Source organism: Streptomyces sp. NRRL F-5122, assembly GCF_001507435.1.
GTDB lineage: Bacteria > Actinomycetota > Actinomycetes > Streptomycetales > Streptomycetaceae > Streptomyces > Streptomyces lannensis.
The window spans coordinates 111449-167520 of record NZ_LMWH01000004.1; the positions used below are offsets into that span (position 1 = coordinate 111449).

At 70.7% G+C, this 56072-nt stretch carries 50 protein-coding genes (2 of these 50 running past the window's edge); 24 read left to right on the forward strand and 26 right to left on the reverse strand.

Annotated features, from left to right (window positions below):
• Positions 1 to 192, forward strand: partial view of a small ribosomal subunit Rsm22 family protein gene (locus ADL25_RS02725; RefSeq protein ID WP_059125958.1) — the 3' portion only. Its footprint begins 798 nt before the window's first position; the window shows 192 of its 990 coding nt (coding positions 799-990); its start codon lies beyond the left edge, outside the window; its stop codon occupies positions 190 to 192.
• Between the two features lie 201 nt (positions 193 to 393).
• Positions 394 to 1125: a bifunctional DNA primase/polymerase gene (locus tag ADL25_RS02730; protein ID WP_059125959.1), complete on the forward strand. Its 732-nt coding sequence runs from the start codon at positions 394 to 396 to the stop codon at positions 1123 to 1125.
• A gap of 16 nt (positions 1126 to 1141) precedes the next feature.
• Here ADL25_RS02730 and ADL25_RS02735 read toward each other — a convergent pair whose 3' ends face one another.
• Genes ADL25_RS02735 through efeO form a run of 4 tightly spaced genes read right to left on the reverse strand, consistent with a single transcriptional unit; the run spans position 1142 to position 5374 of the window.
• Positions 1142 to 2143, reverse strand: coding sequence for a hypothetical protein (locus ADL25_RS02735; RefSeq protein WP_059125960.1), 1002 nt, complete (start codon positions 2141 to 2143; stop codon positions 1142 to 1144).
• Positions 2100 to 2975, reverse strand: coding sequence for an iron uptake transporter permease EfeU (gene efeU / locus ADL25_RS02740; RefSeq protein ID WP_059125961.1), 876 nt, complete (start codon positions 2973 to 2975; stop codon positions 2100 to 2102). The genes ADL25_RS02735 and efeU overlap by 44 nt, the downstream gene beginning before the upstream one ends.
• A 3-nt stretch (positions 2976 to 2978) precedes the next feature.
• Positions 2979 to 4232: an iron uptake transporter deferrochelatase/peroxidase subunit gene (gene efeB / locus ADL25_RS02745; RefSeq protein ID WP_059125962.1), complete on the reverse strand. Its 1254-nt coding sequence runs from the start codon at positions 4230 to 4232 to the stop codon at positions 2979 to 2981.
• An 8-nt stretch (positions 4233 to 4240) separates the two neighbouring features.
• A complete protein-coding gene (efeO, locus tag ADL25_RS02750; RefSeq protein ID WP_059125963.1) occupies positions 4241 to 5374 on the reverse strand; it encodes an iron uptake system protein EfeO in 1134 nt (377 codons plus the stop codon).
• A gap of 288 nt (positions 5375 to 5662) precedes the next feature.
• On the opposite strand from efeO, the gene ADL25_RS02755 reads away from it, so the two are divergent.
• A complete protein-coding gene (locus ADL25_RS02755) occupies positions 5663 to 6307 on the forward strand; it encodes a PhzF family phenazine biosynthesis protein (RefSeq protein ID WP_059125964.1) in 645 nt (214 codons plus the stop codon).
• Between the two features lie 106 nt (positions 6308 to 6413).
• Here ADL25_RS02755 and ADL25_RS02760 read toward each other — a convergent pair whose 3' ends face one another.
• Complete coding sequence (locus ADL25_RS02760) at positions 6414 to 7376, reverse strand: SDR family NAD(P)-dependent oxidoreductase (protein ID WP_059125965.1); 963 nt, start codon at positions 7374 to 7376, stop codon at positions 6414 to 6416.
• A 156-nt stretch (positions 7377 to 7532) separates the two neighbouring features.
• Between ADL25_RS02760 and ADL25_RS02765 the strand changes: the two genes are divergently transcribed.
• The gene (locus tag ADL25_RS02765; RefSeq protein WP_059125966.1) at positions 7533 to 8402 is read left to right on the forward strand and encodes a helix-turn-helix domain-containing protein; all 870 of its coding nucleotides are present in this window, start codon (positions 7533 to 7535) and stop codon (positions 8400 to 8402) included.
• 200 nt (positions 8403 to 8602) lie between these two features.
• Here the strand turns inward: ADL25_RS02765 and ADL25_RS02770 are convergent, their stop codons facing one another.
• A complete protein-coding gene (locus ADL25_RS02770; RefSeq protein ID WP_059125967.1) occupies positions 8603 to 9271 on the reverse strand; it encodes a heme oxygenase (biliverdin-producing) in 669 nt (222 codons plus the stop codon).
• A 121-nt stretch (positions 9272 to 9392) separates the two neighbouring features.
• Positions 9393 to 10250 carry a type I methionyl aminopeptidase gene (gene map / locus ADL25_RS02775; protein WP_059125968.1) on the reverse strand — a complete coding sequence of 286 codons (858 nt, stop codon included), beginning with the start codon at positions 10248 to 10250 and terminating at the stop codon, positions 9393 to 9395.
• A gap of 60 nt (positions 10251 to 10310) precedes the next feature.
• On the opposite strand from map, the gene ADL25_RS02780 reads away from it, so the two are divergent.
• A complete protein-coding gene (locus ADL25_RS02780; protein WP_059125969.1) occupies positions 10311 to 10541 on the forward strand; it encodes a hypothetical protein in 231 nt (76 codons plus the stop codon).
• 37 nt (positions 10542 to 10578) lie between these two features.
• Here the strand turns inward: ADL25_RS02780 and ADL25_RS02785 are convergent, their stop codons facing one another.
• Complete coding sequence (locus ADL25_RS02785; RefSeq protein ID WP_079050131.1) at positions 10579 to 11931, reverse strand: MFS transporter; 1353 nt, start codon at positions 11929 to 11931, stop codon at positions 10579 to 10581.
• Between the two features lie 53 nt (positions 11932 to 11984).
• Complete coding sequence (locus ADL25_RS02790) at positions 11985 to 12587, reverse strand: hypothetical protein (protein WP_059125970.1); 603 nt, start codon at positions 12585 to 12587, stop codon at positions 11985 to 11987.
• A 134-nt stretch (positions 12588 to 12721) separates the two neighbouring features.
• Between ADL25_RS02790 and ADL25_RS02795 the strand changes: the two genes are divergently transcribed.
• From ADL25_RS02795 to ADL25_RS02805, 3 genes are read left to right on the forward strand one after another with little or no spacing between them, the layout of a single operon-like run.
• Positions 12722 to 13795 carry a sialidase family protein gene (locus tag ADL25_RS02795; protein ID WP_059125971.1) on the forward strand — a complete coding sequence of 358 codons (1074 nt, stop codon included), beginning with the start codon at positions 12722 to 12724 and terminating at the stop codon, positions 13793 to 13795.
• Between the two features lie 37 nt (positions 13796 to 13832).
• Complete coding sequence (gene npdG, locus ADL25_RS02800) at positions 13833 to 14537, forward strand: NADPH-dependent F420 reductase (protein ID WP_059125972.1); 705 nt, start codon at positions 13833 to 13835, stop codon at positions 14535 to 14537.
• Between the two features lie 13 nt (positions 14538 to 14550).
• Positions 14551 to 14787 (forward strand): hypothetical protein, encoded by a 237-nt coding sequence (locus ADL25_RS02805; protein ID WP_079050132.1) that lies wholly within the window; start codon positions 14551 to 14553, stop codon positions 14785 to 14787.
• Here ADL25_RS02805 and ADL25_RS02810 read toward each other — a convergent pair.
• Positions 14777 to 15577, reverse strand: coding sequence for a site-2 protease family protein (locus tag ADL25_RS02810; protein ID WP_059125974.1), 801 nt, complete (start codon positions 15575 to 15577; stop codon positions 14777 to 14779). The genes ADL25_RS02805 and ADL25_RS02810 overlap by 11 nt on opposite strands.
• Positions 15578 to 15861: 284 nt before the next feature.
• On the opposite strand from ADL25_RS02810, the gene ADL25_RS02815 reads away from it, so the two are divergent.
• A complete protein-coding gene (locus ADL25_RS02815) occupies positions 15862 to 19164 on the forward strand; it encodes an AfsR/SARP family transcriptional regulator (RefSeq protein WP_059125975.1) in 3303 nt (1100 codons plus the stop codon).
• Positions 19165 to 19191: 27 nt separating this feature from the next.
• On the opposite strand, the gene ADL25_RS02820 is transcribed toward ADL25_RS02815, so the two are convergent.
• From ADL25_RS02820 to panB, 3 genes are all read right to left on the reverse strand, one after another.
• Positions 19192 to 20013: an ABC transporter permease gene (locus tag ADL25_RS02820; RefSeq protein ID WP_059125976.1), complete on the reverse strand. Its 822-nt coding sequence runs from the start codon at positions 20011 to 20013 to the stop codon at positions 19192 to 19194.
• Positions 20010 to 21035 carry an ATP-binding cassette domain-containing protein gene (locus ADL25_RS02825; RefSeq protein WP_059125977.1) on the reverse strand — a complete coding sequence of 342 codons (1026 nt, stop codon included), beginning with the start codon at positions 21033 to 21035 and terminating at the stop codon, positions 20010 to 20012. The genes ADL25_RS02820 and ADL25_RS02825 overlap by 4 nt, the downstream gene beginning before the upstream one ends.
• A gap of 198 nt (positions 21036 to 21233) precedes the next feature.
• Positions 21234 to 22121, reverse strand: a complete 888-nt coding sequence (panB, locus tag ADL25_RS02830; protein ID WP_059125978.1) for a 3-methyl-2-oxobutanoate hydroxymethyltransferase — start codon at positions 22119 to 22121, stop codon at positions 21234 to 21236.
• A gap of 307 nt (positions 22122 to 22428) precedes the next feature.
• On the opposite strand from panB, the gene ADL25_RS02835 reads away from it, so the two are divergent.
• The 4 genes from ADL25_RS02835 (at position 22429) to ADL25_RS02850 (ending at position 27259) form a co-directional block, all read left to right on the forward strand.
• Complete coding sequence (locus tag ADL25_RS02835) at positions 22429 to 24021, forward strand: MFS transporter (RefSeq protein WP_059125979.1); 1593 nt, start codon at positions 22429 to 22431, stop codon at positions 24019 to 24021.
• Between the two features lie 93 nt (positions 24022 to 24114).
• A complete protein-coding gene (locus ADL25_RS02840) occupies positions 24115 to 24741 on the forward strand; it encodes a TetR/AcrR family transcriptional regulator (protein ID WP_059125980.1) in 627 nt (208 codons plus the stop codon).
• A gap of 176 nt (positions 24742 to 24917) precedes the next feature.
• Entirely contained in the window at positions 24918 to 25952 is a 1035-nt protein-coding gene (locus ADL25_RS02845) for an endonuclease/exonuclease/phosphatase family protein (protein ID WP_059125981.1), read from the forward strand.
• Between the two features lie 89 nt (positions 25953 to 26041).
• Complete coding sequence (locus ADL25_RS02850; protein ID WP_059125982.1) at positions 26042 to 27259, forward strand: MFS transporter; 1218 nt, start codon at positions 26042 to 26044, stop codon at positions 27257 to 27259.
• Between the two features lie 176 nt (positions 27260 to 27435).
• On the opposite strand, the gene ADL25_RS02855 is transcribed toward ADL25_RS02850, so the two are convergent.
• The 4 genes from ADL25_RS02855 to ADL25_RS02870 all read right to left on the reverse strand — a co-directional run bounded on the left by ADL25_RS02855 (position 27436) and on the right by ADL25_RS02870 (position 32924).
• Positions 27436 to 29190 (reverse strand): NAD+ synthase, encoded by a 1755-nt coding sequence (locus ADL25_RS02855; protein ID WP_059125983.1) that lies wholly within the window; start codon positions 29188 to 29190, stop codon positions 27436 to 27438.
• Between the two features lie 201 nt (positions 29191 to 29391).
• Positions 29392 to 31332 (reverse strand): S53 family peptidase, encoded by a 1941-nt coding sequence (locus ADL25_RS02860; RefSeq protein WP_059125984.1) that lies wholly within the window; start codon positions 31330 to 31332, stop codon positions 29392 to 29394.
• Positions 31333 to 31635: 303 nt separating this feature from the next.
• On the reverse strand, positions 31636 to 32259 hold the full coding sequence (locus ADL25_RS02865) for a DUF305 domain-containing protein (protein ID WP_059125985.1): 624 nt from the start codon (positions 32257 to 32259) through the stop codon (positions 31636 to 31638).
• On the reverse strand, positions 32256 to 32924 hold the full coding sequence (locus ADL25_RS02870; protein WP_059125986.1) for a DUF3105 domain-containing protein: 669 nt from the start codon (positions 32922 to 32924) through the stop codon (positions 32256 to 32258). Before ADL25_RS02870 ends, ADL25_RS02865 begins: the two co-directional genes overlap by 4 nt.
• 148 nt (positions 32925 to 33072) lie before the next feature.
• Here ADL25_RS02870 and ADL25_RS02875 point away from each other — a divergent pair, with 148 nt between their 5' ends.
• Positions 33073 to 33510: an RrF2 family transcriptional regulator gene (locus ADL25_RS02875; protein ID WP_059125987.1), complete on the forward strand. Its 438-nt coding sequence runs from the start codon at positions 33073 to 33075 to the stop codon at positions 33508 to 33510.
• Positions 33511 to 33562: 52 nt separating this feature from the next.
• On the opposite strand, the gene ADL25_RS02880 is transcribed toward ADL25_RS02875, so the two are convergent.
• Entirely contained in the window at positions 33563 to 34744 is a 1182-nt protein-coding gene (locus ADL25_RS02880) for a globin domain-containing protein (RefSeq protein WP_059125988.1), read from the reverse strand.
• A gap of 312 nt (positions 34745 to 35056) precedes the next feature.
• On the opposite strand from ADL25_RS02880, the gene ADL25_RS02885 reads away from it, so the two are divergent.
• Positions 35057 to 36418 carry a glutamine synthetase family protein gene (locus ADL25_RS02885; RefSeq protein WP_059125989.1) on the forward strand — a complete coding sequence of 454 codons (1362 nt, stop codon included), beginning with the start codon at positions 35057 to 35059 and terminating at the stop codon, positions 36416 to 36418.
• A 317-nt stretch (positions 36419 to 36735) separates the two neighbouring features.
• Here the strand turns inward: ADL25_RS02885 and ADL25_RS02890 are convergent, their stop codons facing one another.
• Positions 36736 to 37251 (reverse strand): HAAS signaling domain-containing protein, encoded by a 516-nt coding sequence (locus ADL25_RS02890; RefSeq protein ID WP_059125990.1) that lies wholly within the window; start codon positions 37249 to 37251, stop codon positions 36736 to 36738.
• Positions 37248 to 37604: a PadR family transcriptional regulator gene (locus ADL25_RS02895; protein WP_059125991.1), complete on the reverse strand. Its 357-nt coding sequence runs from the start codon at positions 37602 to 37604 to the stop codon at positions 37248 to 37250. The genes ADL25_RS02890 and ADL25_RS02895 overlap by 4 nt, the downstream gene beginning before the upstream one ends.
• Before the next feature lie 477 nt (positions 37605 to 38081).
• Between ADL25_RS02895 and ADL25_RS02900 the strand changes: the two genes are divergently transcribed.
• The 3 genes from ADL25_RS02900 to ADL25_RS02910 all read left to right on the forward strand — a co-directional run bounded on the left by ADL25_RS02900 (position 38082) and on the right by ADL25_RS02910 (position 40663).
• A complete protein-coding gene (locus ADL25_RS02900; RefSeq protein WP_220378158.1) occupies positions 38082 to 38666 on the forward strand; it encodes a DUF6461 domain-containing protein in 585 nt (194 codons plus the stop codon).
• A 432-nt stretch (positions 38667 to 39098) separates the two neighbouring features.
• Positions 39099 to 39326, forward strand: a complete 228-nt coding sequence (locus ADL25_RS48825; RefSeq protein ID WP_147317896.1) for a hypothetical protein — start codon at positions 39099 to 39101, stop codon at positions 39324 to 39326.
• A gap of 224 nt (positions 39327 to 39550) precedes the next feature.
• Entirely contained in the window at positions 39551 to 40663 is a 1113-nt protein-coding gene (locus tag ADL25_RS02910) for a hypothetical protein (RefSeq protein WP_059125993.1), read from the forward strand.
• A 142-nt stretch (positions 40664 to 40805) separates the two neighbouring features.
• On the opposite strand, the gene ADL25_RS02915 is transcribed toward ADL25_RS02910, so the two are convergent.
• On the reverse strand, positions 40806 to 42209 hold the full coding sequence (locus ADL25_RS02915) for a hypothetical protein (RefSeq protein ID WP_059125994.1): 1404 nt from the start codon (positions 42207 to 42209) through the stop codon (positions 40806 to 40808).
• 218 nt (positions 42210 to 42427) lie between these two features.
• Here ADL25_RS02915 and ADL25_RS02920 point away from each other — a divergent pair, with 218 nt between their 5' ends.
• Entirely contained in the window at positions 42428 to 43177 is a 750-nt protein-coding gene (locus tag ADL25_RS02920) for an ALF repeat-containing protein (RefSeq protein WP_059125995.1), read from the forward strand.
• A 79-nt stretch (positions 43178 to 43256) separates the two neighbouring features.
• On the opposite strand, the gene ADL25_RS02925 is transcribed toward ADL25_RS02920, so the two are convergent.
• The 3 genes from ADL25_RS02925 to ADL25_RS02935 are packed head-to-tail and all read right to left on the reverse strand — an operon-like array spanning position 43257 to position 46430.
• Complete coding sequence (locus ADL25_RS02925) at positions 43257 to 44276, reverse strand: TolB family protein (protein WP_059125996.1); 1020 nt, start codon at positions 44274 to 44276, stop codon at positions 43257 to 43259.
• Positions 44273 to 45538 (reverse strand): MFS transporter, encoded by a 1266-nt coding sequence (locus tag ADL25_RS02930; RefSeq protein ID WP_079050135.1) that lies wholly within the window; start codon positions 45536 to 45538, stop codon positions 44273 to 44275. The genes ADL25_RS02925 and ADL25_RS02930 overlap by 4 nt, the downstream gene beginning before the upstream one ends.
• A gap of 1 nt (position 45539) precedes the next feature.
• Positions 45540 to 46430 (reverse strand): alkaline phosphatase family protein, encoded by an 891-nt coding sequence (locus tag ADL25_RS02935; RefSeq protein ID WP_059125997.1) that lies wholly within the window; start codon positions 46428 to 46430, stop codon positions 45540 to 45542.
• Between the two features lie 463 nt (positions 46431 to 46893).
• Here ADL25_RS02935 and ADL25_RS02940 point away from each other — a divergent pair, with 463 nt between their 5' ends.
• Complete coding sequence (locus tag ADL25_RS02940) at positions 46894 to 49893, forward strand: bifunctional [glutamine synthetase] adenylyltransferase/[glutamine synthetase]-adenylyl-L-tyrosine phosphorylase (protein WP_059125998.1); 3000 nt, start codon at positions 46894 to 46896, stop codon at positions 49891 to 49893.
• Here ADL25_RS02940 and ADL25_RS02945 read toward each other — a convergent pair.
• The gene (locus tag ADL25_RS02945) at positions 49881 to 50756 is read right to left on the reverse strand and encodes a phosphatase PAP2 family protein (RefSeq protein WP_059125999.1); all 876 of its coding nucleotides are present in this window, start codon (positions 50754 to 50756) and stop codon (positions 49881 to 49883) included. The two genes, ADL25_RS02940 and ADL25_RS02945, sit on opposite strands and share 13 nt — an antisense overlap.
• 108 nt (positions 50757 to 50864) lie before the next feature.
• A complete protein-coding gene (locus ADL25_RS02950; RefSeq protein ID WP_059126000.1) occupies positions 50865 to 51899 on the reverse strand; it encodes a LacI family DNA-binding transcriptional regulator in 1035 nt (344 codons plus the stop codon).
• 423 nt (positions 51900 to 52322) lie between these two features.
• Here ADL25_RS02950 and ADL25_RS02955 point away from each other — a divergent pair, with 423 nt between their 5' ends.
• The 4 genes from ADL25_RS02955 to ADL25_RS02970 form a co-directional block, all read left to right on the forward strand.
• Positions 52323 to 53597 (forward strand): extracellular solute-binding protein, encoded by a 1275-nt coding sequence (locus ADL25_RS02955; protein ID WP_059126001.1) that lies wholly within the window; start codon positions 52323 to 52325, stop codon positions 53595 to 53597.
• Positions 53598 to 53715: 118 nt separating this feature from the next.
• The gene (locus ADL25_RS02960) at positions 53716 to 54720 is read left to right on the forward strand and encodes a carbohydrate ABC transporter permease (RefSeq protein ID WP_059126002.1); all 1005 of its coding nucleotides are present in this window, start codon (positions 53716 to 53718) and stop codon (positions 54718 to 54720) included.
• A gap of 13 nt (positions 54721 to 54733) precedes the next feature.
• Positions 54734 to 55645 carry a sugar ABC transporter permease gene (locus ADL25_RS02965; protein ID WP_059126003.1) on the forward strand — a complete coding sequence of 304 codons (912 nt, stop codon included), beginning with the start codon at positions 54734 to 54736 and terminating at the stop codon, positions 55643 to 55645.
• A 177-nt stretch (positions 55646 to 55822) separates the two neighbouring features.
• On the forward strand, positions 55823 to 56072 hold the beginning of the coding sequence (locus ADL25_RS02970; protein ID WP_059126004.1) for a glycoside hydrolase family 13 protein. It continues 1430 nt past the right edge of the window; 250 of the gene's 1680 nt are visible here — the first part of the coding sequence; the start codon lies at positions 55823 to 55825; the stop codon falls past the right edge of the window.

The following is a 56072-nucleotide window of genomic DNA, read 5'->3' on the forward strand; positions in this document are numbered from 1 at the left end:
CGCTTCCCGGTGGCGCCGGCCGCCTCCCGGGTCGTCCGACGCCCGCAGATCCGCAAGGGGCAGGTGCTGCTCGAGCTGTGCGGCCCGGACGAGTCCCTGCACCGCGAGACGGTGACCAAACGGCACGGTCCGCTGTACCGGGCGGCCCGCGACACGGACTGGGGAGACGCCTGGCCGCCCGAGGACCACTGACACTGCCCTCGGCTGGGCCCCGCCTCCACCGGCCGATTTTTCGTTCGGATATGTCCGGGGAAATGCCGACATCGTCGCAGATGGAGGCCTGCGGTTGGCATCGCCCCGACCACCCCGGATGTGGGCTCCGGTCACCCGAGGCGCAGGATGGTGGGACGATAAGGCATGCTGTCCGCACCACAGCAGCGAGCGAGGGGATAGATGAGCGCAGAGTTCGGCCGCCGCAGGGGCGCGCAGGGCAGGATCTCCCAGTGGCTGCGCGGACGACGTCCCGCCCGTCTCGAGGAGGACGCCGGAGACGGCGGCCGTGAGGCGATGCTGCTGGCTGCCGCCGCCGCAGGGCTGCCGATCGCGCCCGCCGCGCATCCCCTCGGCTACCGCTGCTCCTGCGACCGCGTCGGTTGTCCCACGCCCGCCCGCCACCCGGTCTCCTTCGCCTGGCAGACGCAGTCCACCACCGACCGTGCGCAGGTCGAGCGCTGGGTCCGGCACCAGCCGCAGGCGAACTTCATCACCGCCACCGGGATGGTCCACGATGTGCTGGACGTCCCGCGCGGGGCCGGCGAGGAGGCCCTGGGGCGACTGCTCGAGGCCGGCGTCGAGGTGGGTCCGGTCGCCGTGACCGGTGACGGGCGCATGCTGTTCTTCACACTGACGCGCGGTACACCCGAGGACGAGGACGAGTGGTGGCCGTGTGAACTGGACTGCCACCCCGAGACGATGGACGAGCACCCGGGCCTTCGCTGGCACTGCCGTGGCTCGTACGTGCTGCTGCCGCCCGCGCGGCTGCCGGGTGAGAAGTCGGTGGAGTGGGTACGGGGCCCGGAGCACCCGCTGCCGGATCCGCTGAGCCTGCTCGAGGTGCTGACCGACGCATGCGCACGGCACGCCCGGGACGAGACCGAGCTCGCCGGCTGGCCGCACCGGGGCTGAGCCCCGGCGCCGCGCCCTATTCGCCCTTCGCCCCCGTCAGCCCCTCCACCCTGCTCAGGAACGTCACCTTGCCCTGCGTGGGGTCCAGTACCGCCTGGTTGGAGACGAACTCCAGCGTCAGGGACTGCTTGACCTCACCCGTCAGCAGCGCCTTGATGCTCGGGTCCGACACAGTGATGTTCACGCCCGGTGCGGCCGTCTGCTTCTCGAAGTGGCGGGTGGCGAAGAAGACGAGTGCGCCGCCGTCCGTGGTACGCAGTCCCACCGGGGCGTTGTCGCCGTTGGTCAGCGGTTCGTCGAGGTACTGACGGGCAAGCCCCGGCTTGGTGGCGTTCTTCAGCCGGGTGGCGCGCCACCGGGAGGTGTGCGCGCCGGGCGCGAACGTGTCCCCGCCGGACTTCAGATACGCCGTGTAGGCCGAGCCGAGCTCACGGGGCCGCACCGCGAGCGCCGCGTCGTCGGCGGTGACGGGCTGGGCCCAGCCGTCCTTGTCCTTCTTGAACGCCGGTACGTCACCGGCCGCGAGGATCGTCAGATACGACACCGCCCACACCTTGCTCGCGTCGGAGCGGGTGAAGACGAGCAGCCAATGGGCGTCGGTGTTGCCCTTGTTGGACCGGGTGTCGACGACGAACCAGCGCGGCCAGCCCGCCTTCTCGGGAATGGTGAACTTCGCGTCGGTCAGCTTCAGCGGGACATGGGCCGGATTGCCGGCGGGGTGGTTCTTGTGGCCTGCGTCCAGCTTGCCGCCGTCGATGGCGGCGAGCGGGCCGGTGACCCGCTCCGCGTCCAGGGAACGGTTGTACGCCTTGTCCGCCTTGTTGTACGCGGTCATGAAGTCCGCGAGTGCGCGGGTCGCTTCGGCGCGCGTCACCGTCGGAACGACCTCCCGCTCGCCGTGGACCACGACGCAGCCGCTCGCGGCCACGGCGACGGTGGCGGCCGTCGCCGTTGCCAGGGCGAACCGGTTGAGACTACGAAGCGTTCGAGGGCTGCGATCCCCGCGATCCCTGGTCATCAGTGGCCTTCACCTTCCCCTTCCCGGAGGCGAACCCTACCGGGACGAGGAAGATGGCGAGGGTGGGGACCAGATACAGAGCCCACACCGTGATCTGGAGGACCGTCGGGTCGGGCTGGAAGTTGAACACGCCCTTGAGCAGGGTGCCGTACCAGCTGTCCGGCGGGATGGTGCCGCTGATGTCGAAGGCCAGGTTCGTCAGGCCCGGGATCCAGTCGGCCTCCTGCAGGTCGTGGAAGCCGTAGGCGAGCACGCCCGCCGCGACGACGACCAGCATGCCGCCCGTCCATGTGAAGAACTTGGCGAGGTTGATCTTCAGGGCGCCGCGGTAGAACAGCCAGCCGAGGAGCACCGCGGTGGCCAGACCCAGCGCCACGCCGATCAGCGGGCGCGGGGTGCCGTCGCTCGCCGCGTGCACCGAGGCCCACACGAACAGCGCGGTCTCCAGACCTTCGCGGCCCACGGCCAGGAACGCGGTGGCGACCAGTGCGCCCGTGCCCAGCGCCAGGGCCGCGTCCAGCCTGCCGTGCAGCTCGGACTTCAGATGCCGGGCGGTGCGGCGCATCCAGAAGACCATCCAGGTCACGAGGCCGACCGCGACGATCGACAGAGAGCCGCCGAGCGCCTCCTGCGCCTGGAACGTCAGTTCCTGGGAGCCGAATTCGAGCGCGCAGCCGAAACCCATGGCGAGGGCGATCGCGACGGCGATGCCGATCCAGATCGGCCTCAGGGCGTCCCTGCGGCCCGTCTTGACCAGATAGGCGATCAGAATGCAGACGACGAGGCTGGCCTCCAGCCCCTCGCGCAGGCCGATCAGGTAGTTGGAGAACACTGGCTACGCCTCCTCGGTGAGCAGCGTCCGGCCCCACCAGTCGTCCTTGTCCCGGACGCCGGGCGGGATCGCGAAGACCGCCGAACCCACGTGCTGGATGTACTCGTTGAGCGCGTCGGACGCCGACAGCTTGCGCTGGAGCGGGATGAAGCCCTTGCGCACGTCGCGCTGGTAGGCGAGGAAGAACAGACCCGCGTCCAGCCGGCCGAGTCCGTCCGTGCCGTCCGTGAAGGAGTAGCCCCGGCGCAGGATCGTGATCCCGCCGTTGGAGTCGGGGTGCGCGAGCCGTACGTGGGCGTCGGGCTTCATCGCCTTCAGGAACGGCTCGTCGTGCTCCTTCGCCTTGCCGACGGGAGCGCCCTCGCCCTTGTCGCGGCCGAAGACGTCCTCCTGTTCCTGCAGGGAGGTGCGGTCCCAGGTCTCGATGTTCATCCGGATACGCCGTGCGACGAGGTAGGAGCCGCCGGTCATCCAGTCGGTGCCGTCGCCCTCGCCGACCCACACGAACTTCTTCAGGCGGTCGGTCTCGGTGCCCGCGATGTTGCGGGTACCGTCCTTGAACCCCATGAGATTGCGGGGGGTCTGGGCGTCCGGGGTGGTCGAGGAGGTCTTGCCGAAGCCGAGTTGGGACCAGCGGACGGCGACCTTGCCGAAGCCTATGCGGGCCAGGTTGCGGATCGCGTGCACGGCCACCTGGGGGTCGTCCGAGCAGGCCTGGATGCACAGGTCGCCGCCGGTGCGGGAGGTGTCCATGTTCTCGCCGGGGAACCGGGGCAGGTCGACCAGAGCCTCCGGTCGCCTGCCGGCCAGCCCGAACTTCTCGAAGAACGACGGCCCGAACCCGATCGTCAGGGTCAGCCGCGACGGCTTGAGACCCACCGCCTCGCCGGTGTCGTCCGGCGGCGCCTCGGCGAGCCCTCCGAACGCGCCGTCGCCGACCGTCCGGCCGGCGGTCATGCGCCGGGCGGCCGCGGTCCAGTCCTTGAGCATCTGGACGAACTCGGCGCGGTCGTCGGTCTTCACGTCGAACGCGGCGAAGTGCAGCCGGTCCTGCACCGGCGTGGCGATGCCCGCCTGGTGCGCGCCGTGGAAGTCGACCGCGACACCCGTCGCGGACCCGGCCGGGTCCACGTCGTTGCCCGTACGTGTCATCGCCACCGCGCCGCCGGCCGCGGCGGCGCCGAGCGCGAGGCCGGCACTGCCCCAGCCGATCAGCGCACGGCGCGAAGGACTCGCGGTGCCTCGGGTCTCGGTCATGGTCGTCCCTACTTCACAACGGCGGCGGCGAGCTTGGACAGCGGCTCTGCGAGCGCGTTCACGTTGTCCGACAGCTCCTTGCGCTGGTCCTTGGTGACCTTGTCATACGAGACGAAGTCGTACTGCGCCGGGTCCGTGCGGTACTTGGCGAGCAGCGTGTTCAGTGCGGCGAACTGCTTGTCGAGCTCGGTGGTCAGTGCGGCGTCGTTCGTCGAGGCGACCGGCTTCAGCAGCTCGTAGGCCTTCTGCGCGCCCTCGACGTTTGCCTTGAAGTCGACGAGGTCGGTGTGCGAGTAGCGGTCCTCCTCGCCCGTGACCTTGCCGGTGGCGACCTCGTCGAGCAGCTCCTTGGCGCCGTTCGCCATGGAGGTCGGCGTGATCTCGGCCTTGCCCACCCGCTGCTGCCAGTCCTTCAGGTCGGTGACCAGTTGGTCGGCGAGCGTCTTCTCCTCATCGCCGATCTTCTTGTCCTCCCAGAGGGCCTTCTCCAGGCGGTGCCAGCCGGTCCACTTCTGACCCTGCTCCAGGCCGTCGGCGCGGGTGTCGACCTTCGGGTCGATGTCACCGAAGGACTCGGCGACCGGCTCGGTGCGCTCCCATCCGATGCGGGAGGTCGCATAGGCCTTCTTGGCGGCCTCGAGGTCGCCGTCCTTGACGGCCTTGGCGAAGGTCTCGACACGCGGCAGCGTCTCGTCGGCCTGGTCCTGGGCGTACTGGCGGTAGTCGGCTACGGCCTTGTCCAGCTTCGGGTTCCGCTTGGCGGCCGAGCCGCCCGTGACCGTGAGCTTCTGGCGTACGCCGTGACCCTTCATGCCCGGGCGGCAGGCGATCTCGTACGAGCCGGCCTTGACCTCGGCCGTCAGCGTGTACTTGGTGCCCGGTCCGATGTTCTCCTTCTCCGAGACGATCCGGTCGTCCGGGAAGAGGATCTCGACCTCGGTGGCCTTGGAGCCCTTGTTCTCGATCTGCAGGGTGACCTGGCCCGCCGGAGTCGACTTGGCGGAGGTGTCGCACTTGGAGTCGGCGGCGGTCACCTGGATCGCGTCACCGTCCTTGGCGTCGCTTTTCGCCGTGCAGGCCGTGATGGCGGTCAGAGCGGCCACCGTGGCGGCGGCGGTGACGGTGAGTCGGACGGCTCGCATACAGGCTCCAAGCGGAAACGGTTGGTGAGGCTGACCTAAGTTACCTGAGCCTTACCTCACCTGCACCCACCCGGGTGGTAATCGACGCTCACGAAAAGATCACAGAAACGGCTTGATCACGACGACTCAAAACGAACCCCAAGGAGCGGTCAAGAGGCGCCCAACGGGGGGTGGGCCGGGGCCGGGGCCAACAGTTTTCGCGGCGCGGACGCACCCGCACCTGGCCCCTGGGCGGAGGGACCGCCGCCTGGGACGCGTTCGCCCGGCGCGCGATGTTTGAATGCCCGCGTGACTGACTACGACGTGCTGCGCGTCTTCTGCGGGCCGGACGGCGGCCACGGCAACGAACTCGCCGTCGTCCGCGACGGTTCGACGGTTCCCGACCGGGGTGACCGCCAGGCGCTCGCCGCCAAGATCGGCTTCAGCGAGACCGTGTTCGTCGACGACCCCGAGCGCGGTGCCATCGACATCTACACGCCCACGCTGCGGCTGCCGTTCGCCGGGCACCCCTGCGTCGGCACGGCCTGGCTGCTCGACGTGCCCGAACTCGTCACACCGGCGGGGGTCGTGGGCGCCCGCGCGGACGGCGAGTTCAGCTGGATCGAGGCCCGCCCGGAGTGGGCGCCCCCGCGTACGCTTCGCCGGCACGCGACCGCGAGCGAGGTGGACGCACTCGCGGTGCCGCCGCCGGGGGAGTGGATCTACGCCTGGGCGTGGGAGGACGAGGCCGCCGGCCGAGTGCGCGCCCGGGCCTTCCCCGGCCGGGACGACGGCATCGACGAGGACGAGGCGACCGGCGCGGCGGCGCTGCTCCTCACCGACCGTCTCGGCCGAGCGCTCAACATCCGCCAGGGAACGGGCTCCCAGATCCTGACGGCACCACAGCCCGAAGGATGGGTGGAGGTCGGCGGCCGGGTGTTCCTGGAGCGCTGACCGTCCCGGCCGCGGACGGTGCCGACCGCCGAAGCCGCAGGGCCCGGCGGAGGCGACCCCGCGGGTCCACGGGCAGCGGTGCCCCCGCACCCGCGGTGCGCGCGGATCAGTCGCCGAGTGTCCGTGCGGAGACCTCCCACAGACGCGCCGCGGCCTCGGGGTCCAGGGCGTGCGGCGCTACCCCCGAGGGCTCGCCGGAGCGGCCGGCGGGCGCCGGGTCGAGGGGGAGTGCCTCGTTGCAGTTCTCGAAGTAGCGCCCTGTGACCCCCTCGACCAGGGGAGACGCCGCGAGCAGGACGGAGGTGGCCGCGCCCTGCGGGGCGGTGCGCCACGGGTAGGAGTCGAAGATCTCCCTGACCTCCGGGGACATCGCGGCGCCCTCCTGGTGGCGCTGGAGCGCGGTGCGGATGCCGCCCGGCATCAGCGCGTTCGCCGTGATCCCGTCGTCCGCCCAGCGCCGGCCCGCCTCCACGGCGAACAGGACGCCGGCGGTCTTGGACTGCCCGTAGGCCAGCCAGGGGTCGTAGGCGCGGTGCAAGAAGTGGATGTCGTCGAAGACGACGGGCGAGCGGTGGTGGGCGTTCGAACTGACCGAGACGATCCGCGCTCCCTGCGCGGCCAGCGCGGGGTGCAGGGACCGGGCCAGTTCGAAGTGGCCGAGGTGGTTGGTGGCGAACTGCAGCTCCCAGCCCTCACGGGTGCGGCGCAGCTCGGGTACCGCCATCACACCGGCGTTGTTGACGAGGATGTGCAGCGGACCGGTCCAGGCACGGGCGAAGGCGGCGACGGAGGCGCGGTCCGTCAGCTCCAGCGGGGCGACGTCCACCCGGACTCCGCCGCCGTCCGCCGCGATCTCGTCGGCGACCTTCCGCCCGGCGGAGGTGTCCCGTACCGCGAGGGTCACCTCGGCGCCCGCCCGGGCCAGCGAGCGCGCGGTCTCGATGCCGATGCCGGAGGCGCCGCCGGTGACGACCGCGCGCCGTCCGCTCAGGTCGACGCCGGCGAGGACCTCGTCGGCCGTGGTGTCACGGGTGAAGGGGGTGGTCCAACGGAGGTGGTCGTAGGTCATGAGGGTGCCGTTCTGCGTGAGTCGTCGGTGGGCGCGCCGGGCGCGGCGGCCTCGTCACCACCGTCGACCGCTGTGGGGGGCGGCAGCCAGGGCCCTGCCGACAGGGGTGCCAGGGGGGCCAGGCTCGGGGTCGCCGGCCCGATTACCGTGGAGGACATGAGTCCGTCCAGCGAGCTGGGCGCCTATCTCCGCGCCCGCCGTGACCTCCTGCGTCCCGAGGACTTCGGTCTGGCCGACAGAGGCCGGCGCCGGGTGCCCGGGCTGCGCCGTGAGGAGGTCGCCCAGCTGGCGGGCATCTCGGCCGAGTACTACCTCCGGCTGGAGCAGGGCCGGGACCACCACCCCTCCGCCCAGGTCCTGGACGCCCTCGCCCGTGCGCTCGGCCTCGGTGCGGAGGCGACCGCGTATCTGCATCAGCTCGCCACCCCCGTGCCCCGCGGACGCCCGGGCCGCCGCCCGGAGCGGGTGCCGGCGGGGACCCGCCGGCTCGTGCTGTCGCTGATCGGTGTCCCGGCCCTCGTCCTCGGCCGCTACCAGGACGTCCTGGTGGCCAACGACCTGGCCACCGCGCTGTCCTCCGCCCATCGGCCGGGTGAGAACGCACTGCGCTCGGCGTTCCTCGACCCCGAGGTCCGGGCCCTTTACGGCGACGACTGGGCGAGGATCGCCGCCGGAACCGTCGCCTCGGTCCGGGCACTCGCAGGACCCGAGAGCCGTGACGCACATCTCGCGCAGCTGGTGGGGGAGTTGTCGGTGCGCAGCGAGGAGTTCCGGCGCCTGTGGGCCCGGCACGACGTCGCCCCGCGGGCGAGCGGCTCCTCCGTCCTCGACCACCCACAGGTCGGCCCGATGGAGCTGAGCTACGAGAAGCTGGCCGTCACCGGCACCGAGGGCCAGGTGCTCGTCCTGTTCCACGCGGACCCCGGCACCGAGTCTGCCCGCTCCCTCGCTCTCCTCGCGCATCTGACGGCCGGCGCGACGCCGCCGAACCCCGCACAGGAACGGCACGGAGCCCGCCGCCACTGAGCGGGCCCAGGTTCGCGGGCAGCCCGGTACGTCGGCCTTCTCCTCGCGTGAGCGACGAGCTCCGGTGCCTCTGGGACGTGCACGAAGTCGGTGTCCGCCCCGGTCAGGTCACACGACAAGCTGCGGCTGCTGTCCGTCATCGGCACGCGGTCGCTCCGCTGACCCCGGTCACCCCTGATCCTTGGCCACCCGGGCACGGCCTAAGCGCTCAGCGGGAACTCCTCGCCCAGAGCCCGGAAGACGGCGGTGTTGAGGGTGTACGCCCGCTTGCACTCGGCGATGATCCGCTGCTTCTCCAGTTCGTCCGCCGGGACCTCGTCCAGGAGCGTGCGGTACCCCTTCCTGAACGCCGCCGGATTGGGGATCCCCTCGAAGACATAGAACCGGACCCCATCACCCTTTCGAGTGAAACCCCAAGTCTTCTCCGCCGTGTCGCGGATGATCTGGCCGCCCGCGAGGTCGCCCAGATAGCGGGTGTAGTGGTGGGCGACGTAGCCGCCGGGCCATCCCTCGGCGCACTCCCGCACGCGCGCCGCGTACGTCCGGGTCTCCGGCAGCGCGGTGAGGCTCGCCCGCCAGTCGGGCCCGCGCAGATGGGCGAGGTCCCGTTCCAGTTCGGTCCGCCGGAACAGCTCCGGCCGTACGAAGGGGCCCGTCACCGGGTCGCCCGCAAGCCGTTCGGCCCCGGCCTCCAGGGCCCCGTACACGAACCACAGCTGCTCGGTGTACCGCGTGTACGCCTCGACCCCGAGCCTGCCGCCGAGCAGGTCGGAGACGAACGCCGAGGTGTTCGCCTCGTGGTGCTGCTCGAGCGAGGCGCTGCGCAGGAGCGAGGAGAACGCCGTGGGGGACGCGTCCGGCGGGGTCATGGGGCCTCCAGCATCTTGCCGACACCTTGTCGGGAAAACCCTACCCACTGATACGGGCGCAGCCACATGAAAGAGCCCGCTCCGTCGGACGGAGCGGGCTCTTTCGGGTACGCGGTGCGTCTCAGGGCAGGGTCAGGATCTCCGCCCCGGTGTCCGTGACGACGAGGGTGTGCTCGAACTGGGCGGTGCGCCTGCGGTCCTTCGTCACCACGGTCCAGCCGTCGTCCCACATGTCGTACTCGTGCGTGCCGAGCGTGAGCATGGGCTCGATGGTGAAGGTCATCCCGGGCTGCATCACGGTGGTGGCGTGCGGGCTGTCGTAGTGCGGGATGATCAGCCCGGAGTGGAACGACGAGTTGATGCCGTGCCCGGTGAAGTCCCGCACCACGCCGTATCCGAATCGCTTGGCGTACGACTCGATGACCCGCCCGATGACGTTGATCTGGCGACCGGGCCTGACGGCCTTGATCGCGCGGTCGAGGGACTCGCGGGTCCGCTCGACCAGCAGTCGGGACTCGTCGTCCACCTCGCCGACGAGGTACGTGGCGTTGTTGTCGCCGTGCACACCGCCGATGTACGCCGTCACGTCGAGATTGATGATGTCGCCGTCGCGCAGGACGGTGGAGTCCGGGATGCCGTGGCAGATGACCTCGTTGAGCGAGGTGCACAGCGACTTGGGGAAGCCGCGGTAGCCCAGCGTCGACGGATAGGCGCCGTGGTCGCACATGTATGCGTGCGCGACCCGGTCCAGCTCGTCCGTGGTGACTCCCGGGGCGATGATCTTCGCGGCCTCGGCCATCGCCTGCGCCGCGATCCGGCCGGCGACGCGCATCGCCTCGATGGTCTCGGGCGTCTGCACCTCGGGACCGTTGTACGGGGTCGGCGAGGGTTTGCCGACGTACTCCGGGCGGCGGATGTTTCCGGGGACGGAACGGGTGGGAGACAGCTCTCCTGGTACGAGCAGCGACTGGCCAGACATGCCAGCGAGTCTAACCAGCGGCCGTGCGGGAACATGGCCCTGGTGAAAGGAGCTCCTGCGATGGCGCTGTTCAAGAAGCGGACGGCCGGGAAGCCGGGCGAGTGGTACTACTGCCTGGCCCACCACAAGGTCGAGGAGGGACCCGAGTGCCCCGCGAAGGACCGCTTCGGGCCGTACACGTCCCGTGAGGAGGCGGAGCACGCGATGGAGATCGCGCGCGAGCGGAACGAGGAGTGGGAGACGGATCCCCGCTGGCACGACACACCCGCGGCGGAGCGGGAGGAAGACTGAGACGACCGAGCGGTCGGGGCGGACGGGGACGGGGCTCTCAGCCCGCCGTCCCCGTCCGCTCGGCCCTCAGTCGCAGCGCGTGCTCGTTCGTACGGACGTCGTAGCGCATCAGGCCGGGAAGACACAGAGCCAGCAGGGCGACCGCGCCCGTGCACAGCAGGCCGCCCGACCAGACCGACATGCGCACACCTCGCCACGCGGCCATGCCACCGGCGCGGACCTGGCCCAGCTGCGGGCCCACCGAATACGAGAGCAGTTCGATGCCGGCCAGGCGGCCGCGCAGCTCGTCGGGGATCGTCTGGTTCCACATCGCTCCCCGGAAGATCCCGCTGACCATGTCGAAACCGCCCGCGAGCGCCAGGAAGAGCAGCACCAGCCAGACGTTCCGCACGAGGCCCGCCGCCGCGATCGCGAGCCCCCAGCCGGCCGCCGCGAGGACCACCATCCGGCCGTGCCGGTGGATCCGCGACGTCCAGCCGCCGGTCAGCGACACCAGCAGCGATCCGGCCGGCACGGCGGCGTACATCAGCCCGAGCGACCACTCGGCCCGCAGTTCGTCCGCGAGGAACGGCAGCACCGCCAGCGGCATCGCGAAGAACATCGCGGCGAGGTCGATGACGTACGTCCCGAGGAGTTCCTTGCGGTTCCACGCATAGCGCGCGCCCTGCGCGATCGACCGAAGCGAGGGTTTCGCCGCCTCGTGGGCGGCGGGTGACGCGGCCAGCCGCAGGCACAGGACGACGGAGACCACGAAGGTCAGGACGTCGGCCCCGTACGCCGCGCCGAGTCCGGCGAAGGCGACCACCACACCCGCCAGCGCCGGGCCCGCGACCCCGCCGACCGTCCAGCGCAGCGAATTGAGCGAGGCGGCGGCCGGGAGGTGCTCGTGCGCCACGATCCGCGGGATGAGCGAGTCCAGTGCCGGCCGCTGGAGGGCGCCGAGGGCGGAGGCGAGGGCGGCGACGAGGTACAGCGGCCAGACGGCGGGCCGCGGCAGCAGCGCGTTCACCAGCAGCACCGCGGACAGCAGCCCCTGCCCCGCCTCGGTGGACAGGATCAGCTTCCGTTTGTCGTGGGCGTCCGCGAGTGCGCCGCCGTACAGACCGAAGACGATCAGCGGCACGAGCTCCACGGCGCCGATCGCGCCCACGGCCGCCGCCGAGCCGGTGAGGTCCTTCACCTGCACCGGCACCGCGACGAAGGTGAGGAAGGTGCCGAAGTTGCTGATCAGACCGGACAGCCACAGCCTGCGGAAGTCCGCCGACGCGTGCCACGGCGCGAGATCGGGGAGCAGGGAGCGGGACTTCGGGGAGCGGCGGGCCGAGGGGCCGGTGGTCGCGTCCTCGGCCGCCGTGGGTGGTGCGGGGGGAGCCTGGGTGTCGTCGGTCACGACGGGTCATGCTCAGCGGACCCGGCACCCGGGGCAACCGGTTTTCCCGGCGATCACCATCGCGGTGGCGGGGGAGACGTCAGCTGATCGGCCAGGCGGGACAGGCGGTCGCGCAGACGCCGGCGGCCGCGGGGGGCCGGCAGCGAGTTCTCCCCGGCCGCGGCGCTCACCAGGTGCTGCACCGTGTCCAGGTCGAGGTCCGTGTGCTGCGGCACCGTCAGCGACTCGTGCGCCATGGCCGCGAGGTCGCGGTCCCCGGTGTCCAGCGCAAGGACCGTCGCCCCGGCCCGCCGTGCGTCGTGGACCCGCTCCAGAAGCCCGGCTCCCGCGGCGGCGGGCGACACCACCAGCAGCGTCTCCCCGCGCCGTGCCGCCGACAGCCGTCCGGGTCCGACGGCCAGATGCGCCGGATCCGTGGCCCGCGCGGAGTGCCGTACCAGTGTCGGGGACAGCTCCGGTGTGCCCGACCAGGCCGCCTCGTCGACCAGATGGGCCGCCAGATGCCAGGGCTCGTACTCCTCGGTGCCCACGAGCAGCAGCCCGCCCCCGTACGACACCACGGATCCGCGCAGGGCTCCCGCGAACTGCCGCGTGGCTTCCGGCCACTCGGTCCCGGCGAGCACTTCCCGCAGCAACGCGACCCGTACGGCGTCCATACGGAAGCATCCTGCCGCAACCGGCGACTCGTGACCCGGAGTTCACTCCGAATTCGCCCGACCCGGGCAGGGAGCCCAGCCGTCGGGCACACAGCCCGATGGACGAACCGCGACAAACCGGCCGAGGAGCCTCCATGACCGAAGCCTCCGTTCCCTTCCACGCGGGCAGCGAGGGCTACGCCAGTTACCGGGTCCCCGCCGTCGTCACCACGGTGACCGGCACCCTTCTCGCGTTCTGCGAGGGACGGGTGGACTCCGCCGCCGACCACGGGCACATCGACATCGTGCTGCGGCGGTCCACGGACGGCGGCCGCACCTGGGGCCCGCTGTCCACCGTCGCCCGCAACGGCTCCGGCCTCGCGGGCAACCCCGCCCCGGTCGTCCTGGACACCGGTCGCGTCCTGCTGGTCCACGTCCGCGCGGCCGGCACGGCGACCGAGGACGCCATCATGCGCGGACGGGTGGGCCCCGAGGACGGGCGCCGCGTCTGGGTGCAGCACAGCGACGACGACGGGCTCGGCTGGTCCGCGCCGCGCGAGATCACCGCTCAGGTGAAGAGGGAGGACTGGCGGTGGTACGCCACCACCCCCGGCCACGGCCTCCAGCTGGGCACCGGCCGGATCGTCGTCCCCGGCAACCACAGCCTCCCGCCCGCGGGCACCGACACCGGCACCGAGCCGAAGTACTACACGGGCCACTGCCTGCTCAGCGACGACCGCGGCGAGAACTGGTACCTCGGCTACGTCGACGAGAACACGGACGGCTACATCAACGTCAACGAGACGTCCGCCGCCGAACTCCCCGACGGACGCGTCTACTTCAACACCCGCACCGACTCCCGGTCGCCCGGCCACCGCGCCGACGCCCACTCGGAGGACGGCGGCCGGACCCTGGTCAGGCCCTTCCGCCCGCAGGCCGGGCTCGTCACCCCCGTCTGCCAGGGCAGCGTCCTCCAGCTCCGCGACCCCGACCTGCTGCTCTTCGCCGGCCCCGCGGACCCCGCCGCCCGGGCCCTGATGACCGTGCGCGTTTCCACCGACGCCGGCGTCACCTGGCGGCCCGCGTACACCGTCGACGGGCTGCCGGCCGGCTACTGCGACCTCGTCCGCGTCGACGCCGACACCGTCGGCCTGCTCTACGAGACGGGCGACTTCGGCGCGTACGAGACGATCACCTTCCGCCGCGTCCCGGTGGCCGCTCTCGCCTGAGCGGCGGGTGGGGCGGCGGCGCACGTAGAGTCGGCCCATGACCTCTACCGACAGTGCAGCCAAGGCCCCCGCCAAGGACCCCTGGGACCTTCCCGACGTCTCCGGGCTCGTCGTCGGCGTGCTCGGCGGGACCGGGCCGCAGGGCAAGGGCCTCGCCTACCGGCTCGCCAGGGCCGGCCAGCAGGTGATCATCGGCTCGCGTGCCGAGGAGCGCGCGCAGGCCGCCGCCGAGGAGATCGGCCACGGCGTCGAGGGCGCCGACAACGCCGAGGCATCCCGGCGCAGCGATATCGTGATCGTCGCCGTGCCCTGGGAGGGCCACGGGAAGACGCTCGAGTCCCTGCGCGAGGTGCTGGCAGGCAAGCTCGTCGTCGACTGCGTCAACCCGCTCGGCTTCGACAAGAAGGGCGCGTACGCGCTCAAGCCGGAGGAGGGCAGCGCCGCCGAGCAGGCCGCCGCGCTGCTGCCGGACTCGCGGGTCACCGCCGCCTTCCACCATCTGTCCGCCGTGCTCCTGGAGGACCCCGAGGTCGAGCAGATCGACACCGACGTCATGGTCCTCGGCGAGGAGCGCGCCGATGTGGAGATCGTCCAGGCCCTCGCCGGACGCATCCCCGGCATGCGCGGGATCTTCGCGGGCCGGCTGCGCAACGCCCACCAGGTCGAGGCCCTGGTGGCGAACCTGATCTCCGTCAACCGGCGGTACAAGGCGCACGCGGGCCTGAGGGTGACCGACGTGTAGCCGGCGCAGGGGCATGGGGGACACTGGACGCCGTACGACCGCCGTCCGTCAGGAGCCGACCCCCATGCCCCGCCTCGCCCTCTACACCATCGCCGTGTGCGTCCTGTCGATCGCCGCGGCCGTCGTCGCCTTCGCCAAGGGCAGCTGGCTCGGGATCGTCTGGGTGCTGCTCGCGGGGCTGTCGTCCAACATGGCCTGGTACTACCTGCGGCGCGGCAAGGGCGCCCGGAGCCGCTCGGTCAGCGAGTGACCTGGCAGAAATCGTTGGTGCCCTGCCAGAACCGGTAGAGCTCCTGGCCGCAGTAGCGGTCGAAGTCGTCGATGCCCATGCCGTTCAGGATCGAGTCGATCGCGTCGAAGAAGACGTTGTTGACCGACGGGACCCACAGCAGCGCGAACACGAACAACAGGCCGAACGGGGCGAAGGGTTCCACCTGCCGCTTGACGTTGTACGACAGCCAGGGCTCGATCACCCCGTAGCCGTCCAGGCCCGGCACCGGCAGGAAGTTCAGGATCGCGGCCGTCACCTGGAGCAGCGCGAGGAAGGCCAGGGCGAACCGGAAGTCCTGCGGCACACCGTCCAGGGCGTGCAGCCAGAACGGGGCGGTGCACACGAGGGCGAACAGCACGTTCGTCAGCGGGCCGGCCGCGGAGATCAGGCTGTGCCGCCAGCGCCCCCGGATACGGCCGCGCTCGATGAACACCGCACCGCCCGGCAGGCCGATTCCGCCCATGATCACGAAGATCACCGGCAGCACGATGCTCAGCAGGGCGTGCGTGTACTTCAGCGGGTTGAGTGTGAGATAGCCCTTCGCGCCGACCGAGATGTCGCCGCTGTGCAGGGCGGTGCGGGCGTGCGCGTACTCGTGCAGGCACAGCGACACGATCCAGGCGGCCGTCACGAACAGGAAGACGGCCACCCCGGGCTGCTCGGCGAAGCCGCTCCAGGTGGCCCATCCGGTGACCGCCGTCACGGCCAGGATCCCGACGAAGACGGGGCTGACCCTTCGGTCGCTGTGGCGGGTTGCGGCGGTGGTCATGGGACTCCTGGGTGCGTCAGTGACAGCGCTGGCGGGTCGACCGTACCGGTGACGAGGGAGAAACGTCTCGTGGCCTGCTCCGGGTTCCTGCCCGAGGACGGGCTGTCGCCGAGCCGGCGGTCACGACGAGCGCCGGCCTGCCGGGGAGAGTCCGCGCACGGCGCCGCGGACGTGCCCATGAGCGCGCGCGTTCCCGGCCCACAAGGAGCCCACCCGTCCTGGGCTGCACCCTGTTCCACGCGAGTCCGAAACCCGGAGGCGGCCCACCGTCGGCCCCAGAGACAATGGACCCCGTGCGCTATCGCATTCTCGGCACCACCCAGGCACTCCGCGCCGACGGCAGCCCCGTCCCGGTCGGCGGGGCACGGCTGCGTGCACTGCTGACCGTTCTCGCCCTGCGACCCGGCCGGGCCGCACCCGCCGCCCTCCTCGTCGACGAGGTGTGGGACGACGATCCGCCCGCCGATGCCGGCGGCGCCCTGCAGGCGCTGGTGGGGCGGCTACGGCGGACGCTCGGGGCGGACACGGTGGAGTCGGTGGACGGCGGCTACCGGCTGGCCGCTGCTCCGGACGACGTCGACCTGCACCGCTTCGAGCGGCTCGCCACGGAGGGCATGGCCGCCCTGGCCGACGGCGACCCCGCGAAGGCGGCGGCCGTCCTCGACGACGCCCTCGCCCTGTGGCACGGGCCCGCCCTCGCCGACCTCCCGGACCGCACGGCCGAGGCGGCCCGCTGGGAGACCCGCCGCCTCGATGTGCGCCGCGCCCGTCTGACCGCCGCCCTCGCCCTCGGGCACGGCGAGCAGTACCTGCCCGAGCTGACCGCTCTGTGCGACCTCCATCCCCTGGACGAGCCGCTCCAGGCGCTGCGTCTGCGCGCCCTGCGCGACGCGGGCCGTCCGGCCGAGGCCCTGGCCGCCTACGAGGACGTACGGCAGCTGCTCGCGGACCGGCTGGGCTCCGACCCCGGGCCGGAACTGCGGTCGCTGCACGGGGACTTGCTGCGGGCCCCGGACGCGGCGCCGTCCCACGCCCCGCCGCACCCCCGCGCGCCCGCACCCGAGGGCGCCCTTCCGGCACCCGCGCCCCCCGGCAACCTCCGTGCCCGCCTCACCTCCTTCGTCGGGCGGGACGCGGACATCAACACCCTGCGGGCGGACCTCGCCGCCGCCCGGCTCGTCACGCTGCTGGGGCCCGGCGGAGCCGGGAAGACCCGGCTGTCGCAGGAGGCCGCCGAGGCGGTGACGCATCTGGCGCCGGACGGGGTGTGGCTGGCGGAGCTCGCGCCGGTGGACGACCCCCAGGCCGTGCCCGAGGCCGTGCTCACCGCGGTCGGGGCGCGCGAGACCGTGCTGCGGGGCGCCGGCGCCGAGGAAATGCGTGCCGTCGCCGAACGCCACGACGACCCCCTCGTCCGGCTCGCCGAGCACTGCGCGCGGCGGCGCATGCTGCTCATCCTCGACAACTGCGAGCACGTCGTGGACGCCGCCGCCCGGCTCGTCGAGCACCTCCTCCAGCACTGCCCGGGGTTGACGGTGCTCGCCACCAGCCGGGAACCCCTCGGCGTGCCGGGGGAGTCCCTGCGGCCGGTCGAACCGCTGCCTCAGCCGTACGCGCTGGAGCTGCTCGCCGACCGCGGCGCCGCCGCCCGGCCGGACTTCCGTGTCGAGGACGACCCCGAGGCCACGGCCGAGATCTGCCGGCGCCTGGACGGCCTGCCGCTCGCCATCGAACTGGCGGCCGCCCGGCTGCGGATGCTGTCGCCGCGACAGATCGCCGACCGGCTCGACGACCGCTTCCGGTTGCTCACCTCCGGCAGCCGCACCGTGCTGCCGCGGCAGCAGACCCTGCGGGCCGTCGTCGACTGGTCCTGGGATCTCCTCGACCGGCACGAGCGCACGGTGCTGCGCCGGCTGTCCGTCTTCTCCGGCGGCTGCGACCTCACCGCGGCCGAGGCCGTGTGCGGGCCCGCCGCGCTGGAGGTGCTCGGTTCCCTCGTCGACAAGTCCCTGGTGGTGGCGGCGCCCTCGGGCGGCGGGGAGATGCGGTACCGGCTGCTGGAGACCGTCGCCGAGTACGCGGGCGAGCGGCTCGACGAGTCCGGCGAGCGGGCCGACGCCGAGCGCGCCCATCTCACGTACTACCGCGAACTGGCCCGCACCACCGATCCGCTGCTGCGCGCGTCCGGTCAGCGCGCCGCGATCGAGCGGCTGGAGCTGGAGTACGAGAATCTGCGCACCGCCCTGCGCCGCGCCGTCGCGACCCGCGACGAGCACGAGGCGCTCTGCCTGCTCCTGTCCCTGTCCTGGTACTGGCAGATGCACGATCAGCGCACCGAGGCCCGCACCTGGTCCACCGCCGTCATCGCCATGGGCCCCGACCCCTTCACGGCGCCCGCGCGCCCGGTGCCCGACATCGCCGAGACGTGCACCGACAACCCGCCGCCCATGCGCCCGGAGATCCTGGCGGAGGCCCGGCGCGGTGCGCATCTCGTCCACCTCGCCTGCATGGACATGGACCACAGGGCGTGGGAGACGATGCAGGCGAAGGAGAAGCTGAGAGTCATCAGCGAGACCTACCGGCCGGGTCAGCCGCAGACCTGCCGGATGCCCGGATTCCTCTGGTTCTTCGCCATCCTGTTCACCGCCGACCTCGACCGTATGCGGGCGGTCATCGACGAGTCCGTGCGCACCTGCCGCGAGCTCGGCTACACCTGGGAGCTGGGCCAGACCCTCCAGATGCGGGCCAACGTCCTCGCCAACCGCAGTACCTGGGCGGGGGACGCGACCCGGGACGCCGACGAGGCACTGGAGATCTTCCGCCGGATCGACGACGCCTGGGGCGCCGCCGAGGCCCTGTCCGCCCGCGGTGAGGCCCACGAACGCCGCGGCGACTTCCTGCTCGCCGCCGCCGACTTCGAGGCCGCCCGAGCGTACGCCGAACAGCTCGGCGCCCACTCCCAGATGGCCGTCCTCGACGCCCGTCTGGGCAGCGTGCTGCTGGACGCGGGGGAGACCGAGCGGGGCGAGCGGCTGCTGCGCCGGGTCGTCGAGGACGGCCACGGCTCGTCCAACGACGCCATGCCGGCCGCCCGGCTCTTCCTGACGATGTGGCTCGGCCGCACCGCGCGGGTCACCGAGGCCCGCGAGCAACTCGAGCTGCTGCGACGGGACTTCGGAGCCGTCACCTTCGTGCTCTTCGACAGCATCGTGCTCGGCCTGGAGGCCTGGCTGGACACGGTCGAGGAGCGGTACGAGGACGCCGCGGGCAAGGTGCGCACCGCTCTCGAGCGGGCATCGGACCGGATGACCCGGGTGGTCGCGCCGCACCTGCCGTCCGTGCATCTGTGCATCGCGGCGATCGTGCTCGCCGAAGTCGACGGCGGGACACGCGTCCTGGACGCGGCCCGGTGCCTGGGCGCCGCCGACCGGCTGCTGCCCCCCGGTCACTTCCGGGCCCCGTCGGAGCGTGAGATCCGCGCCGAGGCGGAGGCGCGCGTGCGGGCGCTGCTGGGCGACGCGGCGTACGAGGCGGCATACACGGAGGGTGACGGCCTCCCCTATGAGGAGGTCGTCACCCTGGTGTGACGCGGTCCTGCCGTCGTGCCGGGGGCGTCAGGCCTTGGTGGTGAACTTGCGGATGGCGATCGGGGCCATGACCGCCGTCAGGACGACCGACCAGAGCACCGTCACCATCACGTCGTGGCCGATGGGCTGTCCACCGTTCATCAGGCCGCGGGCGGCGTCCGCCAGCGAGGAAAGCGGGTTGTAGTCGGTGAAGGCCTGGAGCCAGCCGGGCATGGTGTTCGTGGGCGCGAAGATGGACGATCCGAACTGCAGAGGCATCAGCACGAGGAACCCCATCGCTTGGATGGCCTGGGCGTTCTTCATCACGACGCCCATGGTGAGGAAGATCCACATGATGCCGAAGCCGAACACCATCGACAGACCGATGGCGGCGAACAGCCCCGGCACGTTCGCCACGGACAGGCCGAGGACGAAACCGACCGTGAGGAGCACCGCGGTGGCGACCAGCATGCGGCCGATCTCCACCGTGATCTTGGCGATCAGCACGGAGAAGCGGGCGATGGGCAGGGACCGGAAGCGGTCCATCACGCCCGTCTGGAAGTCCTGGTTGAAGCCGGTCCCGACCCCCATGGCGATGTTCATGCCCATCATCGCCATCAGGCCGGGGACCACGTAGTTGACATAGGCGTCACGGTTCTGGGTGCCCGCGATCGCGCCGCCGAAGACGAACACGAACAGCAGGGTGAAGACGATCGGCATCAGCACCGCGTCGAACATCGACTCCGGGTCCTGCCGGATCCACAGCAGATTGCGCCGGACCAGGGCGCCGATGTGGCGGAGGTTGGCGCGCAGCCCGATCCGGCCCTCGGAGACCTGGGCGGCGGGGGCGGTCAGGGTGGCGGAGCTCATACGGCGACCTCTTCAAGGGCGTTGGACGCGTCCTGCGGGGCACTGGCCTTGTGGCCGGTGAGCGACAAGAACACCTCGTCCAGGCTGGGCAGTTCGGTGGTGATGCCGGCGAGCGTGATGCCGCGGGCGGTGACCGCGCCGACGACCGCGGTCAGCTGTTCGTCGCTGAGGACGGGGACGAGGACGGTGCCGCTCTCGGTGTCCACGGTCGCGCGGCCGGGACCGGTGAGGCCGAACTCGTCGAGCGCCGTGGCGGTCGGGTGCAGTTCGCCGGGGTCGGCCGGGCGGATGCGCAGCGTACGGCCGCCGACCCGGGCCTTCAGCTCGTCGATGCGGCCGCCGGCGATGACCTTGCCGCGGTCCATGACGGTCAGCTCGGAGGCCAGCTGCTCGGCCTCCTCCATGTACTGGGTGGTGAGCAGCACGGTGGCGCCCTCGGCGACCATCCGCTTGACCTCGGTCCACACCTCGTTGCGGGTGCGCGGGTCGAGACCGGTGGTCGGCTCGTCGAGATAGAGGACGGCCGGGTGGCCGATCATGGAGGCGGCGAGGTCCAGCCGGCGCCGCATACCGCCGGAGTACGTGGAGGCCGGGCGCTTGGCCGCCTCCGTGAGGGAGAACCGCTCCAGGAGACCGTCCGCACGGGCCCGGGCCTCCTTGCGGGGCAGATCGAGGAGCCGGCCGATCATGTACAGATTCTCGAAGCCGGAGAGCTTCTCGTCGACCGAGGCGTACTGGCCGGTGAGGCCGATCACGCGCCGCGTCTGCCGCGGCTGCCGGACGACGTCGAAGCCGGCGACCGTGGCATGGCCGGAGTCGGGGGTGATGAGGGTGGACAGGCAGCGGACCAGGGTGGTCTTGCCCGCGCCGTTCGGACCGAGCACGCCGAGGACGGTGCCCTCGCGCACATCGAGATCGACACCGTCCAGTGCCCTGGTCTCGCCGTAGTGCTTGACCAGCCCCCGTACGGTGACGGCCGCGTCCGGTGCGGCGTCGCTGGGCTTGTTGTCGATTCGTGTCATGCGGACCACGGTGCCAGCAGGCACCGACAAACCGCCTACAGGCCGCCGACAGCCGCCGCCGCTTCACCCACAGGACGCCGACAGCCCGCCGACGGGGGAAGATCGGCGGGCTGTCGGGCGCCCCGTGAGGGGCGCGGGAACTGCGTGACCGGCCTGAAAACGGTCCGCAGCAGGTCGATCACCGCAACCGGCGGTGTCTCAGTGCACCGAGTGCTCGTCGAGCGGGAACGTTCCGCCGATGACGTCCTGTGCGAACGCCTTCGCCGCGTCGCCCATCACCTGGCGCAGGTCCGCGTACTGCTTGACGAACTTCGGCACCCGCCCGCCGGTCAGTCCCAGCATGTCGGTCCACACCAGGACCTGTGCGTCGGTGTCGGGTCCGGCCCCGATGCCGACCGTCGGGATGTGCAGCGCGCGGGTGACCTCCGCGGCCAGCTCCGCCGGGACCAGCTCGAGCACGACGGCGAACGCGCCGGCGTCCTGCACCGCCTTGGCGTCCCGCATCAGTTGAGCGGCGGCCTCCTCGCCGCGGCCCTGCACCCGGTAGCCCATGGCGTTGACGGACTGCGGGGTCAGCCCGATGTGCGCCATGACGGGGATGCCGGACTGCACGAGCAGTTCGATCTGGCCGTGCGAGCGCTCGCCGCCCTCCAGCTTCACCGCGCCGACGCCGGCCTCCTTCACCAGGCGGGTGGCCGAGCGCAGCGCCTGCACCGGGCCCTCCTGGTACGAGCCGAAGGGCAGGTCGCCGACGATCAGGGCGCGCTTGGTGCCCCGTACCACCGCGGCCGACAGCATGGTCATCTCGTCCAGGGTGACGGGGACCGTCGTCTCGTACCCGAGGTGGCAGTTGCCCGCGGAGTCGCCGACGAGCATCACGGGGATACCGGCCTCGTCGAACACGGACGCCGTCATCGCGTCGTAGGCGGTGAGCATGGGCCACTTCTCGCCGCGCTCCTTGGCGGCGGAGATGTCCCGGACGGTGATGCGGCGGGTGCTCTTTCCTCCGTACAGCGCCTTGCTGCTGTCGGAGGCCTTGAGCGCACCCTGAGCGGGCTGCCCCTGGGCAGCCGTGAGCTGCGTCATCGCAACGCTCCTTCTGTCATCTCGAGGCGCCCTGACGGCGTCCCCGGACCACCCCCATGGTGGCACCTCGTGCCACGCCCGGCTAGTGCGGGGCGCGCGAGGTGGCTCACCCCGCGCGGCACCGGCCGGCCCCGCCGGCCGACGGCGTCCGCGTCCCGGAAGGACCCGTTCGGGGCCCGGAACGCACGGTGTGCGTGGGGCCTGGGAGGGGGTGCTCGGACTCGGGACCTAGGTCTCTTTCTAAGGTCTCCGTAAAGTCTTTAGATACGAGACCGTTCCGTATCGAAATTCCCCTACGCTCTCTGCCATGACTACCCCTGCTGCCCCTGCGGAACGGCGTGTGCCCGAGGCGGTGCACCGCCGCCGGTGGGCGATTCTCGGCGTGCTGATGCTCAGCCTGCTCATCGTGGTGCTCGACAACTCCATCCTGAACGTCGCCATCAAGACGATCTCCACTCCGGCGCCGACCGGTCTGGGCGCCACCCAGAGCGAGCTCGAGTGGGCCATCAACGCCTACACCCTGGTCTTCGCCGGGCTGCTGTTCACCGCGGGTCTGCTGGGTGACCGCCTGGGGCGCAAGAAGATGCTGCTGGCCGGTCTGGCCGTGTTCGGTGCGGGGTCGGCGCTCGCCGCCGAGTCCGGTTCGCCCGCTCAGCTCATCGTCTTCCGCGCGCTCATGGGCCTCGGCGCGGCCTTCGTCATGCCCGCCACGCTCGCCGTCCTCATGAACGTGTTCGAGCGTGACGAGCAGCCCAAGGCCATCGGCATCTGGGCGGGCGGTGTCGGCCTCGCCATCGCGATAGGCCCGATCACCGGTGGTCTGCTCCTCGCCCACTTCTGGTGGGGCTCCGTCTTCCTCATCAACGTGCCGATCGTGGTCATCGCCCTGGCCCTGATGATCTGGCTCGTCCCCGACTCCCGCGACCCCAGCCCCGGCCGCATCGACCCGGTGGGCGTCGTCCTGTCCGTCGTCGGCCTGGTCCTGCTCGTCTACGGCATCATCAAGGGCGGCCAGCTCGCCGACTTCACCGACATCACGGTGCTCGCGACCATAGCCGCCGGTGTCGCCGTCCTCGCGCTCTTCGTGGTCTTCGAGAAGCGCAGCGACCACCCGTCCATCGACGTCACCTACTTCAAGAACAAGGTCTTCTCCGCCGCCATCGCGGCGATCGCACTGGTCTTCTTCGCCCTGATGGGCGTGACCTTCTTCTCCGTCTTCTACACCCAGAGCGTGCGGGGCTACTCGCCGCTGCAGACGGGCCTGCTGATGCTGCCGCTGGCCGCCGCACAGATGATCTTCGCGCCGCGCGCCCGGCTGCTGGTCGACCGGTTCGGCAACAGGGCCACGACCACGGGCGGCATGGTGATCATCGCCGCGATGCTGGCCGCGTTCGCCACCCTGCAGGCGGACACGCCGATCTGGATCCTCGAGGTCATCTTCTTCCTCATGGGCACCGGCATGGCGCACATCATGACGCCGACCAGCGTCGTCATCATGCAGGCGCTGCCCCGCGAGAAGGCGGGCTCCGCGTCCGCGCTCAGCAACACCTTCCGCCAGGTCGGCGGTGCGCTCGGCATCGCGGTCCTCGGCTCGGTCCTGTCGGCCACGTACCGCGACGGGATCCAGGACAAGCTCGCGCTCCTCCCGGCGGGCGTCCGGCACACCGCGGGCGAGTCGATCGAGGCGACGCTCGGTGTGGCCGCGAAGCTCGGCCCGAACGGCAAGGCCCTCGTCTCGCCGGCCAACGACGCGTTCCTGCACGCGATGCATGTGACGGCGCTGTGCGGCGCGGGCGTGGCGGTGCTCGGCGTGATCGTCGTGGCACTGTTCCTGCCCGGCAAGGCGCCCGTTCCGCAGAGCGGCAAGGAGGAGCCGGAGTTGGTGGCCGCCGACCACTGACGGCACGTCATGTCCGGGCACTCGGGGAGCCGAGTGCCCGATCATGCGTACACCGGGGAGAATCATCCCAGCGCAGCAAGGACGGAGCCGAATGTGAGCCTCGCGGAGAGCCGGACCCAGCAGGACTGCCCCGTGCGGGGACGCCCCCGCAGCGAGGCCGTCGAACGGGCCATCGTCGAGGGGGTGATGAAGCTCATCGAGGAGGGTGTGCCCCTCGCGGACCTCTCCATAGAGCGCATCGCCCGTACCGCCGGCGTCGGCAAGGCCACCATCTACCGTCGGTGGAGCGACAAGGAGGACCTCTTCGTCGACGTCATGCGGTCCACCGAGCCCCCGGACCCCGAGCTGCCCGGCACCTCGATGCGTGACGACCTCGTCGTGCTGCTCGAGTCGCTGCGGCAGCGCGGGCTCGCCAGTCGCTCCTCGGCGATCCTGCACAACGTGTACGCGCAGATGAAGACCAGCCCCAAGATCTGGTCCGCCTACCACGCGACCGTCGTCGCCCCGAGACGGCGGCTCGGGCTGGAGGTCCTGCGCCGCGGGCAGGCGAACGGCGAACTGCGTGACGACCTCGACATCGAGCTGATGAACGACATCCTCGTCGGACCCATGCTCGTGCGCTCCCTGCTGCGCCCGGAGGCCAAGCTGGAGGAGGGCCTCGCCGAGCAGATAGTCGACACGGTCATGGAAGGACTACGGCCCGTCAGTTCCCCGTCGTAGTGTCCGGGTTTCGTCACAGAAGCCCCTACTCGTGCCCTCATCCGGAACCTCTCACGCCGACTTCGCCGTCCTCGTCCGCGAACGGCCGCCCGGGTGCGGCAGGGAACGGGGCCGATCATCCCCTAGGGTCATAACCGCGGGGACGACGGTGTGCACGGCAAGGTGTGAGGCGACGTATGGCGCAGGCGTACACGACGGAGGCGGGCAGCGGCGGCACGGGGCCGGACCGCAGAGGGTCCCGGTTCCGGCACCTGTACCACGTCCTGCGCGACGACCGCGGCATCTGGCGTCGCGGGATCGTGCTGGCCGCTCTCGCGATCGTCCTCGCGCTCGTGATGGTGATGCACGCACGGATCCCCAACGCCATAGGAAATCTCGGCAGTCTCTCCGAGACGTTCCTGCCCTGGCTCGGCGTGGTCCTCATCCCGTTGCTGCTGATTCTCGGGCTGGTGCGCAAGTCGGCGACCGCGCTGGTCGCCCTGGTGCTGCCCGTCGTCGTGTGGCTGAACCTCTTCGGCGGTCTGTTCGGCGACAAGACCGGCGCCGGCGGCGATCTGACCGTCGCCACGCACAACGTCAACGCGGACAACCCCGATCCGCACGGCACGGCGCGTGACGTGGCGGCCTCCGGCGCGGACGTGCTGGCCCTGGAGGAGCTGAAGGCGTCCGAGGTGCCGGTGTACGAGCAGGCGCTGGCGTCGACGTACAAGTACCACTCGGTGCAGGGCACGGTCGGCCTGTGGAGCAAGTACCCGCTGACCGGGATCGCGCCCGTGGACATCAAGCTCGGCTGGACACGGGCGATGCGGGCCACGGTGAACACGCCGGAGGGCCGGGTCGCCGTCTATGTCGCCCACATGCCCTCGGTGCGGGTGAAGCTGGCGGCCGGATTCACCGCGCGGGAGCGGGACACCAGTGCGGACGCGCTCGGTGAGGCCATTTCCGACGAGAAGCTGGACAAGGTGATCCTGCTGGGCGACCTCAACGGCACCATGAACGACCGTTCGCTCAACGCCGTGACCTCGCAGATGCGGTCCACGCAGGGTGCGGCGGGCAGCGGGTTCGGCTTCAGCTGGCCGGCGTCGTTCCCGATGGCGCGGATCGACCAGATCATGGTCAGGGGCGTGGAACCGACGAGCTCGTGGACCCTGCCGCGGACGAGCAGCGATCATCTGCCCATCGCGGCGCGTGTGAAGGTCACCACGCCGTAACCTGGCGGAATACTGGGCCTGGCATGCTTTGTTCCGTACTTGAACATATAAGGTGACGGAACCCTGCTCCTGAAAGGCAAAGGCCCTTCATGCCCCTGGCCCTGCTCGCCCTCGCCGTGGGCGCCTTCGGCATCGGTACGACCGAGTTCGTGATGATGGGCCTGCTGCCCGACGTCGCGGACGACCTGCGCATATCCATCCCCGCCGCCGGGCACCTGGTGTCCGCGTACGCGCTGGGTGTGGTGATCGGCGCGCCGCTGCTCGCCGCGGTCACTGCCCGTATGTCCCGCCGCACCGTCCTCATCGGTCTGATGGTGCTGTTCGTCCTCGGCAACGCGCTGTCCGCGCTCGCCCCCGACTACCACTGGCTGCTGGCCGCGCGCTTCCTGAGCGGTCTCCCGCACGGTGCGTTCTTCGGCGTCGGGGCGGTGGTCGCCACGAACCTGGTGGCGCCGGAACGCAAGGCCCGCTCGGTCTCCCTGATGTTCCTCGGGCTGACGGTCGCCAACATCGCGGGTGTGCCGGTGGCCACCCTGATGGGCCAGGACCTCGGGTGGCGGGCCACGTTCCTGGGGGTGAGCGTGATCGGCGCGGCGGCGATCGCGTCGCTGTTCCTGCTGATCCCCAAGGACCACACCCACGCCCCGTCCGGCGGCCTGAGGGGCGAACTGGTGGCCCTGCGCTCCCTGCCGGTCTGGCTGGCCCTGGGCACAACGGTGGCGGGCTTCGGCGCGCTGTTCTCGGCCTACAGCTATGTGACACCGATGCTGACGGACGCCGCGGGCTACGCCGACGCCAGTGTCACCCTGCTGCTGGCCCTGTTCGGCGTCGGCGCGACCATCGGCAATCTGGTGGGCGGCCGGCTCTCGGACCACTCGCTGCTGGGCACCCTGTTCGGCGGCCTGACCTCGATGGTCGTCGTCCTGTTGCTGTTCCCGCTGCTCATGGGTGCCCAGTGGAGCGCCGCCCTGGCGGTGACGCTGCTCGGCACGGCGGCCTTCATCACGGGCTCACCGCTGCAGCTGATGGTGATGGAGAAGGCGTCCGCGGGCCCCTCCCTCGCGTCCTCGGCGAACCAGGCGGCCTTCAACCTGGCGAACGCGGGCGGTGCCTGGATCGGCGGCCTCGCCCTCGCGGCGGGCTTCGGCGTCACGTCCCCGGCCCTCGCGGGCGCGGCCCTGGCGGTCCTGGGACTGGCCGTGGCGGGGGTCGCCCACGCGGTTGACCGGCGACGGGGCCCGCTGAGCGGCCGGGAACGTGTGATCGCGACGCATGTCCCGGAGCACGCGGAGACCGTGCACGGCTGACACGGCGGTCCGCCCGAAGCCCTCCACCCGGGGCGCTTCGCTCCTCGCCTCGCCGGCGGGTCCGACCGCCCCCTGGAGTTCCCGCCGTGGCGGGCGGCGGAGCCTCACCCGGCGTCCTCACCGGGGCGGCGCGGCAACCCGGGGGCGCCGTCGGACCGACGGCGCCCCCGAGGGTGTCATGCGTGTTCGCGCCAACGGTTCGTGATCGGCAGGCGGCGGTCCTTGCCGAAGCCCTTCGCCGAGATCTTCGTGCCCGGCGGGTACTGGCGGCGCTTGTACTCCGCGGTGTCGACCATGCGCAGGGTCCTCACCACCAGTTCGCGCTCGAAGCCCGCCGCGACGATCACGTCCGCGCCCTTGTCCCGGTCCACGTACAGGTCGAGGATCGCGTCCAGCACCGGGTAGTCGGGCAGCGAGTCGGTGTCGACCTGGCCGGGGCGCAGCTCCGCGCTCGGCGGCTTCGTGATCGAGTTCTCCGGGATGGGCGGCGTCTGCCCCCGCTCCTGCGCCGCGCGGTTGCGCCACCGCGCCAGCTGGAAGATCGACGTCTTGTACACGTCCTTGATCGGACCGTACGCGCCCACCGAGTCGCCGTACAGCGTCGAGTAGCCCACCGCCAGCTCCGACTTGTTGCCGGGTGCCAGCACGATGTGGCCCTCCTGGTTGGAGATCGCCATCAGCAGCGTCCCGCGCAGCCGGGACTGGAGGTTCTCCTCCGCCAGCCCGGTCAGGCCCAGTGCGTCCATGTAGGCGGCGAACATCGGCTCGATGGCGACGGTGCGGAAGTGCAGGCCCGTCCGCCGTGCCAGCTGCGCCGCGTCGCTCCTCGAGTGCTCGGAGGAGTACTTCGACGGCATCGACACGCCGTACACGTTCTCCGCGCCGATCGCGTCGCACGCGATCGCCGCGACCAGCGCCGAGTCGATACCGCCGGACAGACCGATGAGCACGGACCGGAAGCCGTTCTTCTTCACGTACGCCCGCAGACCCACGACCAGGGCCGAGTAGACCTCCTCCGCGTCGTCGAGGCGCTCCGCGTATCCGCCTGTCAGCTCCGGCTCGTAGGCCGGCAGCGGCTCCTCGGACAGCACCAGCCGGTCGATGCGCAGACCGTCGTCCACCACGCCCGCCGGCGCGTCCGGGTCCGCCCGCGGCAGGTCGAGGTCCATGACCACACATCCCTCGGCGAACTGCGGCGCACGCGCGAGCACCTCGCCGTCGGGGGCGACGACGATCGAGTCCCCGTCGAAGACCAGCTCGTCCTGACCGCCGATCATGGCCAGGTAGGCGGTGGTGCAGCCGGCCTCCTGCGCCCGCTTGCGCACCAGCTCCAGCCGGGTGTCGTCCTTGTCGCGCTCGTACGGCGAGGCGTTGATCGACAGCAGCAGGCCCGCCCCCGCGGACCGCGCGGCCGGTACACGGCCACCGTCCTGCCACAGGTCCTCGCAGATGGCGAGCGCGATGTCGACACCGTGCAGCCGCACGACCGGCATGGTGTCGCCGGGCACGAAGTAGCGGAACTCGTCGAAGACGCCGTAGTTCGGCAGATGGTGCTTGGCGAAGGTGAGCGCCACCTCGCCCCGGTGCAGTACCGCCGCCGCGTTCTGCGGGGCCCCGGCCGGCTGCCCGTATTTCGGCTGGGCGGTCTCCGAGCGGTCGAGGTAGCCGACGAGCACCGGCAGCTCGCCGAAGCCCTCGGCGGCGAGGCGCGCGGCGAGGTCCCTCAGGGCGGCGCGGGAGGCCTCGACGAAGGAGGACCGCAGGGCGAGGTCCTCGACGGGATACCCGGTCAGCGCCATCTCCGGGAACGCCACCAGATGCGCTCCCTGCTCGGCGGAGTGCCGGGTCCAACGGAGGATCGCCTCGGCGTTTGCGGCGAGATCACCGACGGTCGAGTCGATCTGATTCAGGGCGAGGCGTAGTTGAGGCACGGGCTCAGTCTAGACGCCAGTAATCGTCAGAGCGACACAATGGGGGTGTGGGGCGCCCCACGTGGCAGGCGCGCCGGGCCGCCGACGGCGTAACGGTCATCTCCGGGTCCTCCGGGCGCCGGCACGAACGCCCGGACGCACGCGCGCCCGCCCTCCGGTGAGGGAGGACGGGCGCGACGCGGGACCGCGTGAGGCCGCCGGTCAGTGGCGGCGCCACGAGTTGACGTAGCCGGAAGCGGGCGAGCCCACACCGGTCACGTCGTCGTAGCCCTTCACGGCGCTCAGCGAGCTGTCCTTGCCGAGGCTGCGGACCGAGGTGGCGACGCCGTCCGCGGCATCGAAGCCGTTGACGAAGTCGACACGCGCCACGGCGAGACCGGAACCCGTCGGGTTGTCAGTGACGTCGTGGTACACCTTCGACCCGTTCTTGGCGTAGATCGCCGGGTTGGCGAAGCCGATCGCCTTGCCGCCGCCGGCCTCCTGGGACAGCGCCTGCACGGCCGCGATCACGGGCGCGGCGAGCGAGGTGCCGCCGATCCGGTACTCGCTGTACTGCTGCGACCCGTCCGGGAAGGTCTGCGTCTGGCCGACCTTGAAGCCGGTATTGGGGTCGGCGATCGCCGCGATGTCCGGGACGACGCGGTTACCGGTGGCGTTGTTCGCCTTGGCCAGCGCGTCCGGCACGACGCCCTTCTGGTAGAAGGGCTCCGCGACCGTCTTGCTGGTGCCGCCGCCCGCGCCCGAGGTGTAGGCGCCGGGGAAGTCCACCCAGCTCTTGCCGTCGGTCGAGAGGTTGGCCTTGTCCGTGCCCCAGCCGGTCTCCCACAGGTACTTGTCGCCCTTGCCGACGGCCAGCGAGGTACCGCCGACCGCGGTCACCCAGGCCGAGTTGGCCGGGGTGTCGACCTGCTTCGTACCGGTGTGGGCGACCTCGTCGCCGTTGTCGCCGGAGGAGAAGTAGAAGCCGATGCCCTCGACCGCGCCGAACTGGAAGACCTGGTCGTAGGCGGCCGCGACGTCCGGCGTCTCGTTCGCCTCGATGTCGCCCCAGGAGTTGGAGACGATGTCGGCCAGGTGACCGTCGACGATCTTGCCGAGTGAGTCGAGGAGGTCGTCGTCGTAGCAGGAGGCGGCGCCCACGTACGTGATGTCGGCGGCGGGCGCGACCGCGTGCACGGCCTCGACGTCGAGGGTCTCCTCGCCGTACCAGCCGGCGGCCCCGCACTCCTCGGTCTTCGTGTACGTGCCCGGCAGCACCTGGTGCAGCTGGCCGCTGCCGTAGGCGGCGTCACCGTGCTTCTTCGCGTAGGTGGCCGCGTCGAAGGCGATGGTCGGCGAGGCGTACGCGTCGGTGATGGCCACCCGGACGCCCTTGCCCGTGTACTTCCCGGCGCCGTACGCGGCCCGCAGCTGCTTGCCGGTGTAGCCCTGGACGGCGTACGGGATCTTCGTGCCGTACGCGGAGGGAAGGGTCTTCGCGGTGTTCGAGCCGTAGTACGAGGAGAACGGCCCGGCGTTCTTGAACACGGCGTCCGGCGGCGGCAGCGCGTCCTTGTGCCCGGCCTTGTGCGGAGCGCTGTCCAGACCGGTGACGGTCAGGACGGCACCCTTCAGGCTCTCCGGAACGGAGGCCGTCTGCGTCGGCGCCCGGTAGGTCTTCGAGCCCTTCGCGTAGTTGTGCAGCTGGGTGCCGAACGCCTTCTCCGCGGCGGCCACATCGCCGGTGACGGAGACGTAGTGCGCAGTGACGGAGGTGACCTGGAGTCCCGCCGCCTTCAGCCACGACGTCACCGCGGCCACCTGGGCCTTGGTCGCGCCGAAGCGCTGCTGCGTCTGCTTGGCGCTCAGGTACTTGCCGTACAGCGGCGATGCCGGGTTCGACACGGCCTGCGCGTACGCGGCGAGGCCCTTGGCGTCGCGGCCTGCGAGGTACACGCGGGCGGAGACCTGGGCGCCGTTGGAGGTCGCGCCCTTGTCCGCCTTGGCCGTCGCCCACACGGGCCTGGTGCCCGCGAGCGCGTCACGGCCGGGGTTGTCCGCGGCGTGGGCCGCGGGTATGCCGAGCGCCAGTGCGCCGGTGAGAAGCGGCAGTGTCGCTGCCAGGCTCACGCCGGCGCGCGCCTTGGCGCGGTTGGATCTCATAAAACCCCCTGCGATGCGGTTCTTCGCATGTCGTGGTCGTCGATCCGCGTAGAACCGCGCGTGGAACGCGCGGTGAATGGATCACACGATGGAGGCCACTCTTGCGATGAACGGTTCATGCCAGGGGAATGAAAAGGCCAAGAAGACCTCAAGTGACAGAGAATCGTGGGGGTTTGGGGCGGTTTCGGTGAACCGCCCCGTGTTGCGGCCTGGTTGAGGCTGCCCGAGCGGGCCGGGGCCGCGGGCACCGGGAGGTGCGGAGAGGTCCACCGGGGCTCCCGGACCCCCGTCCGGAGAGCCCCGTCAGTCGCGCGGCTTCACGCCGCGCTCCTTGAGCATCGTGGCCATCAGCTCGATCTCCGACTGCTGTGCGTCGACCATGCCCTGCGCGAGCCTCTTCTCCACGCCCACCGTGCACTTGGCGACACAGCCCTCGGCCATGTGGATGCCGCCCCTGTGATGGTCGGTCATCATCTGGAGGTAGAGGATCTCGGCCTGCTTGCCCTGCAGTGTGCCGAGCTTCTTCATCTCGGTGTTCGTCGCCATGCCGGGCATCAGCGCGCCGTCCTCGCCGGGGGGCATGTCACCCATGCCCATCCAGGTCATCGGCGGATCGGCGGACACCTTCGGCAGTCCCCACAGGTCGAGCCAACCCAGCAGCATGCCACGCTGGTTGGCCTGCGTCTGCGCGATGTCGTAGGCGAGTCGGCGCACTTCGTCGTCCTTAGTGCGGTCGCGCACGATGTACGACATCTCGACGGCCTGCTGGTGGTGCACCGCCATGTCCCGGGCGAAGCCCGCGTCCGCGGAGCCGACGGTGGGCGCTTTCGCCGTGGGCCCGGCGTCCTCGGCGACCGCGTACGTGATCGCCCCGGCCGCGACGAGCGCCGCCGCGGCGGCCCCGGTGATCCAGCCGACGTGCCTCATTGCCCCAGCCCACCGGTGCACGCGGCCCCCGGCTCGGGCGTCTGGGAGCCCTGGACGAACTGGGCGAAGAACGCGTCGACGGCCGGGTCGCTCGCGCTCTTCACCGTGCGCTGGTGGGCCCAGGCCGAGAGCATGATCGGGTCCTTCTGGTCCTCGACGGGGCTCATCAGCGTGTACGGCGTCTTCCTGACCTTGGCCGTCAGCGCGTCGACGTCGGCCTTGGGCGCCTTGCTGCTGTACGTCACCCAGACCGCCCCGTGCTCGAGCGAGTGCACCGCGTTCATGTTGTTGACGGGCTTGGTGTAGACGTCGCCGTTGCAGTTCTGCCAGACCGGATTGTGGTCGCCGCCGACCGGGGGCTCCATCGGGTAGGACACGGTCTTGCCGGTGTGGGTGCGGCCCAGCGTCCCCTTCCAGGTCTTCACCCCGTCCGCACCGGTGACGAACCCGCCCGAACCCTTGTCGTCGCTCGCCGCGGAGGCCTTGTCCCCGGACTGCGACTGGAGCAGGACGACACCGCCGACGGCGAGGCCGGCGACGACGACCACGCTCGCGGCGACGGTGACGATCCGGTTGCGGCGCTCGCGTGCGCGCTCGGCACGGCGCATCTCCTCTATGCGCGCCCTGCGGTCGGCGGAGGAGCCGGTCTTGTTCGCGGAGCCCATGCGGAGTCCTTTGAGGGAGGGACGTTCGGGACGGCTGATCGTAGTGGGGCGGGGGAGCCCTCACCTACGGCGGGCACGGGAATGGCCGAACAAGAGACCTTTCTGCCGATAATTTGAAGCGTGGATGCGCATTATTTACGCTGGCGGCATGCGGCTGTTGCGCTCCACCGACCTGGCACTGCGTGTCCTGATGAGGCTCGCCGTCGCGGGCGGCTCCAACCCCACGACCCGCGAGGTCGCGGCGGCCATGGACGTGCCCTACACGCACGCCGCGAAGGTCGTCGCCGAACTGCAGCACATGGGGCTGCTCGAAGCCCGGCGCGGCCGTGGCGGCGGTCTCGCGCTGACCGACGCCGGGCGTACGGCGTCGGTGGGAGCGGTCGTCCGTGCCTTCGAGGGCGACGGGGACGTCGTCGACTGCGAGGGCGCCACGCCCTGCCCCCTGCACACCGGGTGCCGGCTGCGGGGCGCGCTGCGACGGGCCCAGGAGGCGTTCTTCGCCTCGCTGGACCCGTTGACGGTCGAGGACGTGGTGGCCGCCCCGACGGGACCGTTGCTGCTGGGGATCTCCCCCCGGCCTTCCTGAACCGCGCGCGGCCGGTCCGGCCGCGCGGGCGTCCGGCCCGGGGAGGGCTTCGTCAGCCCTGGGCGAGCCAGAGGTCCGGCCCGAACACCTCGTAGTGGATGTCCGCCGGCGCCACGCCCTTGTCGATGAGCTGGGTGCGCACCGACCGCATGAAGGGCAGCGGACCGCACAGGTAGGCGCGCGTGCCCGGTGCGACCGGCACCGTGGCGAGGTCGACACGGCCGGTGCGGGCGGATTCGTGGGCGCCCTCCTCGTACCAGAAGTGCACGTCGGCGTGAGGCAGCTTGGTCGCGAAGCCCTCGTGGTCGGCGCGCAGGGCGTGCGCGGCGGGCGAGCGGTCCGCGTGCACGACGGTGACCGGTGAGCCGTGGCCGGTGCGGGCCAGCTCCTCCAGCATGGCGATCATCGGTGTCACGCCGATGCCGGCGGAGGCCAGCAGCAGGGGGGCCTCGGTGGCGTCCAGGACCAGGTCGCCGTAGGGCGCGGACAGCTCGAGGACCTCACCCTCGCGTACGTGCGCGTGCAGATGGGTCGAGACCTCCCCGTCCGGGCCCGCGCCGCCGCGGACACGCTTGACGCTGAACTGCCGCAGCGGTGAGCCGGGCGCGGCGGAGAGGCTGTACTGGCGGATCTGCCGGGCGCCGTCGGGGAGCTCGACGCGGACGGAGACGTACTGGCCGGGGCGGAAGTCCGGGACGGGGTCGCCGTCGGCCGGACGGAGCTGGAAGGTGGCGACGTCCTCGGTCTCCTCGACGCGCCCGGCCACCCGCCACCTCCGCCAGCCGGTCTGCCCGCTCGCCCCGTACAGCCGCTTCTCGATCGCGATCAGCGCGTTCGCCATCAGCCAGTACACCTCGTCCCAGGCGGCCGCGACCTCGAGGGTGACCGCGTCCCCGAGGACCTTCGCGATGGCGGCGAAGAGGTGCTGGTGGACGATCGCGTACTGATCCGGTGCCACACCGAGGGACGCGTGCTTGTGGGCGATGCGGCTCAGCATCACGTCGGGCCGCTCGTCCGGGTGCTCCACCAGGTGGGCGGCGAAGGCGGCGATCGAGGCGGCCAGTGCCTGGCGCTGGGTGCCGGCCGCCTGATTGCCGCGGTTGAAGAGGTCGCGCAGCAGTTCCGGATGGGCGGTGAACAGCCCGTCGTAGAAGCGCTCGGTGATCTCCCCGAGGGAGGCGCCGACGGCGGGGAGGGTGGCGCGCACGGTGGCGGCCGACTGTTCGGACAGCATCGGGACTCCTTCGTGGAGGGAGGGCTCGGCCCCTCGGGCACTCGACACGGTAATAAAAGTTGCATCTGAGATGCAAATTAAAGGTGGGGTGCGGTGGGAAGGGGTCGGCCATTACACATGGGCCGACGAACAGGCAAGATGGGCGGCAGAGCAGGACATCGCCGGGATGCGGGGTGTTCGGTCCGGAGTCGGCCGGTCGATCAAGGTCCGCAACGCGGACGAAACGGTGTTGTGGTGTGATGCTCAGGTGCCCGACCGCCTCTCGCGTGCTACCGGCAGGCGGCCTGACCAGCAAGGATGGGGAAGCGGAAGATGGACAAGCAGCAGGAGTTCGTGCTCCGTACGTTGGAGGAGCGCGACATCCGTTTCGTACGCCTGTGGTTCACGGACGTGCTGGGTTTCCTCAAGTCCGTGGCGGTGGCGCCCGCCGAACTGGAGCAGGCCTTCGACGAGGGCATCGGCTTCGACGGCTCGGCCATCGAGGGATTCGCGCGGGTCTACGAGTCCGACATGATCGCCAAGCCGGACCCGTCGACGTTCCAGGTCCTGCCGTGGCGGGCCGAGGCCCCGGGCACGGCCCGTATGTTCTGCGACATCCTCATGCCGGACGGCTCGCCGTCCTTCGCGGATCCCAGGTATGTGCTCAAGCGGGCCCTCGCCCGCACCTCCGACCTGGGGTTCACCTTCTACACCCACCCGGAGATCGAGTTCTTCCTGCTGAAGGACCGGCCCCTCGACGGCACCCGCCCGACCCCGGCCGACAACTCCGGCTACTTCGACCACACGCCCCAGAACATCGGCATGGACTTCCGCCGTCAGGCGATCACGATGCTGGAGTCGATGGGCATCTCCGTGGAGTTCTCCCACCACGAGGGCGCGCCGGGTCAGCAGGAGATCGACCTGCGGTACGCGGATGCGCTGTCCACGGCCGACAACATCATGACGTTCCGCCTGGTCATGAAGCAGGTGGCGCTGGAGCAGGGCGTGCAGGCGACGTTCATGCCGAAGCCGTTCTCCGAGCACCCGGGCTCCGGCATGCACACGCACCTGTCCCTCTTCGAGGGTGACCGCAACGCGTTCTACGAGTCCGGAGCCGAGTACCAGCTCTCCAAGGTCGGCCGCTCCTTCATCGCCGGCCTGCTGCGGCACGCGGCGGAGATCTCGGCGGTCACCAACCAGTGGGTCAACTCCTACAAGCGCATCTGGGGCGGCTCCGAGCGCACCGCGGGCGCCGGCGGCGAGGCGCCGTCGTACATCTGCTGGGGCCACAACAACCGTTCGGCCCTGGTCCGGGTCCCGATGTACAAGCCGGGCAAGACCGGTTCGGCCCGGGTCGAGGTCCGCTCGATCGACACGGGCGCCAACCCGTACCTCGCCTACGCGGTCCTGCTGGCGGCCGGCCTGAAGGGCATCGAGGAGGGCTACGAACTCCCGCCGGGCGCCGAGGACGACGTCTGGGCCCTGACGGACGCCGAGCGCCGCGCGATGGGCATCGAGCCCCTGCCGCAGAACCTCGGCGAGGCACTGACGCTGATGCAGCGCAGCGACCTGGTCGCCGAGACGCTGGGGGAGCACGTCTTCGACTTCTTCCTGCGCAACAAGCAGGCGGAGTGGCACGAGTACCGCTCCGAGGTGACCGCGTTCGAGCTGCGGAAGAATCTGCCGGTGCTGTAGGCGCAGGTCAGGGCGGGTTTCTCGCTGAGACGTCGCATGGGGCCGACGGTCGTGGACCGTCGGCCCCGTTGCGTGTCACTGGCTCCGGGCCGTTTCCCGGCCGTCGGGCACGGGACCAGTGTCCTCAGGCGAGCCGTCAGCGTTCTGACGTTCTGGCCGGCGTCACGTCAAGTCACCCGAAGAGGGCTCGGAGTTGTGCGGCTTCGCGCCGCAAGTCTGCCCATAGGGGCTTGGGCAAGCCCGCCTGTGGATCGGGCGGGGTGCAAAGTGTCGACGAGAGCGCCTGCAACGACTGCGGCTCTCGGAGCGTGTCGCCGTTACGGGGTGCTCGTCGCCGTTGGCCCGCTGGGCTGGTGTATGGCGTCGTTCGGATGGGACGACTGCAGGGCCCACCAGCTCAGTGCCAGCAAACAGATGGTGAGCGTCGCCGCTGCACCGAGAACGAAGATCTTCCTACCGGGCCGCCTGGCCTTCGATGACGCCGACGACCGGGAACCGGCCGGTTCCGGCCCTTCGTTCCTGGTGCTGCTCAGTGGGGGCTGTTGTGTCTCAGTCAGGTGAGCCGCTGGGGCAGGGGCAAGGACGACCGCGGGCGCAGAGCCCGTGGATGCCGGACCCTGCTCGGCTGAGACGATCTCCTCCGGAGATCCCAGGCGCCCCAGGATGGCACGTACGGCAGTCGCGTCCAGGATCTCCACCTCGTCCGTAGCCGCGTCGATGTGCTCACGAATCTCTTCTCTGAGCTCCGCACGACGCTGCGGCGCAAGGGCCACCGAGGCGCTGTCCAGGCGCTTCAGGTACTCCTCGATGAGCTGTTTGCGCTCAGAAGTCATCGATGGTCCTCCTCATTGTCCAGCAGTTTGTCGACGGCTGTTCGGAACTGCGCCCAGTCGCTCGTGAACTTCTCCAACGCTTGGCGTCCTGCGGACGTCAGCGTGTAATAGCGGCGCGCCGGCCCGACTTCGGACTCGCGCAGGAAAGAGCTGACCCACTCGTCCTTTCGAAGCCGGGACAGCAGGGGGTAGATCGTGCCTTCGCTGGTCACCAGCCCGTGCGCGTCACACAGTTCCCGCACCAGCTCGTAGGCGTACTTTTCACGGTCTCGCAGCTGCGCCAGGACGCAGAACTGCAGTACGCCCCTCCTGAGTTGGCTGATCCCTGAACGTGGTTCATCAGGAGCTACCATGCGGTGCAAGGTACCTGTCGGGCTACTGGTAAAGCAACTCCCCAAGTTGTTCGGTGGCCCTGGAAGGCCGGATGTGGCTTCAAAGCAGCTTGCCGACGTGGCTTGGCTGAAGGCCGTCCGGCCCTTCGAGGCGCCCTGGCCGCTGATCGAAAGACGCGGAACGCGTCGCTGTTTACGGAGCTGACGACGGGGTGTCCTACGGGCCCGACGGCACAAGACTCGGCTGCAGGAGGGACGCGTGAGCCAACAGCGGGCCCGGATATCGTTCGGTATCGACGCGGGCGAGGGCCGTCACTGGGCCGCAGTGGTCGACGAGACCGGTGCGACCCTGTGGTCGAGGAACGAGGTGCGCGTAGACCCGGAGCGTGAACCCCGGGTCGCTGTGGCCGAGGTAGGCGCTCGGCGGGGGAGTGCGGTTGCCCGAGCCCGCCGCCGGCGTTCGGCCGGGGTGTCAGGGGCCGTGACAGCATCCCGGGCATGACGAGTAGCGCTACGGGCCGTGGTCTGGATCATTTCCGCGGCGATATCCCCATCTACACGCTGACCTTCGCCAAGGGCCTGTCCCCCACGGAGTTGCTGACCCGTATGGGGATCGATCCGGACACCCTGGCGCTGCGCGATCCCATGGATCTGTACGACGACTTCGACGACGCCCTGTACGACGAGGACGAACCCGTGGTGACGACCGGTACCGACGGTGCGTGGACGTGGGCGTGGGAACAGGGCGGCAGCCACGGGCTGGACGCGCGGATCCTGTCCGAGGTCTCGCGGGGGACCGAGGCCGTTGCTCTGCACTACAACGAGAAGCCGATGCACTGGTTCAAGTACGCGGTCAACGGCGACATCATCGTCGACTTCCACACGCTCCAGCCGATCGAACCTACCGGCCTGGACCCGCAGCGGCTCGACGCGTTCATGCGCCCGCTCGGGCTCGTCCCCGGCCGGTCCGATCCGCTGCACAGCGTGCTGGCCCTGGCGGAGAACGCCTTCGGGCTCCGCGTGACGGCGGCCGGGGATGACGACGAGCGCTGGAGCGGCAGCCTGCTCCCCCTGCCCGAGTAGGGCTGGACACTGCTGGGCCGGAGGCGAGGGGCAGTCGTCAGCGGCGGTGTCCCCGGGCTTTGGCGAGGTTCTTGGGCGGCTGCCTTACCGTCGCTGCCGCCTGTCGAGCGGACGACGGTGACCACGCCCCAAGCCACGACCGAGGCCAGGAACGCGAGCGCGGCTAGGTTCGCGGCGACGGCGGCTTAGAGTTGATCTAGAAGGCGGTACTTCCTCGTGTCTCACGGTGAACAATTTTCCGAACCGCCGTCACGCCCAGGGGGAAGCATGACCGTCACCGAGCTTCTGAGACCCGCCCTCGTCGCCACGCTCCTGGCCTCAGTCACCGCCTGCGGCGCGTCGTCCGTGCCGGATGACGCGGCGAGCACCACAACCGGATCGAGGTCCGCCGAAACGCGTCGATCGGCAGCACCTGAGCCTGTCGCCGCCATCATGCCCGATGTCATCGGCGGCAACGCCGGGCGCGCGTACGAGCAGATGAGCTCCGAACTCGACATGACCTTCAAGGACGCGAGCGGACAGGGCCGTCCGGTGGACGACCCGGCCGCGTGGAAGATCTGCAACTCCCAGCCGGGCCCGAACCAGCAGATCACCAGTCTCCGAGTCATCTTCGACGTGGTGAGGGTTTCGGAGAGTTGCAAGGACACGGTGCCGAAGTGATGTGCCGGAGCACGCCGGTGTCCCACCGCGGTCTTCCATGCTGCGTATCTCCGGACCGGTAGGGGGACGCCTGCGATGCGTTGAACGTGCCGGAACGTGAAGGGCGCTAATGCGTCGGCTGTGGTGGGCGGCCGGGAGCGGGCCCCGCCGGTGCCTCGGGCGATGTCATTGCCGTGTCGTACTGTTCGCCGCATACAGACATCCGCTCTGCCCCGGAGAGTTCCGTGTCCCCTGTCGCCGCCCGTCTGGTCGCCACGTTGACCGCGCCGCTGTCCGCCTCGAAGGCGCAGGCACCGGAGATCTCACGGTCGGCTGGTCGGACGGCGTTGTTGCAGCGTGGCGACCGGGAGGCACTCTGGGTCCCCCTGGACGACTCGTACGCGCTCGGTACGTCTGAAGAGGCGTCGGTCAGGTTTCCGGCGCCGTGGCCGCAGCGGAGGGGGACGTGGGCCGTGGCGCCGGACGGAAGTCTCGCGGTCTTCGCGGGCGTGCACGCCGTACGGGCGGTGGAGCCGTCGGGAACCGTGCGCTGGGAGATCCGGCACGGGTGTTGGTACGGCGCCTGCCTGGAGATGCACGAGTCGTACGAGGAGTATGCCGACCGGCCCGATCACAAGTATCCGGAGCGCGGTTCGGCCGGGTTCTCGTCGGACGGCCGGCTGGTGTGGGCACATGTGCGTGGCCCGCTGCCGGAGGGTGAGCTGGAGGACGGGGTGATTGACGAGTGGCTGATCGTCTCGGCTGACGACGGTCGGGTGCTCGCCCGGGTGGACGCCTGCGCCGCGGCGGCCGGAAGCGAGCACCTGGCCCATCCGGACCCGGGGCAGATGGGGCTGAGCATCGGGGAGGGTCAGGACGGGGCGCCCCTGCGCTGGGGGCGCTGGGACGGTCGGACCCTGGCCGTGAACTACTTCGACGGCCAGGACCTCGTGCTGATCGGGCTGAACCCGTCCGGCGAGCGCTTCATGACCGTGTCCCATGACCAGGGCACGCTCGCGGTGCGCGATACCGCCGACGGCTCGGTCCTCACGCAGTGGGACGTCGAGTCCGATGTCCCGCGCCATCCGGAAGCCGAACCGGAGAACGACGAAGTCTGGCCCGCCTGGGACTGGGCCGGCGGCTTCCTGGACGAGACGACCCTGATCGCCGGCACCGTCGAGAGCGACGAGGAGTGGGGCGTCGGTCGCCACTGGCTGCTCTCGACAGGACAGCAGACCCCCGAGCAGATCACGTACCCACTCCCTGTGACGAGCGCCGCCCAGGCCCTGGCCGACGGCACCTGGTACACGTACGCGACCTCCGACTTCGGGGTGATGCACATATGGACCCGCGCCTGAGTCTTCTCTTCATGGGCACGGCCTTGAGCCCGGCTGAAACTCGCCGCAGCGCCCGCCGACCGGGCCGACCCCGTCGCCCGGCCGCAACGGGTCCGGCCGGCCTCCGCACGCGAAGGCCGGCCGGGCAGGGGAACGGAACGGATCAGTTGAGCGTCAGTGCGGCGGTGTCGTTCGCCGCGTCCGGGTCGAACGGCGGACGGTAACTGCCGTCGGGGCTCCAGTCCATCGAGACCGAGCCCTGCGCGCCCGCGATGACCTCATCCACCTGCAAGGTCATGGAGAAGTGCGCGACGGTGCCGGCAGGGGTGACGATATCGGCCCCCTCGCAGTCGTACGGACCGTCCGGCTTGCCGTACGTCGCCAGCCGGCAGTTGGCGGACGTGCTCACCACATGGGTGCCGGGCGGCAGGCCGACCTCGGCTCCGATGGTGTCGCCGCTGCGGTAGAAGATGGTCGCCGGGCCGTTGTTCACCATGCTGAAGTTCATCGTCACGGTGTCGCCCTGCGCTGCCGTCGCGCTGTCGCCGGTGACCGCGAAGTCGGCCGCGTTGTCGGCCCGGAGGCTGGTGATCCGGGCGTCGCCGCGGGCACCGGTCATGGGCAGCGACACGGTGCCGGACGGCGCGTCCGTCGCGGTCCCCGGCGTGATGACCTTCAGCGTCAGTCGGCCGCCGGTGCCCTGCGCCCACTGCCGGCCGGCCAGCTGTGACTGAATGCCGGCGTCACCGACCGGCGCGATCTCCGTGTCCAGGTACGTGTAGTACGCGCTGGGCTCGACCCGCACCCTGGGCGCCGGGCTCACCGCGGCTCTCTCCCCGGGCAGCACCTGACCGGGGATCGTGCACAGCGCCGTCTGCGCCTCCCTCGAGCTGAAGTTCGTGCTGTACACGCAGTTCGTGTAGTGCCTGGTGAAGCTCAGTCCCGGCGATGCCGTCAGCAGTACCCAAGTGGAGTCCGCCGGCCGGTCACCGATGTTGGTGAACCGCACCGGGACGGTGACGGCCGAACCCACGGCGACGTCCGTGAGGTTCTTCGCCTGACCCTGGTTGTAGGCCGGGCCGCCGATCTCCACCGATCCCCGGCCGCCGACGATCGTCGCACCGTCGGCGGTGCCGCTCACCGTGTACTCGGCGGTCGACCCGACGGCTGCGCCCGGCAGGGCCCGGATCGTCATCTGGGTTGCGGTACCGACTGTGGAATTCGGCCCGTCCGGGTCCCAGAGCCATTCGGCACACGTGGCCACATGGTGCTTCACGGTGCAGTTGTCCGAGAAGGTCACGCGGGCGATCGTGGCGAGCTGTGTCACGTCGATCGTCAGCGTGCCTTGGTTGTTCAGCGGTCCCGTCGTGCGGAAGTCGAAGTACGGCTGGGCCGTCTTCGCCACCCCCGTCATGTCGGCCGGGGCGACCGCCACCGGAGCCGGCTGCTGCAACGTCACCACCGGGTCGTCGGCCCTGGCCGACACCCCCGTGGACAGCGTGAGTCCCACCGATGCGCCCAGCACCGCGGCCATCGCCACGGCACGGCGCGCCAAACGCAGTTCCACTTGGTTCCCGTCCCCCACTCGAGCGGCATCCCCATCGGATGCGTCGTCAGATCCTAGATCCACTCGCTCTGATCGGTCATCGATCAAGGGTCGCCGTCCGGGTCGCCACAGCTTCGAGGTTCAACTTGGCTTGATGTCGAGTGAGTTGGCCTTGATGTTCGTGGTGTGCCGGGATGAAGATCGGCTCACGGACAGTTCGATCACGGAGGCATGCATCCATGAGACCGACCCGCGCGGCTCTGCTCGTCGTCGCCACCGCCCTGACACCGGCCCTTCTCCTCAGCGCCCCTGCGTTCGCCACCGCTTCCCCCGCCCCGGCAACCACCGTGGCCGTCACGTCCGATACGCCTGTGGACGAGATGTCCGAGGCCGAACTGCGCGCCGCGATAGCCGACATCGTCGCGGACGAGGACAGCGGTGAGGCGGTCGTCCGGGAGGCCGACAAGGCCCTGAACGGCACCGTCGACGACATGCGCACCTTCCTCAAAACCGGCTACCGGCTTGCCCGGGCCGAGGACGACCGGGTCGCCGTCGCGCACATCCTGTTCGTGGCGACGGGTGCCGGTGACAAGCGGGTGGTCCGGGAGGCGAACGAGGTTCTGGACGACGGTTCCCCGGAAGCGGTGCGCGCATGGCTGGAGACCGGCTACCGGCTTGCCCAGGCCGAGGACGACCGGGTCGCCGTCGCGCACATCCTGTTCGTGGCGACGGGCGCCGGTGACAAGCGGGTGGTCCGGGAGGCGAACGAGGTTCTGGACGACGGTTCCCCGGAAGCGCTGCGCGCCTTCAGGGAGACCGGCTACCCGCTCGCCCAGGCCGAGGACGACCGCTTCTACATCGTCCGCATGCTCGCGGACCCGAACATCAGCGACGCCCTGCGCGCCGAGGCCAACGACGCTCTGGACGACGGCTCCCCGCAGACCCTGCGGTACTTCCGCACGGTCGGACAGTACGAGGTCGACGGCTAGGGTCTGTCATACTCTGACCGCCGTCGGCCGGGTGGGCGCCGGCGGGTTGTCGTGCGGTTCGACGGCGGTGGCCGGGCGTTCAGTGGAGGTACGCCGGGGACACCGCCGCCGAGCCGATCCGCTGCGGGGCGCCCGTGCCGTCCGCGGGGACCCGGTACAGATCGGCCCCGTAGTCGCCGGGCAGCGCGTACACGATCGTGTGCGCGTCCCGCCACACCGCCTGGTCGTCGACGCTCCGCTCCTCCGCGAGCGGGGTCTCGCGCATCGTGCGCAGATCGAGGACGTACAGGCGCCAGGGGGCGTCCGCGGGCAGGCCCGCCACACGCTTCTTGTAGGCGATGCGGGTGCCGTCGGGGGAGAGCGACGGGCACTCCACGTTCGGGTGCAGCGTCGTCACCGTGTTCGTCGTCAGATCGCCGCGGATCAGATAGGTCCTCCCCTTCGTGGCCAGGGTCGCGTAGAAGGTGCGGTCGTCCGCCGAGAAGGTCACGCCCCAGAAGTTGACGTCGGGGGACCGGTAGGCGCGGCCGTCCTTCACGATGCGGAACTGCTCCAGCGACGGGATCAGCCGGCCCGTCGTGGTGTCCACGATCGCGGTGCGCGTGGAGAAGTTCGTGCCCGCGTACGAGTCGCCGCCCACGAACGCCGTCCAGGCGGCGAAGCGGCCGCTGGGGGAGACCCGGGCGCGGGAGGGGATGCCCGGCACGTCGTAGTGGGCCGTGGTGTGCAGCCGGGCGTCCAGGATCAGCGCTCGGTAGGTGTCCGAGACCGGGCCGTGCACCGCCTGGAGACACACGCCCGTGCCGGAGTCGGCGTAGAAGCGCAGGCACTTGACGCCGGACGCGGTCCGCGGGCCGCCCGGTGCCGTCGCCGGGACCGAGGTCAGTTCGTCGCGGTGCGGGCCCCAGGCCATGTTGCGGAACACCAGCCGGCCCGGATCGGTCAGCGTGACCCGGCCCGCTGCGACCCGGGGACCCCTGGCCTGGGTGTGGTCGCGGCGCTCGGCCCGCGCCGACGCGTGCAGGACGGCCCCCAGCGCGACCGCCGTCAGGACGACGACGGCCGACGCCAGGACCAGGATGCGGGACCGCAGGGTCATGAGATGTGCTCCCGGGTCGGGCGGAGGGTGTAGGAGAAGACCGCGCAGACCGCGAGCGCCGCGGTCGACGCCGCCAGCGCCGTGCGGTCGCCCCATACCGTCCACGCCGCGCCGAAGAGTAGCGAGCAGGCGAACCGGGCCAGGGCCTGCCCGGTCTGTACGACGGCCAGCCCGGACGAGCGCAGTGCCTCGGGCACGCCGTCGGAGGCCGCCGCCATCAGGACGCCGTCGGTGGCCGCGTAGAAGGTGCCGTGCAGGGCGAGGACCGTGTAGGGCAGGGCTGTGCCGTGCCAGGAGGTGAGCAGCAGGCCGTACGCCAGGAGCAGGGCGCCGTGGCCGGCCAGGAAGATCCGCCAGCGGCCCACCCGGTCGGCCAGCCGGCCGAGCGGCACGGCGAGGAGCAGGAAGGCGGCGGCCGTTCCGAGCGGCAGCAGTGCGAACCAGCGGTCGGGGACCCCGAGGCGCCGTTGCAGCAGCAGATAGACGAACGAGTCGCTGACCGTCGCCAGACCCAGCAGCAGCGCGGCGATCGTGATACGGCGCAGATCACGGCGGCGCAGCAGGGCCAGGGCGGCGCGCAGCGTCGGCCGGGGGCCCTCGGGGGCCGCCGGGGCGGACGCTCCGCCCGGCACGAACAGCACCAGCACCAGGACGCCCGCCACGGCCACACAGAAGCTCACCGTGAACACCGCGTCGTACCCGTCGACCGTGGCCCGCAGGATCAGGAACGCCACGAGCGGGCCGAACAGCGCGCCAGCGGTGTCCATCGCGCGGTGCACGCCGAAGGCCCGGCCACGGGTCTCCGGTGTGCTGGAGAGCGAGATCAGGGCGTCGCGCGGGGCGGTGCGCAGCCCCTTGCCCGTGCGGTCGGCGGCCAGGATCAGGCCGATCGGCGTCAGGGTGTGGGCGACCAGCAGCAGGGGTTTGCACAGCGCCGAGATGCCGTAACCGAGCCCGGCCACCCATTTGTGCCGGCCGCCGCCGCGGTCGGCGAGGTGCCCCCCGGCGAGCCGGACGAGTGCGGAGAAACCGTTGTAGATGCCGTCGAGCAGTCCGAAGCCCAGCGGCGACAGTCCGAGCCCCGCAACCAGATACAGCGGAAGCACCGCCGTGACCATCTCCGAGGAGACGTCGGTGACCAGGCTGACCGTGCCGAGGGCGAGGACGGTGGGCGCGACCGCGTGGCGGCGCCGCCCGGCGAGACCCTGCCGGACGGCGCCTTCCGCGGACGGCGTGCTCGCGCGGCTGTCCGCTACGTACACGTCAGGACGCCCAGATGCCGGTGATGTCCTTGGCGGAGGCCGCGTTGCCCGCGTGGGTCGAGAGGCCCTGCGAGTCCTCCAGGGTGCGCAGCAGGTCGTAGTGGTTGTACGTGGTGGCGCTGCTGGCCCCCGCCGTCACCGGCTGCCCGTACAGGACCGTCGCGATGCGGTTGCCGCTGAGCCGGTTGTCCTCGTCGAAGGTGACGACGAGCAGGCTGTTGTGGGTCTTGGCCCAGGTGGCGTAGGCGCCGAGGTTGCTCTTCAGCCAGGTGTCACCGGAGGACACCGAGCAGTCGTGCATGTCGCTGCACAGGTTGGGGACCACGAAGGAGACGTGCGGCAGCGTCGAGTAGTCGGTCGGGAACTGCGCGAAGGTCTTCGCGGTCGACGTCGGCACGTTGCTGAAGCCGAACCAGGGGTTGTGCTTGCGGGCGTACTTGCCGCTGTTGCACGTGGTCGAGCCCTGGCTGGGCAGCGTCTCGTTGTAGCTCGCCCAGGTGCGGCCGGCCGCGATCAGCTCGGAGGCGAGGTTGCGGGCGGAGGAGAACCCGGGCGTGTAGCAGCCGTCGTCCGTGATGCCCTGGGTGGAACCCGAGAACATCGCGAAGTAGTTGGGCTGGCTGGGGTGGGTCTCGGCGTAGGACTGGGTCAGGTTGGCGCCGCCGGACTTCAGCGAGTTGATGTAGGGGGCGCTGGAGGAGCCGATCACCTGGCTGTAGGCGTGGTTCTCGAAGACCACGACGACGACGTGGTCCGGGGTCGGGACGGCGCCCGCCGCGTGCGCGGGGGACTCGCCGCCGAGCCCGGTCCACAGCCCGATCGCCGCGGCGGAAAAGGCCGCCGCTGACGCCACTACGGCACGGGTGCGGCGGTACACGGAACTGCCGGACACTTCAACCTCCGGTCGGGGGGAGGAGACGGGGTGGCGGTGCGTACAGAGCATGCACACGCCAAGGTTCCACCGCCTCACACCGCCCGGCCCGCCGGATGAAGAGCCGGTGAACTACTCCCCCGAAAAGGCCCGTTGGGCCGCGGAGGCAGGCCCTCCGACCCCGGCGGCGGAGTCGGGCGGCCTTCGGGACGGGACGCGACGGTCGCGGGCCACGACCCTCCGCCCGTGGTGTCACGACGGCCCGGCGTTCCCCGCGACACCGGTTCCCGGCGTGTCCGTGGTCCCGTCGCCCGGTATGCACGTGCCCGGGCGACCGGACGCCCGCGGGTGCCCACCCCCGAATGACGGCGGAAGTCGTGACCCCCCGCACCGGGCCCCGTGCCGACCACCGGGGTTACGCTCAAGCTCGTACGACCTTGATCCGGTGGCTCGGACGAGAGCGGGTTGAACGGGAGGCCGAGGGATGACCGTGCCCCAAGGGCGCAGGAGCAGTACCTTCACGCGTCTGCTGCGGCACGGCTTCACCGACCCGTCGGCCGCCGAGCGGCTCCTGGAGAGCCCCGAGCTGGAGCCGATAAGGTCCGATCCGGTCCTGCTGGAGGCGCTCGGCGCGACCGCCGACCCCGATCTGGCTCTGCAGGGCCTCGTCCGCCTCCTCGAGGCACAGCCGGTCCCCACCGCCCGTCGTGAACTGCTCGACACGCTGATCGCCGCCAAGCCGCTGCGGGACCGGCTGCTCGGTGTCCTCGGCGCCTCCGCCGCGCTCGCCGACCATCTCGCCCGCCATCCCGGTGACTGGCTGGCCCTGGTCAACTATGAGCCGCACGACCTCCACCCCGGTGTGGCGGAGTTCGAACGGCATCTCGTCGAGGCCACCGATCCCGTCTCCCTGCGTGTCGCCTACCGCCGCTGTCTGCTGTCGATCGCCGCACGCGATGTGTGCGGCACCATCGACGTCGCCCAGACCGCCGCCGAGCTGGCCGACCTCGCCACCGCCACCCTGCGCGGCGCCCTCGCCATCGCCTGCGCCGCGGCCCCCGAGGACGCCGGGAGCTGCCGGCTCGCGGTGATCGCGATGGGCAAGTGCGGCGGCCACGAGCTGAACTACGTCTCGGACGTGGACGTCATCTTCGTCGGCGAGGCCGCGTCCGGCGCCGACGAGGGCAAGGCGCTGCCGGCCGCGACCAGGCTCGCCTCGCACATGATGCGGATCTGCTCCGAGACCACCGTCGAGGGCAGCATCTGGCCCGTCGACGCCAATCTGCGGCCCGAGGGCAGGAACGGCCCGCTGGTGCGCACGCTCAGCAGCCATCTCGCCTACTACCAGCGCTGGGCGAAGACCTGGGAGTTCCAGGCACTGCTCAAGGCGCGGCCGGTGGCCGGCGACATGGAGCTGGGCGAGAGCTACGTCGCCACCATCGCGCCACTGGTCTGGCAGGCCGCCGAGCGCGAGAACTTCGTCGCCGACGTGCAGAAGATGCGCCGACGGGTCGTCGCCAACATCCCGGTCGGCGAGGTCGAGCGCGAACTCAAGCTCGGTCCCGGAGGACTCAGGGATGTCGAATTCGCCGTCCAGATGCTGCAGTTGGTGCACGGGCGGTCCGACACCTCGCTGCGCAGCGGTACCACGCTCGATGCGCTGAAGGCGCTCGCGGCGGGCGGCTACGTCGGCCGCATGGACGCCGTGCAGCTCGACGACGCCTATCGCTTCCTGCGCTCCATGGAGCACCGCATCCAGCTCTACCAGCTGCGCCGCAGCCACCTCGTCCCCGAGGACGAGGCCGACCAGCGCCGTCTCGGTCGCTCCCTCGGCCTGCGCACGGACCCCGTCCGCGAGCTGAACCGGGAGTGGAAGCGGCACACCGGTGTCGTACGCCGGCTGCACGAGAAGCTCTTCTACCGGCCACTGCTGGACGCCGTCGCCCAACTCGGCCCGGGAGAAGCCCGGTTGAGCGCAGACGCGGCCCGGGAGAGGCTCGTCGCGCTCGGCTACGCCGACCCCGCCGCCGCGCTGCGCCATCTGGAGGCGCTGGCGTCCGGCGTCAGCCGCAAGGCCGCCATCCAGCGCACGCTGCTGCCCGTGCTGCTCGGCTGGTTCGCCGACTCCGCGGACCCGGACGCGGGCCTGCTGGGCTTCCGCAAGGTCTCGGACGCACTCGGCAAGACCCCGTGGTACCTGCGGCTGCTGCGGGACGAGGGCGCGGCCGCCGAGAACCTGGCCCGGGTCCTGTCCGCGGGCCGGCTCGCCCCCGACCTGCTGATGCGCGCTCCGGAAGCAGTGGCCCTCCTCGGCGACGGGGACGGCGGCGGACTCGAGCCCCGCTCCCGGGCCCACCTCGAACAGGAGATCCTCGCCGCGGTGGGCCGTGCCGAGAACGCCGAGCAGGGGGTCACGGCGGCGCGCGGGGTGCGGCGGCGCGAGCTGTTCCGCACGGCCGCCGCGGACATCGTCGGCTCCTACGGCCGGGAGGACACACCCACCCGGCCGGATCAGGGCGCCCTGATCGACATGGTCGGCGGGGCGGTCTCGGACCTGACGGCGGCGACGCTTGCGGGCACGCTCCGCGCTGTGGTGCGCGCCGGCTGGGGCGACACCCTGCCCACCCGGTTCGCGGTCATCGGCATGGGCCGCTTCGGCGGCCACGAACTGGGCTACGGCTCCGACGCGGACGTGCTGTTCGTGCACGAGCCGCGCGAGGGCGTGGACGAACGCGAGGCGGGCGAGGCGGCGAACCGGGTGGTCGCGGAGATGCGCCGGCTGCTCCAGCTGCCGAGCAGCGACCCCCCGCTGCTGATCGACGCCGATCTGCGTCCCGAGGGGAAGTCGGGACCCCTGGTGCGCACTCTCAAGTCGTACGAGGCGTACTACCGGCGCTGGTCGCTGGTCTGGGAGTCGCAGGCGCTGCTGCGGGCCGAGCGCGTCGCCGGTGACGAGGACCTGGGCCGGCGCTTCATCGAACTGATCGACCCGCTGCGCTATCCGCGGAACGGACTCGACGACGAGGCGGTGCGCGAGATCCGGCGCCTGAAGGCACGTATGGAGTCGGAGCGGCTGCCCAGGGGAGCCGACAAGACGCTCCACACCAAGCTGGGCCGCGGCGGTCTGTCGGACGTGGAGTGGACGGTGCAGCTGCTCCAGATGCGGCACGGCCGTACCGAAGCGGGTCTGCGCACCACGCGCACCCGCGCCGCGCTCGCCGCCGCGCGCGAGGCCGGACTGCTGCCGGACGAGGAGGCGGAGATCCTCGACGAGGCCTGGGTGCTCGCCTCGCGCGTGCGCAACGCGGTGATGCTGGTCCGGGGGCGGGCGGGGGACACCTTCCCCTCCGAGAGCCGGGAACTGGCCGCGGTGGGTCGATACCTGGGCTACGGGCCGGGGCACGTGGGCGACATGCTGGACGACTACCGGCGCACGACCCGCAGGGCCAGGACCGTCATGGAGGAGCTGTTCTACGGAACGTAGGCGCTGCCGCCGACGCCGGCGGGAGCCAGGTTCCGGTGCCAGGTACGCGGTAGTGTGTACGGCACGGCGCCGTACCACAGCGAGGCCACCGCGAAGCCGAAGGCCAGGCAGAGCGCCCCGCCGACGGCGTCCAGCCAGAAGTGGTTCGCCGTGGAGACGATCACCACCAGGGTGGTCGTGGGATACAGCAGGCCGAGGACGCGCACCCACGGCACCGTCGCCAGCGCGAAGATCGTCAGCCCGCACCACAGCGACCAGCCGATGTGCATGGACGGCATCGCCGCGTACTGGTTCGACATGTGCTTCAGATCGCCCGACGCCATCGAGCCCCAGGTCTGGTGCACCACCACGGTGTCGACGAAGTCCCCGCCGGTCATCAGCCGAGGCGGCGCGAGCGGGAAGAAGTAGTAACCGAGCAGCGCCACCGCCGTGGTGGCGAACAGGGCCAGCCGGGTCGCCGCGTACCGGCCCGGATGGCTGCGGTACAGCCACACGAGGACACTCAGAGTCACCACGAAGTGCAGTGTGGCGTAGTAGTAGTTCATGCCCACGATCAGCCATGTCACCGAGTTCACGGCGTGGTTGACCGAGTCCTCGACGGCGATGTCCAGATGCTGCTCCAGGCGCCACAGCCAGTCGGCGTTGGTCAGCGCCTTGGCCTTCTGTTCGGGCACGGCGTTGCGGATCAGCGAGTACGTCCAGTAACTCACCGCGATGAGCAGGATTTCGAACCAGAAGCGGGGACGCCGGGGAGTACGGATCCGTCGCAGCAGGCCCTGCCCCGCACGGTTCCCGCTCTCCTCCGCGACGGCGTCGGCGGCCTGCCTCCGGCCGTCCACCGCTGTCACGGTCTCGTCACCCATAGGCACAGAGTCTGCCAGAAGTGCGGCCGCCCACCGATCATCCCCTGGAAGGGTTCTGGCCCCGATTTCTCCATCCGGTGGACCCCTGGGGGGCCGGACGACTACTGCCTAGGTACGACTCCGGTCCCCAGGTGCCGAAGCGGTCGACCCCCGCACCACCAGCTCCGGCATGAACACGAATTCACTGTGGGGCGCGGGCGTCCCGCCGACCTCCTCCAGCAACGTGCGCACGGCCGCCTGCCCCATCGCCGGGACCGGCTTGCGGACCGTCGTCAGCGGCGGGTCCGTGAAGGCGATGAGCGGTGAGTCGTCGAAGCCCACGACCGAGACGTCCGTGGGGACTTCCAGTCCGTGCTGCCGGGCCGCGCGTATCGCCCCGAGCGCCATCATGTCGCTCGCGCACACCACCGCGGTGCACTCCCGGTCGATCAGCGCGGACGCCGCGGCCTGGCCGCCTTCCAGCGTGTACAGAGAGTGCTGGACCAGCCGCGACTCGATCTCGTCGGCGGACAGCCCGAGCTGCTCCTGCACCGTGCGCACGAACCCCTCGATCTTCCGCTGCACCGGGACGAAACGTTTGGGCCCGAGGGCCAGACCGATCCGGGTGTGTCCCAGCGACACCAGGTGGGTGACCGCCAGGGACATCGCGGCGCGGTCGTCGGGGGAGATGAACGGGGCCTCCACCTTGGGCGAGAAGCCGTCCACCAGCACGAACGGCACACCCTGGGCACGCAGCCGCTCGTAGCGCTGCATATCGGCGGTGGTGTCGGCGTGCAGCCCGGAGACGTAGATGATGCCGGCGACCCCGCGGTCCACGAGCATCTCGGTCAGCTCGTCCTCGGTCGAGCCGCCCGGTGTCTGGGTCGCGAGCACGGGGGTGTAGCCCTGCCGGGTCAGCGCCTGCCCGATGACCTGGGCCAGGGCCGGGAATATCGGGTTCTCCAGCTCCGGGGTGATCAGGCCCACCAGGCCCTCGCTGCGCTGGCGCAGCCGGACCGGGCGCTCGTAGCCGAGCACGTCGAGCGCGGCGAGGACGGACTGGCGCGTGGTCGCCGCGACGCCCGGCTTCCCGTTCAGGACGCGGCTCACAGTCGCCTCGCTGACCCCCGCCTGGGCTGCGATGTCTGCAAGCCGTGTGGTCACGGGATGGGACTGTACCGGCCGTATGTCCGCTTGCCCACCAATGGGACGCCGGGCCCGGGCGGTTGAACGGCCCGCTGCGGGTTGCTGCGTCATCGCGCTCCCTCATCTTCTGATCGGCGTCCGGTCCGCAACGGGATGATCCCCGCGTCGGCAATGTGTGGCAAGAGCTTGCAGAGTCTTGCACAAGTGTCCGTGATCCCGCCGATCAGGCGTGAACACAAGACATCAGGGCCTCACGAGGAGGTCACGGCCGGGTAACCATTGTCGGGTCTTTCATTTTTTTGCTGCAAGACCTTTCGCCGGGCTTTCATCGCTGTTACGTTCACGTCGCCCGGCGGCGGCAATGGCGCAGTCGGCAGTCGGCAGGGGCGGCGGACGGGACCGCCACCTGCAGCAACGGGCTTTCACCCTCAAGGAGAACTCATGCGGCGTGGCATAGCGGCCACCGCGCTGGTGGCGTCCGTCGCCCTCGCGGCGACGGCCTGCGGCGGAAGCGACGACGGCAGCGGCAAGTCCGACGGCCCGGTCACCATCACCTGGTGGGACACCTCCAACGCCACCAATGAGGCGCCGACGTACAAATCCCTGGTCGCGGACTTCGAGAAGGCCAACCCGAAGATCAAGGTCAAGTACGTCAACGTCCCCTTCGACCAGGCGCAGAACAAGTTCGACACGGCGGCGGGCTCCAAGGGTGCCCCCGACGTGCTGCGCTCCGAGGTCGGCTGGACCCCCGCCTTCGCGAAGAAGGGCTACTTCCTGCCGCTGGACGGCACCCAGGCCCTCGCCGACAAGGACAAGTTCCAGTCCAGCCTGATCCAGCAGGCCCAGTTCGAGGGCAAGACGTACGGTGTGCCGATCGTCACCGACACGCTGGCGCTGGTCTACAACAAGGCCCTCTTCGAGAAGGCCGGCATCACCGAGGCGCCCAAGACCTGGGACGAGCTGAAGGCCGACGCCGCCAAGATCAAGGACAAGGCCAACGTCGACGGCTACTGGGGCTCCACCCAGGCCTACTACGCCCAGACGTTCCTCTACGGCGAGGGCACCGACACCGTCGACGCCTCCGCCAAGAAGATCACCGTCACCTCGGACGCCGCGAAGAAGGCCTACGGCACCTGGCTGAGCCTGTTCTCCGGCAAGGGACTGCACAAGGCCGACACGACCGCCGACGCCTACGCCCACATCCAGGACGCGTTCGTCAACGGCAAGGTCGCCGCGATCATCCAGGGCCCCTGGGAGATCACGAACTTCTACAAGGGCTCGGCCTTCACGGACAAGTCCAACCTCGGCATCGCCACCGTCCCGGCCGGCTCGGCCGGCAAGTCGGGCGCCCCGACCGGCGGGCACAACCTGTCCGTCTACGCCGGTTCGGACAAGGCCCACCAGGAGGCGGCGCTGAAGTTCGTCAACTACATGACCTCGGCGAAGTCGCAGGAGACCATCGCCCTGAAGAACTCCACGCTGCCGACGCGCGACGACGCCTTCAGCACTCAGGTCAAGGCCGACCCCGGCATCGCCGGCTACCAGGGCGTGCTCGCCGCCGCCCAGCCGCGCCCGGCGCTGCCCGAGTACAGCTCGCTGTGGGGCCCGCTCGACACCGAACTGCCCAAGATCGCGGGCGGCAAGGAGCCCCTGGACAAGGGCCTGAGCAACGCGGAACTCGCCATCGCCAAGCTGGTTCCGGACTTCAGCAAGTAAGAGCGTGTGGCCCTGGCCGCCGGATCCTCCTGAGGGAAGGGGGGAAGGATCCGGCGGCCATCGGCCCGTGCCCAGGCCCACCCCTTGATCTGCAGACCGTTGAGAAGGTTGTCGAACCATGACAGTCGCCATCGACCGCGCCACCGGCAAGCGCCGCGGTGACCGCGCGCCCCGGCCCGGCCTGGGCCGGCGCCTGAGGAGCGGATACCAGAAGCACTGGTACGCGTACGCGATGATCGCGCCCGTGGCCGTCGTCCTCGGCGTCCTCGTGCTCTATCCGCTGGTGTACGGCTTGTACCTCACGCTCACCGATGCCAACAGCCTGAACACCGCCCGCACGATCGGCGTCAACCACATCGATGCCACGTACAAGTTCATCGGCCTCGACAACTACAAGGACATCCTGTTCGGGCCGACCGCGTACGACCGTTTCTGGTCGCACTTCATCTGGACGATCGTGTGGACCGCGCTGTGTGTGGCGCTGCACTACACCATCGGGCTGGGCCTGGCACTGCTGCTCAACCAGAAGCTCCGGGGACGGACCTTCTACCGACTCGTCCTGATCCTGCCCTGGGCCGTGCCCACCTTCGTCACCGTGTTCGGCTGGCGCTTCATGCTCGCCGACGGCGGCATCATCAACTCGGCACTGCACGCCCTGCACCTGCCGGCGCCGTCGTGGCTGGAGGACACCTTCTGGCAGCGCTTCGCCGCGATCATGGTGAACACGTGGTGCGGTGTGCCGTTCATGATGGTCTCGCTGCTGGGCGGCCTGCAGTCCATCGACACCTCCTTGTACGAGGCCGCCGAGATGGACGGGGCGAGCCCCTGGCAGCGCTTCCGGTACGTCACTCTTCCGGGTCTGAGGTCCGTCAGCTCGACCGTCGTCCTCCTCGGCATCATCTGGACCTTCAACCAGTTCGCCGTCATCTTCCTGCTGTTCGGCAACACCGCGCCGGACGCCCAGATCCTTGTCACCTGGGCGTACTACCTGGGCTTCGGACAGCAGCCGCGCGACTTCGCGCAGTCCGCCGCCTACGGCATCCTGCTGCTGGCCATCCTGATCGTCTTCACCTCGTTCTACCGACGCTGGCTGAACCGCAACGAGCAGCAGCTCGCGATCTGAGGAAGGAGTTCCCATGAGTACGACCACCGTCGAGACCTCCGCCGAGGTGACCGGGCCCGGCGCGGCTCAGGCCCGCCCGCCCAAGGTGCGCAGGCGCGGCGAGCAGGGCCCCGTCGCGTCACTGGCCTCCCACGGCGTACTGATCGTCGCGAGCCTTGTCGCCCTCTTCCCGATCGCCTGGCTGATCTTCCTGTCCCTCGGCCCGGACAAGGACGACTACCTCCACCCCGGGCGCATCTGGCACACGATGACGTTCGACAACTACTCGTTCGTGCTGCAGCACACGAACTTCTTCGACTGGCTGAAGAGTTCGCTGATCGTCTCGCTCGGCACCACGGTCATCGGCGTCCTCGTGGCCGCCACCACCGGCTACGCGGTCTCCCGGATGCGGTTCCCGGGCTACCGCAAGCTGATGTGGGTGCTCCTGGTCACCCAGATGTTCCCGATCGCGGTGCTCATCGTGCCGATGTACCAGATCCTGTCGGACCTGGGGCTCATCGACAGCTACCTCGGTCTGATCCTCGTCTACTGCTCGACCGCGGTGCCCTACAGCGCCTGGCTGCTCAAGGGCTACTTCGACACCATCCCGTTCGAGATCGACGAGGCCGGGCGGGTCGACGGGCTGAGCCCCTTCGGCACGTTCGCACGTCTGATCCTGCCGCTGGCCAGGCCCGGTCTGGCGGTCGCCGCGTTCTACAACTTCATCACCGCCTTCGGCGAGGTGGCCTTCGCCTCGACGTTCATGCTGGACGACTCCAAGTACACCTTCGCCGTCGGTCTGCAGAGCTTCGTCAGCGAGCACGACGCACAGCGGAACCTGATGGCCGCCACCGCGGTGCTGGTGGCGATACCCGTCTCCGCGTTCTTCTATCTGGTGCAGAAGAACCTGGTGACCGGCCTCACCGCGGGCGGCACCAAGGGCTGAGCGCCCTCACCGGGTTCCCGCGCGCCTGACCCGCGCGGGTGGCGGCCGCGGTACCCATCCGACCCCGCGGTCACCGCGGCCGCCTCGTCACCCTCCACCCGACCCGCCTCGACGACCCCCACTCCCTCCCCGCCATAGGCCCGCCCGGGCGGGGACCCGCATCGCATCAAGGACGCCATGAGCCAGCACTCCGCCGACCCGGCCCCGGACACCGCCCTCGCCACCGTCGCCACCCGCCGCGACTGGTGGCGCGACGCGGTGATCTACCAGGTCTATCCGCGCAGCTTCGCCGACAGCAACGGCGACGGCATGGGAGACCTGGAGGGTGTACGTTCCCGACTCCCGTATCTGCGCGACCTCGGCGTGGACGCCGTGTGGCTCAGTCCCTTCTACGCCTCGCCGCAGGCCGACGCCGGCTACGACGTCG

What these genes read in the sequence shown, in the direction of transcription:
- ADL25_RS02730 (WP_059125959.1), top strand. Translation starts at nt 394, where the DNA reads ATGAGCGCAGAGTTCGGCCGCCGCAGGGGCGCGCAGGGCAGGATCTCC.
- ADL25_RS02735 (WP_059125960.1), bottom strand. Translation starts at nt 2,143, where the DNA reads ATGACCAGGGATCGCGGGGATCGCAGCCCTCGAACGCTTCGTAGTCTC.
- efeB (WP_059125962.1), bottom strand. Translation starts at nt 4,232, where the DNA reads ATGACCGAGACCCGAGGCACCGCGAGTCCTTCGCGCCGTGCGCTGATC.
- efeO (WP_059125963.1), bottom strand. Translation starts at nt 5,374, where the DNA reads ATGCGAGCCGTCCGACTCACCGTCACCGCCGCCGCCACGGTGGCCGCT.
- ADL25_RS02760 (WP_059125965.1), bottom strand. Translation starts at nt 7,376, where the DNA reads ATGACCTACGACCACCTCCGTTGGACCACCCCCTTCACCCGTGACACC.
- ADL25_RS02765 (WP_059125966.1), top strand. Translation starts at nt 7,533, where the DNA reads ATGAGTCCGTCCAGCGAGCTGGGCGCCTATCTCCGCGCCCGCCGTGAC.
- ADL25_RS02770 (WP_059125967.1), bottom strand. Translation starts at nt 9,271, where the DNA reads ATGACCCCGCCGGACGCGTCCCCCACGGCGTTCTCCTCGCTCCTGCGC.
- map (WP_059125968.1), bottom strand. Translation starts at nt 10,250, where the DNA reads ATGTCTGGCCAGTCGCTGCTCGTACCAGGAGAGCTGTCTCCCACCCGT.
- ADL25_RS02780 (WP_059125969.1), top strand. Translation starts at nt 10,311, where the DNA reads ATGGCGCTGTTCAAGAAGCGGACGGCCGGGAAGCCGGGCGAGTGGTAC.
- ADL25_RS02790 (WP_059125970.1), bottom strand. Translation starts at nt 12,587, where the DNA reads ATGGACGCCGTACGGGTCGCGTTGCTGCGGGAAGTGCTCGCCGGGACC.
- ADL25_RS02795 (WP_059125971.1), top strand. Translation starts at nt 12,722, where the DNA reads ATGACCGAAGCCTCCGTTCCCTTCCACGCGGGCAGCGAGGGCTACGCC.
- npdG (WP_059125972.1), top strand. Translation starts at nt 13,833, where the DNA reads ATGACCTCTACCGACAGTGCAGCCAAGGCCCCCGCCAAGGACCCCTGG.
- ADL25_RS02805 (WP_079050132.1), top strand. Translation starts at nt 14,551, where the DNA reads ATGGGGGACACTGGACGCCGTACGACCGCCGTCCGTCAGGAGCCGACC.
- ADL25_RS02810 (WP_059125974.1), bottom strand. Translation starts at nt 15,577, where the DNA reads ATGACCACCGCCGCAACCCGCCACAGCGACCGAAGGGTCAGCCCCGTC.
- ADL25_RS02815 (WP_059125975.1), top strand. Translation starts at nt 15,862, where the DNA reads ATGGACCCCGTGCGCTATCGCATTCTCGGCACCACCCAGGCACTCCGC.
- ADL25_RS02820 (WP_059125976.1), bottom strand. Translation starts at nt 20,013, where the DNA reads ATGAGCTCCGCCACCCTGACCGCCCCCGCCGCCCAGGTCTCCGAGGGC.
- ADL25_RS02825 (WP_059125977.1), bottom strand. Translation starts at nt 21,035, where the DNA reads ATGACACGAATCGACAACAAGCCCAGCGACGCCGCACCGGACGCGGCC.
- panB (WP_059125978.1), bottom strand. Translation starts at nt 22,121, where the DNA reads ATGACGCAGCTCACGGCTGCCCAGGGGCAGCCCGCTCAGGGTGCGCTC.
- ADL25_RS02835 (WP_059125979.1), top strand. Translation starts at nt 22,429, where the DNA reads ATGACTACCCCTGCTGCCCCTGCGGAACGGCGTGTGCCCGAGGCGGTG.
- ADL25_RS02845 (WP_059125981.1), top strand. Translation starts at nt 24,918, where the DNA reads ATGGCGCAGGCGTACACGACGGAGGCGGGCAGCGGCGGCACGGGGCCG.
- ADL25_RS02850 (WP_059125982.1), top strand. Translation starts at nt 26,042, where the DNA reads ATGCCCCTGGCCCTGCTCGCCCTCGCCGTGGGCGCCTTCGGCATCGGT.
- ADL25_RS02860 (WP_059125984.1), bottom strand. Translation starts at nt 31,332, where the DNA reads ATGAGATCCAACCGCGCCAAGGCGCGCGCCGGCGTGAGCCTGGCAGCG.
- ADL25_RS02865 (WP_059125985.1), bottom strand. Translation starts at nt 32,259, where the DNA reads ATGAGGCACGTCGGCTGGATCACCGGGGCCGCCGCGGCGGCGCTCGTC.
- ADL25_RS02870 (WP_059125986.1), bottom strand. Translation starts at nt 32,924, where the DNA reads ATGGGCTCCGCGAACAAGACCGGCTCCTCCGCCGACCGCAGGGCGCGC.
- ADL25_RS02875 (WP_059125987.1), top strand. Translation starts at nt 33,073, where the DNA reads ATGCGGCTGTTGCGCTCCACCGACCTGGCACTGCGTGTCCTGATGAGG.
- ADL25_RS02880 (WP_059125988.1), bottom strand. Translation starts at nt 34,744, where the DNA reads ATGCTGTCCGAACAGTCGGCCGCCACCGTGCGCGCCACCCTCCCCGCC.
- ADL25_RS02885 (WP_059125989.1), top strand. Translation starts at nt 35,057, where the DNA reads ATGGACAAGCAGCAGGAGTTCGTGCTCCGTACGTTGGAGGAGCGCGAC.
- ADL25_RS02890 (WP_059125990.1), bottom strand. Translation starts at nt 37,251, where the DNA reads ATGACTTCTGAGCGCAAACAGCTCATCGAGGAGTACCTGAAGCGCCTG.
- ADL25_RS02895 (WP_059125991.1), bottom strand. Translation starts at nt 37,604, where the DNA reads ATGGTAGCTCCTGATGAACCACGTTCAGGGATCAGCCAACTCAGGAGG.
- ADL25_RS02900 (WP_220378158.1), top strand. Translation starts at nt 38,082, where the DNA reads ATGACGAGTAGCGCTACGGGCCGTGGTCTGGATCATTTCCGCGGCGAT.
- ADL25_RS48825 (WP_147317896.1), top strand. Translation starts at nt 39,099, where the DNA reads ATGCCCGATGTCATCGGCGGCAACGCCGGGCGCGCGTACGAGCAGATG.
- ADL25_RS02920 (WP_059125995.1), top strand. Translation starts at nt 42,428, where the DNA reads ATGAGACCGACCCGCGCGGCTCTGCTCGTCGTCGCCACCGCCCTGACA.
- ADL25_RS02925 (WP_059125996.1), bottom strand. Translation starts at nt 44,276, where the DNA reads ATGACCCTGCGGTCCCGCATCCTGGTCCTGGCGTCGGCCGTCGTCGTC.
- ADL25_RS02940 (WP_059125998.1), top strand. Translation starts at nt 46,894, where the DNA reads ATGACCGTGCCCCAAGGGCGCAGGAGCAGTACCTTCACGCGTCTGCTG.
- ADL25_RS02945 (WP_059125999.1), bottom strand. Translation starts at nt 50,756, where the DNA reads ATGGGTGACGAGACCGTGACAGCGGTGGACGGCCGGAGGCAGGCCGCC.
- ADL25_RS02955 (WP_059126001.1), top strand. Translation starts at nt 52,323, where the DNA reads ATGCGGCGTGGCATAGCGGCCACCGCGCTGGTGGCGTCCGTCGCCCTC.
- ADL25_RS02960 (WP_059126002.1), top strand. Translation starts at nt 53,716, where the DNA reads ATGACAGTCGCCATCGACCGCGCCACCGGCAAGCGCCGCGGTGACCGC.
- ADL25_RS02965 (WP_059126003.1), top strand. Translation starts at nt 54,734, where the DNA reads ATGAGTACGACCACCGTCGAGACCTCCGCCGAGGTGACCGGGCCCGGC.